General features: G+C 64.2%; 62 protein-coding genes and 2 tRNA genes (1 of these 64 running past the window's edge). 24 read left to right on the top strand and 40 right to left on the bottom strand.

All coding sequences use genetic code 11. The features are described from left to right. The 3 genes in view from rnhA to ispH are tightly spaced (at most 6 nt apart) and all read right to left on the bottom strand, a layout consistent with a single transcriptional unit that may run on beyond the window. Positions 1-361 carry the 5' portion of a ribonuclease HI gene (gene rnhA / locus AC0L3C_RS31295; protein ID WP_270165637.1) on the bottom strand. Its footprint begins 104 nt before the window's first position, so the window shows 361 of its 465 coding nt (coding positions 1-361); the start codon lies at positions 359-361; its stop codon lies beyond the left edge, outside the window. Next, entirely contained in the window at positions 358-1,341 is a 984-nt protein-coding gene (locus AC0L3C_RS31290) for a homoserine kinase (protein ID WP_473409876.1), read from the bottom strand. The genes rnhA and AC0L3C_RS31290 overlap by 4 nt, the downstream gene beginning before the upstream one ends. Positions 1,342-1,347: 6 nt before the next feature. Beyond that, complete coding sequence (gene ispH / locus AC0L3C_RS31285) at positions 1,348-2,316, bottom strand: 4-hydroxy-3-methylbut-2-enyl diphosphate reductase (protein ID WP_473409875.1); 969 nt, start codon at positions 2,314-2,316, stop codon at positions 1,348-1,350. A gap of 253 nt (positions 2,317-2,569) precedes the next feature. Between ispH and AC0L3C_RS31280 the strand changes: the two genes are divergently transcribed. After that, entirely contained in the window at positions 2,570-3,265 is a 696-nt protein-coding gene (locus AC0L3C_RS31280; RefSeq protein WP_007597507.1) for a DUF1013 domain-containing protein, read from the top strand. Positions 3,266-3,370: 105 nt separating this feature from the next. On the opposite strand, the gene AC0L3C_RS31275 is transcribed toward AC0L3C_RS31280, so the two are convergent. From AC0L3C_RS31275 to AC0L3C_RS31255, 5 genes are all read right to left on the bottom strand, one after another. Continuing rightward, positions 3,371-4,099, bottom strand: coding sequence for an OmpW/AlkL family protein (locus AC0L3C_RS31275; RefSeq protein ID WP_473409874.1), 729 nt, complete (start codon positions 4,097-4,099; stop codon positions 3,371-3,373). Positions 4,100-4,262: 163 nt separating this feature from the next. Next, entirely contained in the window at positions 4,263-4,523 is a 261-nt protein-coding gene (locus AC0L3C_RS31270) for a hypothetical protein (protein ID WP_007597509.1), read from the bottom strand. A gap of 169 nt (positions 4,524-4,692) precedes the next feature. Beyond that, positions 4,693-6,627 (bottom strand): propionyl-CoA synthetase, encoded by a 1,935-nt coding sequence (locus AC0L3C_RS31265; RefSeq protein WP_473409873.1) that lies wholly within the window; start codon positions 6,625-6,627, stop codon positions 4,693-4,695. A gap of 144 nt (positions 6,628-6,771) precedes the next feature. Then, positions 6,772-8,157 (bottom strand): tetratricopeptide repeat protein, encoded by a 1,386-nt coding sequence (locus tag AC0L3C_RS31260; RefSeq protein WP_473409886.1) that lies wholly within the window; start codon positions 8,155-8,157, stop codon positions 6,772-6,774. A gap of 115 nt (positions 8,158-8,272) precedes the next feature. Further along, positions 8,273-9,031, bottom strand: coding sequence for a tetratricopeptide repeat protein (locus AC0L3C_RS31255; protein WP_473409872.1), 759 nt, complete (start codon positions 9,029-9,031; stop codon positions 8,273-8,275). Positions 9,032-9,172: 141 nt separating this feature from the next. Between AC0L3C_RS31255 and AC0L3C_RS31250 the strand changes: the two genes are divergently transcribed. Together AC0L3C_RS31250 and AC0L3C_RS31245 are read left to right on the top strand one after the other, a co-directional pair. Beyond that, positions 9,173-10,717 carry a cation:proton antiporter gene (locus AC0L3C_RS31250; RefSeq protein ID WP_473409871.1) on the top strand — a complete coding sequence of 515 codons (1,545 nt, stop codon included), beginning with the start codon at positions 9,173-9,175 and terminating at the stop codon, positions 10,715-10,717. 34 nt (positions 10,718-10,751) lie between these two features. Further along, entirely contained in the window at positions 10,752-10,874 is a 123-nt protein-coding gene (locus AC0L3C_RS31245; RefSeq protein ID WP_473278712.1) for a hypothetical protein, read from the top strand. A 132-nt stretch (positions 10,875-11,006) separates the two neighbouring features. On the opposite strand, the gene AC0L3C_RS31240 is transcribed toward AC0L3C_RS31245, so the two are convergent. From AC0L3C_RS31240 to AC0L3C_RS31220, 5 genes are all read right to left on the bottom strand, one after another. After that, a complete protein-coding gene (locus AC0L3C_RS31240) occupies positions 11,007-11,813 on the bottom strand; it encodes an SDR family NAD(P)-dependent oxidoreductase (protein WP_473409870.1) in 807 nt (268 codons plus the stop codon). A 90-nt stretch (positions 11,814-11,903) separates the two neighbouring features. Then, positions 11,904-12,317, bottom strand: a complete 414-nt coding sequence (locus AC0L3C_RS31235) for a DUF1850 domain-containing protein (RefSeq protein WP_473266251.1) — start codon at positions 12,315-12,317, stop codon at positions 11,904-11,906. Beyond that, positions 12,278-14,386, bottom strand: coding sequence for a TRAP transporter permease (locus tag AC0L3C_RS31230; protein WP_473266239.1), 2,109 nt, complete (start codon positions 14,384-14,386; stop codon positions 12,278-12,280). The genes AC0L3C_RS31235 and AC0L3C_RS31230 overlap by 40 nt, the downstream gene beginning before the upstream one ends. Before the next feature lie 156 nt (positions 14,387-14,542). Continuing rightward, positions 14,543-15,490, bottom strand: a complete 948-nt coding sequence (locus tag AC0L3C_RS31225) for a TAXI family TRAP transporter solute-binding subunit (RefSeq protein WP_473409869.1) — start codon at positions 15,488-15,490, stop codon at positions 14,543-14,545. A gap of 163 nt (positions 15,491-15,653) precedes the next feature. Then, complete coding sequence (locus AC0L3C_RS31220; protein WP_473266244.1) at positions 15,654-16,133, bottom strand: hypothetical protein; 480 nt, start codon at positions 16,131-16,133, stop codon at positions 15,654-15,656. 194 nt (positions 16,134-16,327) lie between these two features. Between AC0L3C_RS31220 and AC0L3C_RS31215 the strand changes: the two genes are divergently transcribed. Next, positions 16,328-16,630, top strand: a complete 303-nt coding sequence (locus tag AC0L3C_RS31215; protein ID WP_473409868.1) for a hypothetical protein — start codon at positions 16,328-16,330, stop codon at positions 16,628-16,630. A 169-nt stretch (positions 16,631-16,799) separates the two neighbouring features. Here AC0L3C_RS31215 and AC0L3C_RS31210 read toward each other — a convergent pair whose 3' ends face one another. Both AC0L3C_RS31210 and AC0L3C_RS31205 read right to left on the bottom strand, forming a co-directional pair. Further along, entirely contained in the window at positions 16,800-18,014 is a 1,215-nt protein-coding gene (locus AC0L3C_RS31210) for a hypothetical protein (protein WP_473409867.1), read from the bottom strand. Between the two features lie 70 nt (positions 18,015-18,084). Continuing rightward, a complete protein-coding gene (locus tag AC0L3C_RS31205) occupies positions 18,085-18,714 on the bottom strand; it encodes an NUDIX hydrolase (RefSeq protein ID WP_473266252.1) in 630 nt (209 codons plus the stop codon). A 65-nt stretch (positions 18,715-18,779) separates the two neighbouring features. Here AC0L3C_RS31205 and AC0L3C_RS31200 point away from each other — a divergent pair, with 65 nt between their 5' ends. From AC0L3C_RS31200 to AC0L3C_RS31165, 8 genes are all read left to right on the top strand, one after another. After that, entirely contained in the window at positions 18,780-19,205 is a 426-nt protein-coding gene (locus AC0L3C_RS31200) for a PaaI family thioesterase (RefSeq protein WP_473278719.1), read from the top strand. Between the two features lie 164 nt (positions 19,206-19,369). Continuing rightward, positions 19,370-20,380, top strand: a complete 1,011-nt coding sequence (locus tag AC0L3C_RS31195; RefSeq protein ID WP_473278720.1) for an aldo/keto reductase — start codon at positions 19,370-19,372, stop codon at positions 20,378-20,380. A 13-nt stretch (positions 20,381-20,393) separates the two neighbouring features. Beyond that, positions 20,394-21,707 carry a tetratricopeptide repeat protein gene (locus AC0L3C_RS31190; protein ID WP_473409866.1) on the top strand — a complete coding sequence of 438 codons (1,314 nt, stop codon included), beginning with the start codon at positions 20,394-20,396 and terminating at the stop codon, positions 21,705-21,707. Positions 21,708-21,904: 197 nt separating this feature from the next. Continuing rightward, entirely contained in the window at positions 21,905-22,480 is a 576-nt protein-coding gene (locus AC0L3C_RS31185) for a hypothetical protein (RefSeq protein ID WP_473264492.1), read from the top strand. 553 nt (positions 22,481-23,033) lie between these two features. Further along, the gene (locus tag AC0L3C_RS31180; protein ID WP_473409865.1) at positions 23,034-24,497 is read left to right on the top strand and encodes a sensor histidine kinase; all 1,464 of its coding nucleotides are present in this window, start codon (positions 23,034-23,036) and stop codon (positions 24,495-24,497) included. A gap of 65 nt (positions 24,498-24,562) precedes the next feature. Then, positions 24,563-24,910, top strand: a complete 348-nt coding sequence (locus AC0L3C_RS31175; protein WP_473409864.1) for a DUF3088 domain-containing protein — start codon at positions 24,563-24,565, stop codon at positions 24,908-24,910. A gap of 139 nt (positions 24,911-25,049) precedes the next feature. Then, on the top strand, positions 25,050-25,619 hold the full coding sequence (locus AC0L3C_RS31170; protein WP_473409863.1) for a cysteine hydrolase family protein: 570 nt from the start codon (positions 25,050-25,052) through the stop codon (positions 25,617-25,619). 164 nt (positions 25,620-25,783) lie between these two features. Then, entirely contained in the window at positions 25,784-26,104 is a 321-nt protein-coding gene (locus tag AC0L3C_RS31165) for a hypothetical protein (protein WP_473409862.1), read from the top strand. 57 nt (positions 26,105-26,161) lie between these two features. On the opposite strand, the gene AC0L3C_RS31160 is transcribed toward AC0L3C_RS31165, so the two are convergent. The 4 genes from AC0L3C_RS31160 to AC0L3C_RS31145 all read right to left on the bottom strand — a co-directional run bounded on the left by AC0L3C_RS31160 (position 26,162) and on the right by AC0L3C_RS31145 (position 29,584). Continuing rightward, a complete protein-coding gene (locus tag AC0L3C_RS31160) occupies positions 26,162-27,433 on the bottom strand; it encodes a flavin monoamine oxidase family protein (protein ID WP_473409861.1) in 1,272 nt (423 codons plus the stop codon). Positions 27,434-27,443: 10 nt separating this feature from the next. Continuing rightward, positions 27,444-28,154 carry a RibD family protein gene (locus AC0L3C_RS31155; RefSeq protein ID WP_473278726.1) on the bottom strand — a complete coding sequence of 237 codons (711 nt, stop codon included), beginning with the start codon at positions 28,152-28,154 and terminating at the stop codon, positions 27,444-27,446. Positions 28,155-28,173: 19 nt separating this feature from the next. Beyond that, on the bottom strand, positions 28,174-28,848 hold the full coding sequence (locus AC0L3C_RS31150; protein WP_473409860.1) for an FABP family protein: 675 nt from the start codon (positions 28,846-28,848) through the stop codon (positions 28,174-28,176). A 235-nt stretch (positions 28,849-29,083) separates the two neighbouring features. Further along, on the bottom strand, positions 29,084-29,584 hold the full coding sequence (locus AC0L3C_RS31145; protein WP_473264371.1) for a hypothetical protein: 501 nt from the start codon (positions 29,582-29,584) through the stop codon (positions 29,084-29,086). A gap of 366 nt (positions 29,585-29,950) precedes the next feature. Here AC0L3C_RS31145 and AC0L3C_RS31140 point away from each other — a divergent pair, with 366 nt between their 5' ends. The 4 genes from AC0L3C_RS31140 (at position 29,951) to AC0L3C_RS31125 (ending at position 32,127) form a co-directional block, all read left to right on the top strand. Next, entirely contained in the window at positions 29,951-30,496 is a 546-nt protein-coding gene (locus AC0L3C_RS31140) for a sigma-70 family RNA polymerase sigma factor (RefSeq protein WP_473278878.1), read from the top strand. Further along, on the top strand, positions 30,493-31,140 hold the full coding sequence (locus AC0L3C_RS31135; protein WP_473278727.1) for a ChrR family anti-sigma-E factor: 648 nt from the start codon (positions 30,493-30,495) through the stop codon (positions 31,138-31,140). The genes AC0L3C_RS31140 and AC0L3C_RS31135 overlap by 4 nt, the downstream gene beginning before the upstream one ends. A 79-nt stretch (positions 31,141-31,219) precedes the next feature. Next, positions 31,220-31,804 (top strand): RNA polymerase sigma factor, encoded by a 585-nt coding sequence (locus tag AC0L3C_RS31130; protein WP_473409859.1) that lies wholly within the window; start codon positions 31,220-31,222, stop codon positions 31,802-31,804. Positions 31,805-31,824: 20 nt separating this feature from the next. Further along, positions 31,825-32,127 carry a hypothetical protein gene (locus tag AC0L3C_RS31125; RefSeq protein ID WP_473278729.1) on the top strand — a complete coding sequence of 101 codons (303 nt, stop codon included), beginning with the start codon at positions 31,825-31,827 and terminating at the stop codon, positions 32,125-32,127. A gap of 54 nt (positions 32,128-32,181) precedes the next feature. On the opposite strand, the gene AC0L3C_RS31120 is transcribed toward AC0L3C_RS31125, so the two are convergent. From AC0L3C_RS31120 to AC0L3C_RS31110, 3 genes are all read right to left on the bottom strand, one after another. Further along, a complete protein-coding gene (locus tag AC0L3C_RS31120) occupies positions 32,182-32,682 on the bottom strand; it encodes a TspO/MBR family protein (protein WP_473409858.1) in 501 nt (166 codons plus the stop codon). Between the two features lie 2 nt (positions 32,683-32,684). Continuing rightward, complete coding sequence (locus AC0L3C_RS31115) at positions 32,685-33,086, bottom strand: DUF2177 family protein (protein WP_473278730.1); 402 nt, start codon at positions 33,084-33,086, stop codon at positions 32,685-32,687. 157 nt (positions 33,087-33,243) lie between these two features. Further along, a complete protein-coding gene (locus AC0L3C_RS31110; RefSeq protein ID WP_473409857.1) occupies positions 33,244-34,050 on the bottom strand; it encodes a DUF1295 domain-containing protein in 807 nt (268 codons plus the stop codon). Positions 34,051-34,251: 201 nt separating this feature from the next. On the opposite strand from AC0L3C_RS31110, the gene AC0L3C_RS31105 reads away from it, so the two are divergent. The 4 genes from AC0L3C_RS31105 to AC0L3C_RS31090 all read left to right on the top strand — a co-directional run bounded on the left by AC0L3C_RS31105 (position 34,252) and on the right by AC0L3C_RS31090 (position 38,222). After that, positions 34,252-35,565, top strand: coding sequence for an NAD(P)/FAD-dependent oxidoreductase (locus AC0L3C_RS31105; protein WP_473409856.1), 1,314 nt, complete (start codon positions 34,252-34,254; stop codon positions 35,563-35,565). Positions 35,566-35,568: 3 nt separating this feature from the next. Next, positions 35,569-36,357: a DUF1365 domain-containing protein gene (locus AC0L3C_RS31100; protein ID WP_473409855.1), complete on the top strand. Its 789-nt coding sequence runs from the start codon at positions 35,569-35,571 to the stop codon at positions 36,355-36,357. Positions 36,358-36,361: 4 nt separating this feature from the next. After that, positions 36,362-37,579: a class I SAM-dependent methyltransferase gene (locus AC0L3C_RS31095; protein WP_473409854.1), complete on the top strand. Its 1,218-nt coding sequence runs from the start codon at positions 36,362-36,364 to the stop codon at positions 37,577-37,579. Positions 37,580-37,655: 76 nt separating this feature from the next. After that, positions 37,656-38,222 carry a DUF4142 domain-containing protein gene (locus tag AC0L3C_RS31090; protein WP_473278737.1) on the top strand — a complete coding sequence of 189 codons (567 nt, stop codon included), beginning with the start codon at positions 37,656-37,658 and terminating at the stop codon, positions 38,220-38,222. Between the two features lie 46 nt (positions 38,223-38,268). On the opposite strand, the gene AC0L3C_RS31085 is transcribed toward AC0L3C_RS31090, so the two are convergent. The 9 genes from AC0L3C_RS31085 to AC0L3C_RS31045 form a co-directional block, all read right to left on the bottom strand. Then, a tRNA-Phe gene (locus AC0L3C_RS31085) sits at positions 38,269-38,344 on the bottom strand. Between the two features lie 185 nt (positions 38,345-38,529). Beyond that, positions 38,530-38,712, bottom strand: coding sequence for a DNA gyrase inhibitor YacG (gene yacG / locus AC0L3C_RS31080; RefSeq protein ID WP_473409853.1), 183 nt, complete (start codon positions 38,710-38,712; stop codon positions 38,530-38,532). Positions 38,713-38,867: 155 nt separating this feature from the next. Beyond that, entirely contained in the window at positions 38,868-39,497 is a 630-nt protein-coding gene (locus AC0L3C_RS31075; protein ID WP_007597557.1) for a Maf-like protein, read from the bottom strand. Between the two features lie 156 nt (positions 39,498-39,653). Next, positions 39,654-40,121 (bottom strand): arsenate-mycothiol transferase ArsC, encoded by a 468-nt coding sequence (locus AC0L3C_RS31070; RefSeq protein ID WP_473264381.1) that lies wholly within the window; start codon positions 40,119-40,121, stop codon positions 39,654-39,656. Between the two features lie 5 nt (positions 40,122-40,126). Next, on the bottom strand, positions 40,127-40,624 hold the full coding sequence (locus tag AC0L3C_RS31065) for a UPF0262 family protein (RefSeq protein WP_007615473.1): 498 nt from the start codon (positions 40,622-40,624) through the stop codon (positions 40,127-40,129). Beyond that, on the bottom strand, positions 40,621-41,916 hold the full coding sequence (hisD, locus tag AC0L3C_RS31060) for a histidinol dehydrogenase (protein WP_473409852.1): 1,296 nt from the start codon (positions 41,914-41,916) through the stop codon (positions 40,621-40,623). Before hisD ends, AC0L3C_RS31065 begins: the two co-directional genes overlap by 4 nt. A 151-nt stretch (positions 41,917-42,067) precedes the next feature. Further along, positions 42,068-42,505: a DUF2948 family protein gene (locus AC0L3C_RS31055; RefSeq protein ID WP_007615475.1), complete on the bottom strand. Its 438-nt coding sequence runs from the start codon at positions 42,503-42,505 to the stop codon at positions 42,068-42,070. Positions 42,506-42,586: 81 nt separating this feature from the next. Then, on the bottom strand, positions 42,587-43,246 hold the full coding sequence (locus AC0L3C_RS31050) for an NAD(P)H-binding protein (protein WP_473409851.1): 660 nt from the start codon (positions 43,244-43,246) through the stop codon (positions 42,587-42,589). Between the two features lie 26 nt (positions 43,247-43,272). After that, positions 43,273-44,211, bottom strand: a complete 939-nt coding sequence (locus AC0L3C_RS31045; RefSeq protein WP_473409850.1) for an SDR family oxidoreductase — start codon at positions 44,209-44,211, stop codon at positions 43,273-43,275. A gap of 82 nt (positions 44,212-44,293) precedes the next feature. On the opposite strand from AC0L3C_RS31045, the gene AC0L3C_RS31040 reads away from it, so the two are divergent. Beyond that, complete coding sequence (locus tag AC0L3C_RS31040) at positions 44,294-44,947, top strand: TetR/AcrR family transcriptional regulator (protein ID WP_473278749.1); 654 nt, start codon at positions 44,294-44,296, stop codon at positions 44,945-44,947. Positions 44,948-44,953: 6 nt separating this feature from the next. Here AC0L3C_RS31040 and AC0L3C_RS31035 read toward each other — a convergent pair whose 3' ends face one another. From AC0L3C_RS31035 to AC0L3C_RS31015, 5 genes are all read right to left on the bottom strand, one after another. Continuing rightward, positions 44,954-45,778: an alpha/beta fold hydrolase gene (locus tag AC0L3C_RS31035; protein ID WP_473409849.1), complete on the bottom strand. Its 825-nt coding sequence runs from the start codon at positions 45,776-45,778 to the stop codon at positions 44,954-44,956. A gap of 19 nt (positions 45,779-45,797) precedes the next feature. Beyond that, on the bottom strand, positions 45,798-46,307 hold the full coding sequence (locus AC0L3C_RS31030; protein ID WP_473264388.1) for a hypothetical protein: 510 nt from the start codon (positions 46,305-46,307) through the stop codon (positions 45,798-45,800). A 285-nt stretch (positions 46,308-46,592) separates the two neighbouring features. Continuing rightward, positions 46,593-46,901, bottom strand: a complete 309-nt coding sequence (locus tag AC0L3C_RS31025) for an EthD family reductase (protein WP_007615494.1) — start codon at positions 46,899-46,901, stop codon at positions 46,593-46,595. A gap of 293 nt (positions 46,902-47,194) precedes the next feature. Next, a complete protein-coding gene (locus AC0L3C_RS31020) occupies positions 47,195-48,898 on the bottom strand; it encodes an FAD-dependent oxidoreductase (RefSeq protein WP_473409885.1) in 1,704 nt (567 codons plus the stop codon). A 25-nt stretch (positions 48,899-48,923) separates the two neighbouring features. Continuing rightward, on the bottom strand, positions 48,924-49,136 hold the full coding sequence (locus AC0L3C_RS31015; RefSeq protein ID WP_473278752.1) for a hypothetical protein: 213 nt from the start codon (positions 49,134-49,136) through the stop codon (positions 48,924-48,926). 315 nt (positions 49,137-49,451) lie between these two features. Between AC0L3C_RS31015 and AC0L3C_RS31010 the strand changes: the two genes are divergently transcribed. Together AC0L3C_RS31010 and AC0L3C_RS31005 are read left to right on the top strand one after the other, a co-directional pair. Then, positions 49,452-49,526 (top strand) — tRNA-Thr (locus AC0L3C_RS31010). 849 nt (positions 49,527-50,375) lie between these two features. Beyond that, entirely contained in the window at positions 50,376-50,780 is a 405-nt protein-coding gene (locus AC0L3C_RS31005) for a VOC family protein (RefSeq protein ID WP_473409848.1), read from the top strand. A gap of 126 nt (positions 50,781-50,906) precedes the next feature. Here the strand turns inward: AC0L3C_RS31005 and AC0L3C_RS31000 are convergent, their stop codons facing one another. The 4 genes from AC0L3C_RS31000 to AC0L3C_RS30985 form a co-directional block, all read right to left on the bottom strand. Then, a complete protein-coding gene (locus AC0L3C_RS31000; protein ID WP_473409847.1) occupies positions 50,907-51,383 on the bottom strand; it encodes a Crp/Fnr family transcriptional regulator in 477 nt (158 codons plus the stop codon). 194 nt (positions 51,384-51,577) lie between these two features. Further along, the gene (locus tag AC0L3C_RS30995; RefSeq protein ID WP_473409846.1) at positions 51,578-52,207 is read right to left on the bottom strand and encodes a ferric reductase-like transmembrane domain-containing protein; all 630 of its coding nucleotides are present in this window, start codon (positions 52,205-52,207) and stop codon (positions 51,578-51,580) included. 11 nt (positions 52,208-52,218) lie between these two features. Continuing rightward, complete coding sequence (locus AC0L3C_RS30990) at positions 52,219-52,722, bottom strand: peptidase associated/transthyretin-like domain-containing protein (RefSeq protein WP_473409845.1); 504 nt, start codon at positions 52,720-52,722, stop codon at positions 52,219-52,221. A 137-nt stretch (positions 52,723-52,859) separates the two neighbouring features. Continuing rightward, a complete protein-coding gene (locus AC0L3C_RS30985) occupies positions 52,860-53,282 on the bottom strand; it encodes an MgtC/SapB family protein (RefSeq protein ID WP_473264396.1) in 423 nt (140 codons plus the stop codon). A 232-nt stretch (positions 53,283-53,514) separates the two neighbouring features. On the opposite strand from AC0L3C_RS30985, the gene AC0L3C_RS30980 reads away from it, so the two are divergent. Beyond that, positions 53,515-54,510, top strand: a complete 996-nt coding sequence (locus AC0L3C_RS30980) for an LLM class flavin-dependent oxidoreductase (RefSeq protein ID WP_473409844.1) — start codon at positions 53,515-53,517, stop codon at positions 54,508-54,510. Positions 54,511-54,572: the final 62 nt, after the last annotated feature.

The following is a 54,572-nucleotide window of genomic DNA, read 5'->3' as shown; positions in this document are numbered from 1 at the left end:
GCCACCGCACGTCATGAGCCTTCAGTGCAGCATCGAGGCGCTGCCATAGCTCGACATTCTTCACCGGCTTCTTGTCGGCGGTGCGCCAGCCGTTGCGCTTCCAGCCGTGGATCCAGCCGGTGATGCCCTGACGGACATATTGGCTGTCGGTATAGAGATCGACGGTGCACGGCTTCTTCAGCGCTTCCAACGCGGAGATCGCCGCCATCAATTCCATCTGGTTGTTGGTGGTGTGGCGCTCACCACCGTTCAGTTCTTTTTCCTTGTCGCCGAACTTCAGAATCGCGCCCCAGCCGCCGGGTCCCGGATTTCCCGAGCAGGCGCCATCGGTGTAGATCGTGACGTTGGGAAGCTCGCTCACGCCACCAGCCCCGACGGCATCAGCCCGTAGTCGCGCACGCTGGAAACGCTCTGGTGGAAGCGCAGCTTGCGGACATATTCCAGCGGATCCTTCGGCCGAACCAGCGCGCCGGGCGGAACGTTGAGCCAGTCGACCAGCCGCGTCAGCAGGAAGCGCATCGCGGCGCCGCGCGCGAGCAGCGGCAGCGCGGCCTCTTCCGCCTCGGACAGCTTTCTCACGCGGCCATAGGCATTGAGGAAGGCCCGTGCCTTGGTGACGTTGAAGGAATGATCCGGCTCGAAGCACCAAGCGTTGAGGCAGATCGCGACATCATAAGCCAGCATATCATTGCAGGCGAAAGTGAAATCGATGATCCCCGACAGCTTGTCGCCGAGGAAGAAGACGTTGTCGTTGAACAGGTCGGCGTGGATCACGCCTTCGGGCAGCTGCGTCGGCCAGACCCCGCTCTCGAGGTAGTCGAGCTCGTGGCTAAGGAACGCGCGCAGGCCGGGCTGCACCTCGTCGGCCCGGTGTGACGCCGCATCGAACAGCGGCCGCCAGCCGGGGACCGACAGCGCGTTCGCACGCCTGATCGCGAAATTCGCACCGGCCAGATGCAACCTGGCGAGCCCCTCGCCGACGCCGGCGCAATGGGCCGCGTTCGGCTTGCGCGGCCAGACGCCTTCGAGAAAGGTGATGATCGCGGCCGGCCGGCCCGACAGCTCGCGCAGCGCCTCGCCGTCCGTTCCCTTCACGGGCAGCGGGCAGCTGACGCCGTGCTCGGCCAGATGCGTCATCAGCGCGAGGAAGAACGGCAGATCGTTCTTCGCCACGCGCTTCTCATAAAGCGTGAGGATGAACGATCCCTTGGTCGTATGGAGCAGGAAGTTGGAATTTTCGACACCCTCGGCGATGCCCTTGTAGGAGAGCAACTCGCCGAGATCGTATTGATTGAGGAAGTCCGCAAGCTCGTCGGCGGCAACGTCGGTGTAGACCGCCATGAAGGTCTACTCGGCGGCGGCTTCGGGGCGCACCTGGCGCGGCAGCGGGAAGAATTCGTTCTCTTCCGCGGCCGAGACCGTCTCCACATGCAGAGTGAAGCGCTCGGCGAACGCGTCCATGATCTCCTCGACGATCACTTCCGGGGCCGAGGCGCCCGCGGTGATGCCCAGGGTGGTGATGTTCTCGAACCGCTTCCAGTCGATTTCGGTGGCGCGCTGCGCCAGCACGGCGATCGGGCAGCCCTCGCGTTCGGCGACTTCGCGCAGACGCTGCGAATTCGACGAGTTCGGCGCACCGACCACGATCAGGGCGTCGACCACCGGCGCCACCTTCTTCACCGCGAGCTGGCGGTTGGTGGTGGCGTAGCAGATATCTTCCTTGTGCGGCCCGTTGATGTTCGGGAAGCGTTCCTTCAGCAGCGCCACGATCTCCGCAGTGTCGTCGATCGACAGCGTGGTCTGGGTCACGAAGGCGAGGTTGTTCGGGTCCTTCGGGGCGATGGTCTTCGCGTCCTCGGCAGTCTCGATCAGGGTCACGGCGCCGGTCGGGAGCTGGCCGAGCGTGCCCACCACCTCCGGATGATGGGAATGGCCGATCAGGAAGATCTCGCGGCCGCGCTTGAAATGGATCGCGGCCTCGCGGTGCACCTTGGTGACCAGGGGGCAGGTCGCATCGAGCGAGAACAAATTGCGGGAGGTGGCGTCGGCCGGAACCGATTTCGGCACGCCGTGGGCCGAGAACACCACCGGCGCGGTGGTGTTCTCCGGGATCTCGGCGAGTTCCTCGACGAAGATCGCGCCCTTTTTCTTCAACCCATCGACGACGTATTTATTGTGCACAATCTCATGGCGAACATAGACGGGGGCGCCGTATTTATCGAGCGCCCGTTCCACGGTGTCGATCGCCCGGACCACCCCGGCGCAGAAGCCACGGGGAGAACAAAGCACGATCTTGAGGTCTGGTTTGGCTGACATTGAGCGATCTCGGGACCGAATCACCTCGCCAAATGGGCGGGCAGCGGTCGATGGATGAATAGGGCTTGGGTACGGTCTTACAGGGACTTCAGAGGGAATTGGGCCCCCTTTCGGGCGCTGTCAAGGCACTATCTATAGCAGAACCATTGCGTGGCTACCCCCTCCGGGCTTATATAGCCCGAATTCCCAGTCATCGCTGATGACCACCGGTTTCGCCTCCAAAGGGGTGGGCGAAGCACAAAGGAGATTTGCCATGAGCAACGCACCTCTGATGCCCAAGGCGACCGCCGTCTGGCTGCTCGACAACACCGCGCTGACCTTCGATCAGGTCGCCGATTTCACCAAAATGCACCCTCTCGAGGTGCGCGCGATCGCCGATGGCGACGCCGCCCAGGGCATCAAGGGCATGGATCCCCTTTCCAATGGCCAGCTGACCCGCGAGGAGATCGAGAAGGGCGAGAACAACCCGGACTACCGGCTCCGCCTCCAGGAGAGCAAGGTGGTGCTGCCGCCGCAGCCCAAGCGCAAGGGCCCGCGTTACACCCCGGTCTCGCGCCGCCACGAACGCCCGAGCGCCATCCTCTGGCTGCTCCGCAACCATCCCGAGCTCAAGGACGCCCAGATCATGCGCCTGGTCGGCACGACCAAGAGCACGATCGCCAGTGTCCGCGATCGCACCCACTGGAACACCTCCCAGCTGACGCCGATTGATCCCGTCACCCTCGGCCTCTGCTCGCAGATCGAGCTCGATTTCGAGGTCGCGCGCGCGGCCAAGGAAAAGCCGATCGACGCGGCCTATGGCGGCGCCACCCTGCTGCCGGCCTCCGAAACCACCAAGAAGGACGAGTACGAACCCGCGGAGAGATCCAGCGACGATCTCAACGTCGATGCCGTGTTCGCCAAGCTGAAGACGCTCGGCGGCAAGAAGCAGGACCAGGAGGAGGAGTAATCCTTCGCTCCCCGTTCATCATCGCATCCGAACGCGGCGGGCCAACCCGCCGCGTTTTTGTTTGTGACTGTCCGCGGTCGCGCGGCAGCGTGCTCCCGCCAAACTTCAGAACTTATACGTCAGACCACCGCCGACCAGCCACGGGTCGATATGCGCGGTGCCGGTAACCGGCAGACCACTGACCGTCGCCGAATAGTCCGGCCGCAACCAGAGCTTCTTGACGTCGACGTTGAGGCCCCAGTGCCGATCGAGCATGTAGTCGAAGCCGAACTGCACCGCGCCACCGAAGGCGTTGCTGACATGCAGGCTCGTGGCAGTGGCGACGATCGCGGCCGGCGTGTTGGCTGCGGCATTGTTGAAGAACACGGTGTAGTTCACGCCGGCGCCTACATATGGTTTGAACGCGCCGAAATTGTCGAAGTGATATTGCAGGGTCAGCGTCGGCGGCAGCAGCGTGGTCTTGCCGATCGGCAGATTTGCGAGCGAACCGGTGCCGCTGATCGAATGCCGGGTCACGCCGAGGATCAGCTCGGCCGCGATGTTCCTGGTGAAGAAATAGCTGATGTCGAGCTCAGGCACGACCTGATCGCTGATCGAGAGGCCCGAATTCGGCGACGACAGCGACGGAGCGCCGGCGACATTGACGGTCGAGCCGCCGGCATCCGGCAACACGCCTAGTACCCGCAAACGTACCATCCAGGGATTGAAGGCTTCTACCGGCGGCGGCGTCTTTTTATAGATCGGCAAATCGGCGGCCTGTGCCGAGGCAAGAGCCCACGCCAGCGCCGCACCTAGCGCCGCGAGCCGCGCCACGTTTCTTATCATACCGTCCATTGCATTCCCCTTCAGCCACATGCGCGCTTCGTTGCGCGACATCAGCGTCAGAGCAGAAAGGCGATGGTGAAGGATTTGATGCCGATCAAATCAGGACAAATGCGATTGCGATTTGGCTGCGGCGTTGCAGATGTGTCGCGGCAGGATAATGCCGCAGCTTACATCATGGCCGGTCCGGATGGTTCAGCATGTATTCGCCGAGGTCGCGCTGGCGGCGGTCGGCGCGGGTGGTCGCAGCGCTGCGCTGGACGTCGCGGTCCTTGCGGCAGGCCACGTATTCCGGGGAGCCAGCCGCATAGCCGCGGCTCTGGCAGACCGCGTCGTCATCATCGCCGCCCATCGCCACCGGCGTCTGGTAGCGCGCGGAGCAGGCGGAGAGAATGAGGCCCGCAAATGCAATCGCTAGAAACGGCTTCGAATTCATGGCAGGCCTTTCATCCTCATGGTGAGGAGCCCGCGCAGCGGGCGTCTCGAACCATGCAGGCCAAGCGGCAACAGCGGGGCCTTTCATCCTTCGAGACGCGCGCCAGGCGCGCTCCTCAGGATGAGGATTGAGCGGAAAAATGCGGCCTATTCAAGCCCCATTGCAAACTTCACACCCGCCCCTTCAGCGCATCGCCGATCTCGTCGAGCACCTTGGGGTCCTCGATCGTCGCCGGCATGGTCCAGGCTTCACCATCTGCGATCTTCTTGATGGTGCCGCGCAAGATCTTTCCGGAGCGCGTCTTGGGCAGGCGGCCGACGGTGATGGCGAGCTTGAACGCGGCAACGGGACCGAGCTTGTCGCGCACCAGCGCAATGATCTCCTTCTCGATCTCGGCGGGAGCCCGCTTCACACCGGCCTTGAGCACCAGGAAGCCGCAGGGGACCTCGCCCTTGATCGCGTCCTTGACACCAAGCACAGCGCATTCGGCGACATCGGGATGCGAAGCCAGGATCTCCTCCATGCCGCCGGTGGAGAGCCGATGGCCGGCGACATTGATGATGTCGTCGGTGCGGCCCATGACGAAGACATAGCCGTCTTCGTCCTTGTAGCCGGCATCCGAAGTTTTGTAGTAGCCGGGGAATTCGGTGAGATAGGCTTCCTTGAAACGTTCGTCCTGATTCCACAATGTCGGCAGGCAGCCCGGCGGCATCGGAAGCTTGATGACAATCGAGCCCATGGTGTTCCGGCCGACCGGCTTTGCCGCTTCGTCGACCACGTCGACCTGGTAACCCGGCATCGGCACCGTCGGCGAGCCATGCTTCACCGGCAGCTGGCCCAAGCCGACCGGATTGCCGGCGATGCACCAGCCGGTCTCGGTCTGCCACCAATGGTCGATGACCGGCACCTTCAACTGCTGCTCCGCCCATTCCACCGTCGGCGGATCGGCGCGCTCGCCGGCCAGGAACAGCGTGCGGAACGTCGAGAGGTCGTACTGCCGGATGAATTTTCCTTCCGGATCTTCTTTCCGGATCGCGCGGAACGCGGTCGGCGCAGTGAAGAAGGCGACCGCCTTGTGCTCGCTGATCACGCGCCAGAACGCGCCTGCATCGGGCGTGCCGACCGGCTTGCCCTCATACATGATCGAGGTCGCGCCGTGCAGCAGCGGGCCGTAGACGATGTAGCTGTGGCCGACCACCCAGCCGATGTCGGAGCCGCACCACCAGATCTCGCCCGGCTTGACGCCATAAAGGTTGAACATGGACCATTTCACCGCGACGAGATGGCCGCCATTATCGCGCACGACCCCCTTGGGAATGCCGGTCGTGCCTGACGTATAGAGGATGTAGAGCGGATCGGTAGCGGCGACGGGCACGCAAGGCGCCTGCTTGCCGTCGTTCATCGCCTTGCGGCGCAGGCCCGCCCAATCATAGTCGCGGCCGGGCGTGAGGGCGCAGACGAACTGCGGACGTTGCAGCACGATGCAGGCCTTCGGCTTTGCGCCCGCAAGCCTGATCGCCTCGTCGAGCAGCGGCTTGTACTGCACGATCCGGCCGGGCTCGATGCCGCAGCTCGCCGACAGGATCAACTTTGGCTGCGCATCGTCGATGCGGGTGGCGAGCTCTTTCGCGGCAAAGCCGCCGAACACCACGGAGTGCACCGCGCCAATGCGCGCGCAGGCGAGCATGGCGACGACGGCCTCCGGTACCATCGGCATATAGAGGATGACGCGATCGCCCTTGGCGACACCAAAATCCTGCATGATGGCGGCGAGCGCCTGCACTTCGGCCAGCAGTTCGGCGTAGGTGAATTTGGTGACGCTATTTGCCAGTGGCGAATCATGGATCAGCGCGATCTGGTCGGCGCGGCCGCGTTCGACGTGGCGGTCGAGCGCGTTGTAGCAGGTGTTGACGACGCCACCACTGAACCAGCGGCCGTAGACGCCCTGCAAGGGATCGAAGATCTTTTTCGGTGGCTCGATCCAGTCGATCTCCTTGGCCGCCTCGGCCCAAAAGCCCTCAGGGTCGGCCAGCGAGCGCGCATAAACCTCGTGATAGAGGCTCTTTCCGTCGATGTTTCCTTGGACGTTTCCTCGGACGTTCATTCCTGCGCTCCCGTTCCCTTTATTCGCCCGGCCCTGACCTTGTGGCAGGACAAACGTCCCGCCATGACAGGGATCAAGGACCAGCCTTGTTTGAGGGTTATTTTCCCGGGAACGGGCCGCGGTTCAAGCTGAAAAGAACAATGCTCAGCTATCCATCGCGTTCAGCCGCTGCAGGCGGTCCTGCATGACCTTCCTCAGATCATAGCCGGGGCGGCCGAAGCTCGTATTGCGGGTGGCGAGGAAGTCGCGCTGGGTGCGACGGAGGTCGCCGGCCGAGCGGGACCCGGCCGATTTCAGCACGCGCTCGTAGGTCTCGGCGATCTGACGATCGAGCACACCCAGCTGCGGATCGGCACAAATCACCTTCTCGACCTCGCGCTTCGCAGTGGCACAATCGAACGACGGGCCATTGCCGGAATTCGCAGCGAGCGGCCGCAGCGGCTCGCCGCCGAATTTCGCAATCTCCGCGATCATAGCGCGGCGGCCGGCGGCGGCGTTGTCATTGCCGGGATCGAGCCGCAGCGCGGTCTCGTAGTCGGCCAGCGCCTTCTTGCGCTCGCCCATCTTCTTGTAGAGCACGGCGCGGTTATTGTAGGTCTGCGCGAAATTCGGATCGAGTTTCAGTGCGGCCTCGTAATCGCTCAGCGCCGCGCCAAGCTCGCCCTTGAGGTGGTAGGAATCGCCGCGGTTGGTGAAGAAGTTCGGCCGCGGTGCCAGCCGGAGTGCCTGATCGTAATCGGCAATCGCCTTGTCGTACTCGCCCATCGCGGCCAGCGACAGCCCGCGATTGTCGTAATATTCAGGCACCTTCGGATCGAGCCTGATCGCCTCGCCGTCGTCGGCAACCGATTTGTCGAGTTGGCCAAGCTTCTTGTAGGCGGCGCCGCGATTGGTGTAGCTGCGCGGCCGGTTCGGATCGAGCCGCAACGCCTCGCTGAGATCGCGGATCGCCTTCTCGTTGTCGCCGCCGAGATAATAGGTCACGCCGCGGTCTGACCAGGCCTGTGCATTGTCAGGCTTCAGCTTGATCGCCTGGTCGTAATCGGCAAGCGCGCGATCGAGCCGGCGCTGGTTGGTGTAGACGACGCCGCGCAGCTCATAGGATTCCGAATCCTGCGGATCGAGCTCGATGGCCTTGCTGAGGTCCGCAGCGGCGCGGTTGAGATCGCCGCCGGCCTCCCGGAGGAGATCGCCCCGCAGGCGCCAGGCTTTTGCGTTCTTGTCATCGAGCGCAATGGCGCGATCGATATCTCGCAGCGCCTGCGTGAGGCCGCCCGAAGTCCGCGCATTGGCGTCGGCGCGCACCAGCAATGCCGCGGCGCGATCGGAGGATGGATTTGAGGCCTGGTCAATGGTGGCGCTGCAGGCCGGGATCAGCTCAGCCGGTGCGGCCTTGCTGCCCATCACGCAATCGACGCCGGCCGAAGCAGGGGCGACGAGGACGACGCTCATTGCCGCGCTGAGCAGGAGCGAGCGAAGCGAGATTTTTGCAAACAAGAGCATTTGCGCGGAAGGATGCGTGCCGCACATGGCATAGGGCTCCGGGACGAGGACTTTCTCCATTGTCGCGGCGGGGAGGCGATGGGTTCAAATTGAGCCAGTCAGGGCGCAAGCCCGGCCATGACGCTGCCGAGGCCTTAAAGCCTCAATACCCGTCCACCCCGTTCAGCCGCTGCAGCCGCTCCTGCATCGCCTTCTTCAGATCGTAGCCGGGCCGGCCGAACCCGGCGTTGCGGCGGGCGATGAAATCGTCCTGCTCGCGCTGCAGCGCCTTCGCTTCGCCTGCATTGCGGACTTCACGCAGCGCGCGGGCATGGGACGCAAAAATCTCACGGTCGAGGTCGGCGAGCTCGCGGTTGGCACAGATCGCCTTCTCGACGGGGCGGCGCGCACTCTTGCAAATGAAGCTGGGCTTGCCCGCGACCGCCATCTGCGCGCCGATCCGCTCGATTTCGCGCGCCATCGCCTTGTGATTGGCCTTGGCCTTCTCGTGGTTCGGATCGATCTTCAATGCCGCGCCGAAATCCTGCACCGCCTTGGGCTTGTCACCCTTCCTCAGCCAGAGCTCGCCCCGCGCGTTGAAGATATCCGCGAGACCGGAATCGAGCTCCAGGGCGCGGCTGTCGTCGGCGATCGCACGATCGACCTGATCGCGCCGGGCAAAAAGCGCGCCACGCGCGATCAGCGCCTTGATCAGGTCAGCCTTCGCCGTCTTCTCGTTGTCGATCACGGCGGAGCAGGCCGGGGCGGCCTTGTCGATGTCGTCGGCTGCGGCAGCCGCGAGGCACGGCGCGATGTCGACCTGCGGGACCGCGGCCGGTTCGCCGCCGGTCGCGGCATGAGCCACGACGAACGAGAGCGCGATGATCACCGCGGCGCCGGACCATTGAATGAGAAAACGCATGCTCGTCACAGTCGGCAAATCTTGGGTTTCAATCTTGAGTTAAGGTCCGGGTTGAGGTCTTGCCTTGCGGCCGCACTATCCATCATACGGCCGGATTGGTGCTAGCTTGCGGCGCCGCTCAAATCGGTTTCGGGGATCAACGTGTCGACATTCGAATGGATCATCGTGCTTCTGCTCGGCGCCGTTGGATTATCGGCGCTGGCGCGGCGGATCAAGGTCCCCTATCCGACCTTTCTCGCGATCGGGGGCGCGCTGATCGCCTTTGTGCCCTCGAGCCCGTCCTGGACGCTGGAGCCCGACCTGGCACTGGCTCTTTTTGTCGCACCGGTCCTGCTCGATGCCGCATTCGACACCTCGCTGCGCGATCTCCGCAACAATTGGGTTCCGGTCTCCACTCTGGTGGTCGCCGCCGTCGGCCTGACCACGGCCGCTGTGGCCTACGCAGCGCACCGGCTGATGCCTGACATGCCCTGGGCCGCCGCGGTTGCGCTCGGCGCCATCGTGGCCCCGCCCGACGCGGCCGCTGCGGTCGCGATCCTGAGCCAGGTGAAACTGCCCTACCGCATGGTCAAGGTCCTGGAAGGCGAGAGCCTGCTCAACGATGCGACCGCGCTTTTGATCTATCGCATCGCCGTTGGTGCGGTCGCCACGGAACATCTGACATGGAATCAGGTCGCGCCGACCATGGCGCTGGCGCTGGTCGGCAGCGTCGTCGCGGGGCTGGTCGCTGGCCGCATCATCCCGCTGTTCATGGAACGCGTGAAGGAAGCGCCGAGCGCGATCATCGTGCAGTTCGCCACCACCTTCATGGTCTGGATTGCCGCCGAACATCTCGGCCTCTCCGGCATCCTCACCATCGTGGTCTACGCCATCACCATCGCGCGCACGGCGGGGGCACGCATGCCTGCGCGGCTGCGTGTACCTTCCTATGCGGTGTGGGAGACCATGGTGTTCGTGCTCAACGTGCTCGCCTTCATGCTGATCGGCATGCAGATGCGGCCGATCTGGACACGGCTGAACGCGGACGTGCGCTGGGAATATTGCATGGCCGCGGCCTGGATCCTGCTCACCGTGGTCCTGGTCCGGCTGGCCTGGATCACGTTCTACCGGACGACGCTGCGCACGCTGGTGGCGCACGGGATCTATCACCCCAAGGACCCGAAGCAGGTCGCCTCGGCCAAGGGCGGCCTCATCATCTCCTGGTGTGGCATGCGCGGCCTCGTCACGCTCGCCACCGCCTTTGCCTTGCCGGAAAACTTTCCGCATCGTGACTTCATCGTCTTCTCGGCGTTCGCGGTCGTGCTCGGCACGCTAATCGTGCAGGGCCTGACGCTGCGGCCGCTGATCCTGGCGTTCGGCCTCAAGGACGACGATCCCGTCGGCATCGAGGTCGCGCGCGCCCGCGCCGTCGCCTATCGCGCGGCGCTCGATGCGATCGAGGACGATCCGTCGGAGGAAGCGGAAATCCTGCGGCTCGAATATCGCGCCATCCTGATGCAGGCCGACGACGATCCCCATGGCGGCATCACCAACGGCGAATTGCCGGCCGATCCGCTGCGCCGCCGCGCCATTGAGGCCGCGCGCAAGTCGATCTTCGACCTCCGGGCAACCGAGGTGATCGGCGACGATGCGTTCCATCGGATCGAGGAAGAGCTCGATCGCGCAGAATTGAGCGCAGGGGGTTAAATCCGCCATCCCCGACTGGCGCACCGAAGGCCGCGTGCACCCGGTCTACATCACCGGCACGCTCGCGATGCTGGCGGCGAAGGTGCTGAACTGGCCGATCAGCAAAACGGCAGCATGGCATTCGTTCGCCGGCGGGATTCTGGCGCTGGCGCAGTAATGTCGTCCTGGCGAAAGCCAGGACCCATCACCCCGAATGCGAATTGTTGACAGAGGCTGGAGCCGGCAGCCTTCGCCAAACCGAGCCTTGTGGTAATGGGCCCTGGCTTTCGCCAGGGCGACGAGCAAGGAGCTACGCCCCCGCCTTGCACGTGATCCCGCCGTCCACCACGAGCTCGATCCCCGTCACATATTTCGCTTCGTCCGAGGCCAGGAACAGCGCGGCGTTGGCGACGTCGAAGGCGTCGCCCATGTGGCCCATCGGCACTTGCGCATCGCGCGCGCGCCACATCGCTTCGACGTCGCCCTTGGCGTAACTGGCGGCGAGACCGGCGGAATGCTCCACCATCGGCGTCTTCATCAGACCGGGCAGGATCGCGTTGACGCGGACATGGTGGCGCGCGAATTCGATCGCAGTGGTGCGCGTCATCTGGTTCATCGCCGCCTTGGAGGTGCCGTAGGTGACGTAGGAGATGCCCATGTGGCGGATCGAGGCGATCGACGAGATGTTGATGATGGAGCCGCCGCCCTGCTTCACCATCACGGGGATGACGTGCTTCATGGCGAAATAGGCGCTCTTGAGATTGACGCTGAAGACGCGGTCCCAGCTCTCCTCGGTCACTTCGACAACGCTGCCCATCTCGGCGATGCCGACATTGTTGTCGAGCACGTCGATGCGGCCATAGGCCTTCAGGCACGCCGCGACCATCGCCTCGACCTCGCTCGCGCGAGATACGTCAGCAGTGAAGGCAGTCGCCCGGCCGCCTTCGCCGGTGATGATCTTCGCGGTCTCCTCGGCGGCCGCGCCGTTGCGATCGACGCAAAACACCTGCGCGCCCTCGCGCGCAAAGGTGACCGCCGTGGCCTTTCCGTTGCCCCAACCGGGTCCGATCGAGCCGGCGCCCACCACCATCGCAACCTTGCCCTTGAGCCGATCCATCGCGTTTCTCCCGTGTTTTTCTTGTAGCCTGGATGGAGCGAAGCGTAATCCGGGAACGGCGGCCCCGGACTACGCTTCGCTCCATCCAGGCTACGGATCTTTGCAGACACTCATCTTTGTGACGTTAGCACCAATGGGATGACCGACAATCTCGGACAACGTCCGGCACTTGCCGTCATGGCAGAGCCGCCATTCGCCAGCCGCGCCCGAATTGCCCAGCACGACCTCCGGCATCGGCGCGCGCGCGGGCCTCCATTGAAACCAGCCGTCGACGAGGCGCGCCTCGGGCGGCGGCTCCATGCCGGGGCCGGTGCCCTTCACGCGCGCCTGCACCAGTTCGAGCCCGGCCGGGGTGACGCGCCAGTCTTCCTGCCAGTCGACCTTCGCGATCGAATGCGTCCACACCAGCGTGAACGCGGACAGCGCCAGCGCCTTCACGCCTGAGGCTGTGACGAAGCAGAGGCTCACACCGCCTCGACCGGCGCCGGCGGACGCCGCCGCCACTGCCACAGCACGATCGCCGCGGCAAGCAGGAAGCCTGCGGTGTCGCTGAACGGAAAATCGCCGAGCAGGCAGACCGCGGCACCGAGCGCGACCAAACGTTCGAGGAACGTCAGGCGCGTGAACAGGAATCCGATCGCGACCATGCCGAACAGGGCGATCGCCACCAGCGCCTTCAAGGCCGCCAGCGCCACCGCGCCGTAGAAGCCGAGCTTGGCGGCCATGGGGTCGCCGGCCTGCAGCATCAGCGCCGGCGAATAGACGAAAATGAAGGGGATGACGTAGCCGGCGAGCGCGATGCGCATCGCCTCCCAGCCGATCTTGTCAGGATTCTCCTTCGCAATCGGTGCCGCGGCTAACGCCGCCAGTGCGACCGGCGGCGAGAGGTCGGCCATGATGCCGTAGTAGAACGCGAACATATGGCTCGCGATCAGGGGCACGCCGAGTTTCGCCAGCGCGGGCGCCGCGAGCGCGGCCGTGATGATGTAGGTCGGGATGGTCGGGATGCCGGTGCCGAGCAGGATCGACAGCAGCATGGTCATGATCAGCGCCAGGAACAGGCTCTTCTCGCCGAGGCCGATCACCCAGCCGCCGAAGATGGTGCCGACGCCGGTCTGCGACATCATGCCGATGATGACGCCAACGATAGCGCAGGCCATGCCGACGGTGATGGCGGATTTCGCGCTTTCGGCCAGCGCATCGCGGCAGGCGCGCAGGGCGGAAAATCCGCCGCGCACGAACGCAGTGATCACGATCAACGCGACGACGACACAGGCGACTGGCACGATCTGAAGGCCGTCGCGCGAGAGCGCAGCGACGACGAGCGCGAGCCCGATCCAGAAGACATAGCGGACGGCAATCGAAGACGCGCCCGTCGTGATAGCGGTGCCGAGGATCAACCCCACTGTGAGCGCGAGGCCCATGCTGCCGGCATAGAGCGGCGTAAAGCCTTCGAACAGCATGTAGACGAGGGCCGCGAGCGGCAGCACCAGGTACCAACCCTTCACCAGCGCCTTCCAGGCGCTCGGGGTCTCCGACTTCTTCATGCCCGTGAGGCCGTGCTTGCCGGCCTCCAGATGCACCATCCAGAAGGCGGAGGCGAAATAGAGCATCGCGGGAATCGCGGCCGCTTTCACGATCTCCGAATATTGGACGCCGAGCGTCTCCGCCATGATGAAGGCGACCGCGCCCATCACCGGCGGCATGATCTGCCCGCCCATCGAGGCTGTGGCCTCGACGCCGGCCGCGAACGCGCGGCGATAGCCGAACCTGATCATCAGCGGAATCGTGAACTGGCCGACGGTGACGACGTTGGCGACGCCGGAGCCCGAGATCGTGCCCATCATGCCCGAGGCGAACACCGCGACCTTGGCGGGGCCGCCGCGGGTCCTGCCGAACAATCCAAGAGAAACGTCGGTGAAGAGCTGGATCATGCCGGCGCGCTCCAGGAACGAGCCGAACAGGATGAACAGGAAGATATAGGTCGCCGAGACGTAGATCGGCACGCCGTAAAAGCCTTCGGTGCCGAAGGAGAGATGCGTAATGATCTGGTCGAAATCGTAACCGCGATGGTTGAGCGGCGATGGCAGATACTGCCCGAAGAACCAGTAGACGAGACAGGCGCCGCACATCAGCGGGAGCGCCGCGCCCATCAGCCGCCGCGTGCCCTCGAAGATCAGGACGGCAAGCAGCGTGCCGACCACGAGATCGAGGCGCGTCGGATCGCCGTCACGTGCGATCAGATCCGCATAGAAGATCCATTGATAGAGCCCGCACAGAAAGCCGGCGCCGCCGATCAGCCAGCCGATCGCGCGGCCGAAATCGCTTTTGGCGGTGAAATTGCCGATCAGACCGAAAGTAAGGAGAATGAGGAAGCCGACATGGACGCCGCGCACCACCTGGCTCGGCAGATAGTTGAAGGCCGCCACATAAAGCTGGAAGGTCGCGAAGGCGATGCCGATCCAGTACGCGAGCGTGCCCCACCAGCCCGGGCCAAAGCCTTCCGGGAAACCGTGCTCGAAATTGTCGAACTCGACCTTGATGGGCGCTTCGCTGCCTTCTGCCTGCAACATCGATATGACCCCAACCGTCCAGCGCTTATAACATTGCACGACGCCTCCAGACCGTCATGCCCGGGCTTGTCCCGGCATCCACGGACTTTCTCGCCTGCTCCTGGAACGTGGATGGCCGGGACAAGCCCGGCCATGACGCCCGATAACGAGAACTGATTACTTGATCAGCCCTTTTTCCTTGTAATAGCGGATCGCGCCGGGGTGCAGCGGAACCGGGCTGCCGCTGGCGGCCGTCTCGAGCTTGATCTCCTTGCCGGCCGCATGCGCGTTGGCGAGCTCGGGCAGCGACTCGTAGACCAGTTTTGTCATCTGGTAGGCGAGATCGTCCGAGACCGCCGAGCTGGTGACGAGGTAGTTGACCACGGCCGCGGTCGGCACGTCCTTGTCCTGCCCGGTATAGGTGTTGGCGGGAATGGTCGCCGCGATGAAGGGCAGGCCGATCTTGTCGACGGTCTCCTTCGGCACCGATACCACCGTGATCGGGCTTGAGGTCGACAGATCCTTCAGCGAGGCCACGCCGAGGCCGGCCGATTGCAGCGTCGCGCCGAGCTGGCGGTTCTTCATGAGATCGACGGATTCGGCAAACGGCAGATACTCGACCTTGCCGAGATCCTTGTAGCTCATGCCGGCCGCCGCCAGGATCGCGCGCGAATTGAGCTCCGTGCCCGATTTCGGCGCGCCGACCGACAGGCTCTTGCCCTTGAGGTCCGCCAGCGTCTTGATGCCGCTCTCGGCGGTCGCCACGATCTGGATGTAGTTCGGATAGATCGCGCCGATGGTCCTGAGCTTGTCGAGCTTGGACTTGAAGCCCGCCTCCTCTTCGCCGTCCCAGGCCGCTTTCAGCGAGTCGCCCAGCGTGAACGCCAGCTCGCCGCGCCCTTGTTGGAGCAGGATCAGATTCTCGACCGACGCCTTGGTGGCCTGCACCTGCGTCTTCACGTTCGGAATCTTGTCACCGTAGATCTTCCCGATCGCGACCCCGAGCGGATAGTAGACGCCGGAGGTGCCGCCGGTCAGCACGTTGATGAAGGATTGCGCCTGCGCGCAAGGTGCCGACGCCGCCAGAGCAAGAGCCGCGGTCACGCCGAAAATCGTCCGTTTCATGATCTTTCCACTCCCCAAACCGGCCGGGAAGTTGGCCGGATGAGGGGTGCGGGTCAACCCATCCAAAAGTCAAAACAGGACTGCGGTAAATGGCTGTCCTGGCTCGATTTTTGGGGAACTCGGCAGGGTGTGGCGAGGTGGCGCAGCCAGGTCGGTCAGCCCCTCACTGGAAGGTCATGTCCAGGCATTTGGAGATGTCGGAGCCGAGGCCGGAGGAGATGATGATGCAGCCGCGGACTTTCTGCGCGCCGACGTCGGCAGCCCAGACCGAGTAGCCGCCTGGGCCGAAGAACGAATTGGTGTTCGGCGGCTCGGTCTCGGTGGCGTCGAAATCGTAATGGCCGTCGGTGTCGAAAATGCGCGGCTTCTTGGTGCAGGCGCCGTCGGTCTGGACGTTGATGACTTCCTTGTTGTCGCGGGTCAGCGCCAGCGAGACCTGGCAGCGGAAATATTCCGAGGTCTTGGTGTTGAAGAGATAGGTGTAGGACTTGCAGGTCGCGGTGTTCAGCTTGCCCGGGGCAAGGCCGCGGCTGCACGAAATCCTCTGGTTGTGGCTGAGCTGGTAATCATCGGCCCGGGCGGCCGGCGCGAGCGCCGTCAGCATCAGGCCGGCGGCCCAGCAAGCTTTCATGACGAGGTTCATTCGAATCATCCCCTACCCAATGTTTTTGTCGAATTGCGTTCTAGACGGAAAGCGGAACATAGTCGCGCGGGGACGAAGGGAAAATCACAAACTGCTCGGCAAGACGTGAAGCGCTGCGGCGCTTTCGCAAATTGACCTGGAAGCGCCGTTCGTGATTTGTTCAAACCGGGAGCCTCGATGGGGAGGATAGGGTAATGGCATTTTCAACAAAGACTTTTTTGGTTACGGCCGTGCTCGTCGCGTTCGCTGCGCCCGCATTGGCGCAGACCGTTGCAACACCTTGGGAGCTCAAGCCCGACACCGGCTACGCCTATGACAAGGACGGCAAGACCTTTTCCTACAAGATGGGCACCAGCAATGCCGGCGAACTTCTGAAAGGCGCCAAGAAGGTGCCAAAGGGCACGCTGTTCTTCCTCGGCCACAACGGTCAGCTCTACATGCGCAGCGGCCCGTACCTGGAAGGCGACGGCAAGTTCAGGTTCGGGTCGGATCAGTAGCGGCGGCGGTCAGCTGGGCGAGAGCGCCGCGGCGCGCTCGGCGTCATCGTCCGCGCAAGCGGACGATCCAGTATTCCACAGATCGCGTGCTTGAATCGAGAGGCCGCAGCGTACTGGATGCCCCGGTCAAGCCGGGGCATGACAGTGGAAGATATGGCAGGGCGAATGTCTAAAACGCTCCCGCCAGCTCCCGCGCGCCGGCGTTGTTGCTGTTGCTGTCCATCCTCGTATCCGTCACCGCCAGCAGCTTCGCCACCGTGTTGTGGCGGATCGCGACCGGGTTGCGCTCGTAGCCGCCGCGCTGGAAGAAGTTCGAGGTCGGCACCTGCTCGCGCATCGCCTGCGGCATCGTCACCATGTCGAGGCCGGTGCCGTCGCCGGTGAGGTTCATCATCTCGAGCTCGGCCGCGCTGAGCGGGCGGCTATAGCCCTTGGCACGCGCGAACAGCACCGACGTCAGCAGCTTGTGAGTCTGCAGCATCGGCCCGATATCGATGTCGAGCACCATGGCATGCATGGCCCAGCCCTGCGCGGTGTTGCCGATCTTCTCATGCTCCGACCAGGTGTCGGGCACCGATTTGGCATGCGCCACCATCTTCTTCAGGACGGTAAGCTTGTGCTCAAGCGTCTGGCGCGCGGGGCCAGAGGCCCTCGCGACCTTGTCGGAGAGCGCGCGGATGAATTCATGGCCTTGCTCGGCCAGCAGCTCGACGCTGTTGGTCGTCAGCAGCTGGTTGTAACCCATCGCAGTCGAAATGGCGCGCTTGCCGCCATGCTCGATTCCCGCCTGCACGTCGTAACTGCCGGTGCCGCCGGTCTCGAACGCATAGACCCGCACCGCCTGCTCGCGCGTCAGCCCCGAGGCCAGCGCGTAGCGTGCATAGACGCGCTTGAACTCGACTTCGCTGGACGGCCGCTGCGGCGTGAACTGATAGAGTTCCTGCACCGCGCGCAGCAGATCGGCGACCACGGGGATCTGCTTTTTCGTCGGGCGGTCCGGGGTTTCCTCCGGCTCCGGATTCACCGGCCGTTTCGGCCCGTTATAGAGCGGTGGATGCTCCAGCACGTAATCGTCGAGCGTGACCTGCTGCCCATTGCGCCGCTTGGCGTTGCGGCCTTTCCGTTTCTCGGAGATCTGGCTCCAATAGGCGCCGGCTTCCTCGTCGAACGCAGCACGCGCGGCCTGATACTCCTGCAGCTTGCGGCGATATTCGAGCATGGCGGGCGACACACCGCCTTGCGCGAAAAACTGCGACAACAGCTGGGCTTTGGCATTGCGGACGGCCGGGGGAAGCGCGTCGGATTCGCCACCGCGCGCGGCAGGCGCGAGCAGGACGAGCGCGAGTGGAACCAGTCTCACGGCATTTCGAATCGATTGATGCATGCTGCCCTCTTAGCAGGCATCCGGTAACCGTCACGTTAACACGTCGTTTACCTCGTTTTCGCCCCTCCCGTCACTTCCAGGCGAACACCGGCTGTTCCAGCTCGCTGACGCGGGTGTGCCGTCCTGCCAGCACTTCGCGAAACTGGTAGATCAACGCCGCCGTCGGTGCGTGGATCAGGCTCGACTGATGATGGAAGCGGATCACACGGCGCGTGCTCTCGGGGATCGCGACGAAATCGAACGCATCTTCGCGCTCGACCGTCGCAAGCGCGATGCGATGAACGGAGGCGACCTCGTCCGGGTTCGGTTTGATCGCGGCACTATCGGCGGCCCAGACCACGACCGGGGTGATCAGATAGCCGGAGCGGGTCGGATAATCATCGAGCGTGCCGAGCACCTCCACGCCGGTCAGGTGAAGGCCAAGCTCCTCGTCGAGTTCGCGTAGCGCCGCCTCGACCGGCGTCTCGCCGGCATCGCAGCGTCCGCCGGGCAAGGCCCATTGACCTCGATGGGCGCGCAGATGCGATGCGCGCAGCGTGAGCAGCAACGCCGTGTCATCGCCCTCGCTGGCCGCGGTCAGCGCAATTGCCACCGCGGCGCGCTTCAACACCGCTGGCACCTCGTCCTCCGGCAACCGCGTGAAGGCCGCGCAGGCAGCCGCGATATTCCGCCGTGTGGCATCGTCGAACGGTCTCATGATGCTTGACTACACCACGTCCGGCCCCGATGAAATGAGATCGCACGACGCGCTCAGGAATGGACGACATGACCAACAAGGCAGCCGCAAGGCTGAAAGCAGACGGCTGGACCATCCTGGAGACCACGGGCTTCATGCACCTGATCGGCCCATTGTGGGAGCGCAAGGTCGACGGCCAATACGAATTCGCACTTGCAACCGAGGACAAGCACCACAACCGCCGCGGCATGGTCCAGGGCGGCGTGATGATGACGTTCGCGGACCGTACCTGCGGCATGACCGCCCGCTACGTCTCCGGCAAGGAGTTCATGGCGACGGTGCAGCTCGACACTCATTTCGTCGAAGCCGGCCAGATCGGCGACATCCTGATTTCACGCCCGCGCGTGGTGCGCTCGACGCGCAGCCTGATCTTCATGAGCACGGAGGTCAGCGTGGACGGCCGCTGCGTGGTGATGGCCAATGGTGTGTTCAAGATCTTGAAGGGGCCGGGGTAGCGGTGCTGCGTTCACTGCGCTCCACAAATTCCGCCGTCGTCCCGGCCCCCCGTGCGCAATTGCGCACTAGGCCGGGACGACGCTCAGGGATTGCTTCGCTGCGCTCGCAATGACGGAGTGAGACGGCTATGCTGGCGCGTCAACAAGCGTCGAGGAAACCACCCATGCAATATCGCCAACTCGGCCGCAGCGGCCTCAAGGTGTCGCCGATCTGCTTGGGCACGATGATGTTCGGCGGGCCGACCGATGAGGCCACCTCAAAGCGCATCATCGCGAAGGCGCACGAGGCCGGCATCAACTTCATCGACACCGCCGACGCCTATTCGAAGGGTGCATCTGAAGAAGTCGTGGGACGCGCCATCGGCAACAACCGTCACGCCTGGGTGCTCGCGACGAAACTTGCGAACCCCATGGGCGAGGATCCCAACCGTGTCGGCCTGTCGCGGCGCTGGGTATTGGAGGCGGCGGATGAGAGCCTGAAGCGGCTCGGCACCGATCACATCGACATCTATTATCTGCACAAGGAAGACCATGCGACGCCGCTGGAGGAGACGGTGCGCGCGATGGGCGACCTGATCCGCGCCGGCAAGGTGCGCTATTTCGGCGTCTCGAACTACCGCGCCTGGCGCGTCGCCGAAATCTGCAACATCTGCGACCGGCTCGGAATCGACCGGCCCGCGGTGAGCCAACCCTATTACAACGCCATGAATCGCATGCCTGAAGTCGAGCACTTTCCGGCCTGCTCCTACTACGGCCTCGGCATCGTGCCCTACAGCCCGCTGGCGCGCGGCGTGCTGACCGGCAAATACAAGCCCGACGCGGCTCCCGACAAGGAGACGCGCGCAGGCCGCAATGACACGCGCATGATGCAGACCGAATGGCGGCCGGAATCGCTCCAGCTCGCGCAGGAGATCAAGACCCACGCCGAGAAAAAGGGCATCACCGCAGGCCAGTTCGCGGTCGCCTGGGTGCTGAACTCCGCCTTTGTCTCCTCGATCGTTGCCGGTCCGCGCACTGAAGAGCAATGGGACGGCTACACCGGCGCGCTCGACTATCGCTTCACTATGGAAGACGAGGCGCTGATAGACAGACTGGTCGTGCCAGGTCATCCCTCGACGCCGGGCTACAACGACCCGGCCTATCCGATTGAAGGACGTCGCGCGCGGACCGCCTGAGCCGGAGACAAGAATGGCCCTCGAAGATCGCTATGGCCTGTCGATCTCCACCTCTTCGCCCGAGGCGGCATCCGCCTATCGCGAGGGCGTCGACCTCATGCTCGCCGGCTGGACCGGCACGGCGGAGACTCTGGAGCGCGCGATTGCGGCCGATCAGGATTTTGCGCTGGCCCATATCGCCCGCGCCCGCCTGCATGGCTTCTATCAGCAAGGCGATCTGGCACGGCAGAAGGCAGCCCGCGCGCGCGAGCTCGTGGCGAACCGCGGCACGGAACGCGAGCGTTCGCATGTCGAGACGTTGGCGCTCGCAATCGAGGGCCGGCTGCCCGAGGCAATCGCGGCGACGATGAAGCACGTCGAGGCGTGGCCGCGCGACGCATTAGTGCTGTCGCTGCCGCTCGGCGCGTTCGGCCTGTTCGCGTTCTCCGGCATGGCCGATCACGACCGCGCGCGGCAGCAGCTGTGCGAGCGCGTCGCGCATCGCTATGGCGAGGATTGGTGGTTCCTCACCATGTACGGCTGGGCGATGACCGAGAACGGCAATGTCAGTCGCGGCCGCGGCGTCACCGAGCGCGGCTTCGATCTGCGCCGGCAGAATGCCCATGCCGCGCACGCCGTGCTGCATGCGATGTTCGAGGGCGGTTCGATCGAAGCGGCCGACCGGCTCGTCGACGACTGGATCCCCTCTTACGACCGCGCCGGGATCTTGCACGGCCATATCCGCTGGCATCAGGCGCTCGGCGCACTGGAGCATGGCGATGCCGCGCGGGCGCTTGCGATCTATGCCGATGTGCTGCAGCCAAAGGCGACACAGGCGCCGCCGCTCAATCTCGTCACCGACGGCGCGTCATTGCTCTGGCGCTTGTCGGCTTACGGCCACGCCGTGCCGAAAGCGCTCTGGGTCGAAGGCGATGCCGCCGCGCAAAAACTGTTTCCGAAATCGAGCCTGCCCTTCGCCGACGTCCACATGGCGCTGTTCGCGGCCGCGACGCAAAATCGCGAGGCGCTCGCCGCGCGTCTTGCCGTGATCGAGCAGCGGCTCGCCGACGGCAAGCTCCCGGCCGGTCCCGTGGTGCCGGCGGTCTGCCGCGCGCTGGCAACCTTTGCGGACGAGGATTACGCGGCATGCGTGCAAATGCTCGCGCCGGTCCTCGGTGAGGTCGTGCGTCTCGGCGGCAGTCACGCCCAACGCGAACTGATCGAGGACACTTTTGTCGTCGCCCTCATGCGCAGCGGCGACCTGCCCCGCGCCCGCGCGTTACTCGATGCCCGCCTGCACCGCCGTCCCTCCCTGCGCGATACGCGCTGGAAGGCGACGATGGGCTAGCTCCGCCACGAAAAAAACACCGGCCGGGCGGCAAGTGCCGGCCGGGAACGGGTTGGGCGATATGGGCGAATCGCCGTTGGGGTGGCGCGGTGGTATTTCAGACGAATCAGGCAGAACAAACGGGATCGCAACCAATTTACGGTTCGACGGTTGTCGGACGGAACTTTCCCGTGGTTCCCTGGCATGTGAACCTTCCGATGCGCCTCTGCCGACCAGTCCTCACCGCCGCCCTCATCGCCTTGGCAAGCCCTTGTTTTGCCGAGTCTTCCTTGTCGATTCCCGTGAACAACCCTCAGGCCGCAAACGCCTTCGTCGACCTGCTGGCGCTGATGTCCGGCCACTGCAAGACGTTGAAGGTCGCCGGGCGCACCTTCGCCTGCAAGACGGTCGCCTACGCCCATGGTGACAAGGGCCGGGTCAATTTCGCGGTCGCGGTCGACGATCCCGCCGACGAGAATCACGTCGTGTCGTTCTCCGGCGAGAACGGCAAGCGCGCCGACGACAACTCCTACGAGCTGCCGATCGACCGCATGCTGCTCAATTCCAAGGACCGCCCCAAGGTCGACGGGTTGCCGGTGCCGGCCGAGCAGACCTCCACAGGCCTCTGCCGCCAGACCGGCAATTTCGCCGCCAGAAAGGTGACTGACGTCACCTGCTCCGCCACCGACAGCGAGGGCCGCCGCTACGAACTGCTGTTCGTTTCCGACGGCACGCCCGTGAGCGTGCGTCGTATCAGGCAGTCGGCTCCGTCGATCCAGGATCCGTTCAAATAGCGGACCTTGTTCGCTCCGCATGCGGGCGAGGTGAACCGCCGCCTGCGCGGCACAGCCGGATCAAATCCTTTCATTGAAACTTCGGAACCGGCAGGTATGCTCGGACGCGTCCTCATCGAGGAGGCGCCCGTTGCAAACACAGGCAGGCACAGAGTCCAGCAATGCGGATGGTCAAGGCGATCAAGCGGCTCCTGATCGTCTGCCTGTTCGCAACCCTGGCACATGAATGCCCCGCGGCCGACAGTCCGGGGCAGCGCTCGATCCTGGTGCTGGAAGACGCCGACTTTCGTTCGCCGTTCTATTCGGAGATTTTTGCCGGTATCCGCACGGCTGCGAAGGAAAATGGACAGATCCATACCGTGATCTACGGCGAAAGCCTCGATCTCGCCCGTTTCCCGGACCGGACTACGAGGAGAGTCTGGTCGGTCATCTCAAGACCAAATACGCGCACCGGTCGATCGACGTCATCGTCTCCATCGGCGTCGCGTCGGCGAAATTCCTTCAGGGGCGCAAGCACGACATCTGGCCCGCTGCACCCGTGGTTTACGGCTTCGTGCCCGATCTGCCCGAGACGCGCGCGCTGTTCCTACCCGACACGACCGCAATCTTTGCCAAGGTGTCTCCGGCGCAGTTACTGACTGCGGCACGCGCGGTCGTTCCCGACCTGACTGGCGTCGTCCTTGTTGGCGATGCATGGAAAAATCCGCTGACATACGGCCACTGGAAGCAGGAATTCGCGGCCGCGATGCCGGATCTCGAGATTGTCGATCTGTCCGGGATGGTGCTGCGGGAAGTGCGCGAACGGGTCGGCTCCTTGCCCCCTGGCTCTGCAATCCTGACCTCGGCAATGTATTCCGACGGCGAAGGCACCCACTATTTGCCGGCTGCGGCGCTTGCGCGTGTCGCCGAGCACGCGAACCGCCCGATCATCATCACCTCCGATACATTTCTCGGGCGGACGGGAGTTGGCGGCTTCCTGCTGCTGCCCGGAACCATCGGACGGGAAGCCGGCCAATTGGCAATGCGGATTCTCGGCGGCGAATCGCCGTCGAGCATCCCGCCCGTTGCCGGGGACAACGTGAAGCCGATCTTCGACTGGAGACAGCTCAAGCTCTGGAATGTGGACGAAGCTCATCTGCCTCCGGGCAGCGAGGTGCGTTTCCGAGAACCGAGCTTCTGGGAGCAGTATTACTGGCGCGTCATGATCAGTGTCGGCTTGGTGCTGGTGCAGGCGACGATGATCGTCATCCTCCTGCGCGAGCGCAGGCTGCGATTCCTGGCGGAGGTCGAAGCGCGCCAACGCATGTCGGAGCTTGCCCACATGAATCGCCTTGCCACCGCGGGCGAGATGTCTGTCACAATCGCGCATGAGCTGAGCCAGCCGCTCGCCGCCATTCTGATCAATGCAGAGACCGCCGAGCAGCTGTTGCAGATACCGGCACCCGACCTTGGCGTGATCAGGGATATACTGGGTGACATTCGCCGAGACGATAAGCGCGCCAACGAGATCGTCGTTCAGGTGCGCTCATTTCTGAAGAGGGCCCGCACAGAGCGGAGCGAGCTCGACCTCAACGCGGCGGTCGGCGACGTGTTTAGGTTCCTCTCCGTTCAGGCCCTGACCTACGACGTTGCGCTCGCGACGGACCGATCGGCCTCGGATATTCACGTAACTGCCGACAAAGTGCAGCTCCAGCAGGCTATTCTGAACCTGGTCATGAATGCCATCGAAGCGGTGGCCGATCTGCCGGAGGATCGGCGACGCATCGTCGGTCGAACCAGCCTTGCGGGCAATCAGGCCATGATCTCGATCGCAGATGACGGCGACGGCATCTGCACAGAAAAGATAACCGAAATCTTCAAGCCGTTTTTCACAACCAAGACGCAGGGCATGGGAATCGGCCTCTCGATCACGCGCACGATCGTCGAGGCACACGGCGGGCGGATCTGGGCCGAGAACGCGCCGACCGGAGGCGCCGTCTTTCATATCAGCCTGCCGCTGGCCGCCGCGCGATCGTGAGTCGAGGCCTTCTGCCGCCAGACGTCAACCATCGATATGATGGTCACCATACCTCGGAGCGACCCATGACGCGCGACCGCCTGTTTTTGCTGCGTCCCGGGTTCGAGGACCCGACCTTTCCTGGACGCCGCTTCTATTGCTGGCATTGCGCGCTGATCGAGGGCGTGCTGGTCTCGTTTCCGCAGCTCGCCGGCAAGCTCGACATCGAGCGCATCCCGTGGCCACGCCCGCGGCAAGCCGTGATCCCGCTGGCCGGTGAGGAGAACCAGTCGTTACCGCTGCTCGTGCTGGCGGTTGGAGCGACCTCGCCGCACCAGACCGGCAGCTATCAGGACCGCGCGTTCATTGCTGACAAGGACGCCATCCTAGCCGCGCTCTCCGAACGCCACGGCTTTCCCGATCCGCATCCGTGAGGGGGAGAGCGCGTAGCCTGCAATCACGTCGCGAAACGAGGGAAAATTGACATTGCGTGTCGTCACTGTCGCCTCGCATAGTCGGCGCTGCAAGTAAGTCTGCAAGTAAGTCTGCAAGTAGGTCTGAAAGCCGCCCCTCATGTCACTCGCGCTTCCCGCCCTCATCGTCGTCGACGTCCAGCGTGCGTTCGACGAATGGGAGGCGGCGGGCAAGCGGCGCAATAACCCGGATGCAGTGGCACGTATTGCCGATCTCCTGACGGCGTTCAGAACCAGCGGCGCGCCTATCTTTCACATTCGTCATGAGGGCACCAAGCCGTCCTCCTCATTTCTGCCAACGAGCTCCGGATATGCCGCCAGGGACGAGGCACGCGAGCGGCCGGGCGAGATCGTGATCGTCAAGCGCGTCAACAGCGCCTTCATCGGCACCGATCTGGAAAGCCGCCTGCGCGCGGGCAACATCGGCACTCTCGTCATTTGCGGCGCCACCACCAATCATTGCGTCGAGACGACGACGCGGATGGCCGGCAATCTCGGCTTCGACGCACGGCTGGTGCGCGACGCGACCTGGACGTTCGAGCGGGTCGGGCCGGATGGCGACAGGCATTCTGCGGAGGAGATCCATGCGATGACGCTGTCGAACCTCAACGGCGAATTCGCGCGCATCGTCACCACCGATGACGTGATTGCATCATTCGCGGCAGAGTGATGGCGGAGTTACGGCCACGCCCGTGATGCGACAATAAATCTCACGAGACGCACGTAGCCGCGCGAACCGGACGCCCATGAAACTGCGTCGTTTCGACGCCCGCACTGGCCGGAACGTGCCGGATGACCATGTGTTGTCACACGACATTCAACTGGAGTGATGACATGAAGTATCTCTTTGTCGCGATGACCGTCGGTGCTGCGGCGCTTGCCGGCGGGTCGGCGGCGAACGCGGCCAATCATTCAAGCGCGAAACACAACGCGCCAGCGGCCCAGTCGACCGATATCAGCGCGCAGCACAGGCACCACCATCATGGCCATCGCCATCACTGGCGTCCTCACCACCATCACGGCTATCATCGTCCGCACTACCGGAGCTACGGCTATTACCCGCGGCACCACGGCTATTACGGCGGCGGTCCGTACGGATATTATGGCGGCGGCGGTCCCAGCGTGACGTTCGGCTTCGGCGGAAGTCGCTGGTAAGACGGTCGCTGGTAAGACGAAGGCCCGCGGGATGCGGGCCTTTTTCTTGACTGTAAGCTATCCCCGCAAGATAAATCCCACCGTCTCTAAACCGCTCGCCAACGCCGCTTCAACCGTGCCCATGTCGGCTCCGCGATAGAGCGCCTCGCCGGAGAACAGCACTGGGCCGTCGGCGCGCGCGAGGATCGCTTGCGCCTCGCGCGTTCGCGGCGTCGCCCAGGAATAGGCGCCGCGGGCGTAGGGATCGCGCGCCCAGTTTGTCGCAACGGCCGCGATGAGCTCGCGCGCCAGGTCCTCACGCGACAGGCCGAAGACGGTCGCAAGCGAATCGAGCCCGGCATCGATCAGCCCTTGCGGATCGAGGTGCGACAGCGCTGCCGTGCGCGGGCCGCCGAACCATCCGGTCAGCACGAGATGCCGGTTCGGATATTGCGTCCACCATACCGGAATGGCCTGGTCGGACAAAAGGAAGCTCATGTCCGCGAGCTCTTCCTTGCGCTCGCGCCACCATGGCCGCCTGAAGCGCAGCAGGATTTTTATCACGTTGCCGAAGCCGATGTCGTCGGCCGCCGCCGCCTTTGCGCGCGCGTGGCTCGGCAGCCTGATCTCGCGCAGCAACGGCAACGGAACAGTGAGGATCACGCGATCGCAGCCCTGCAGGCCGCCGTCGACACAGCGAACGGCGATCGCGCCGCCCTCCTCCTCGATCGCCGATACCACGCAGCCGAAGCGAAAACTCACGCCAAGCTTGCGGCACTCGGCTGCCAGGAAGTCGATCATCCCACCATAGCCGCCCTTGACCCGCGCCTGCGGTGAGTGCCCGCCAGCCATCCATTCCTCGCGCAGCGCCAGCGTGGAGGCGCGCTCGGGATCGGCCGCATCGTAGCCCTCGACCATTCGCTCGATCGCATGGCGCAGCCGCGCGTGCTCATCCCCGGCAAAATGCCGGCGCAGGAAATCGGCGACCGTGAGGTCGTCGTTCAATTCCCGAACCACGGCGTGCAGCTCAGCCTCATGCGGATCGTGGCGATCCTCGCGCACGATGTCAGCGCCGTCGAAGCCCCATCGCTCGCCCTCGATCTCCTGAAGGGACAGCCCGGCCTCACGCAGCAACGCGCGCGTGACCGGCGCCTCGCCGTGCACGAATTCGGCGCCGCCGTCGGCGCGGTAGCCGAACTCCGAAGCAGGCAGCGGATGGATGCGGCCGCCGCAGCGCTCGCGCGCCTCCAGGATCGTCACGGTCCTGCCCGCGCGCGCCAGCTCGCGCGCCGCCATCAGGCCGGCCGCGCCGGCACCGGCGACGACGATATGCTCTGATGTTGCCGACATCTCGGTGCTGCTACTTGCCCACGGCCTGCGGATCGTTCTGGATCAGATAGCGCAGCAGCAGGACGCCGCCGCCGAGATCCCGCGTGCTCTCCAGCCTCATCGCGCTCAGCGGTGCACGCCGGTCGCCGTCGGAGTCCGTGGAATCGAACACGAAGGGCGCGCCCTTGGCTCCGTCGATCGCGGGACTGAGGATCAGGTTGAACTCGTCGATCAGGCCGGCACGCAGGAACGCGCCGTTGGCGACGCCCCCGCCCTCCACCAGCAGGCGCTTCACGCCGAGTTCGCGATTGAGAATGTCCAGCGTCAGCGCGAGGTCGATCTCGGACTTGCCGGCAAAGATATAGGACACGCCCTCGCCGCGGAGCCCCGCGAGATGCGAATCGGGGACACTCTCGGTCAGCACGACGACGATCGGATCGCCGCCGATATCGGAGCGGCCCCAGCCGATCTTGCCTTTCGCATCCAGGACGACGCCATAGGTTTTCGCATCACGTCGCGCGAACCAGTTTTCGCGCGGAAATTTCGCGTCCGCCGTCGTGGGATAGGGCTCGCCCTTGGCGAACTCCGAGCCGGTGACGCGGCCGATCGCCCAGGCATCACCGCCGAGCTCGTCGTGGATCTTCTCGAACCAGTCCGTCCCTGCCCCCTTCGGGCGCCAGCGGCTCGGATGGGTGCGGCCGTCCAGACTCGAATGCATCAGACAGATGACGTAAGGCTTCATGCGTATCTCCGGGCCGCGCTCAGGCGGCCGGCTCATTGCCCTTCTCATTCCCCGTGGCGCGATCGTTCACGATCACCGCGAGGGGATTGAGCTTTGGCGGCGCGGCGAGTTTCAGCGTGTTGGTGTCGCGATGGTTGAACGGCGCGCCGCGCACGAACAACTCGGTCTGGATCAGATAGGTCCAACTGCCGTCGTCGTTGAAGGTGATGTCGCAGCGGTAAGCGTCGGTGCGGAACGCTTGTTCCAGAAAATCAGTCGAGCAGATCCCGTAAGCGGTATCCCCACGCTTGGCGGTGACGGAGATCGCTTTGTCGTCCGGCCCGGCCTTGCCCGACGCCAGCAGCACCTGCCCGCGCGGGATCGCCAGCGTCTGCATGATCAACCCGGTCGCGGGCTCCCACAACCAGTAGCCGACCTGGTCGTGGAAGGTGATGTCTTCCTCGGGCGTGTTGATGTGGATGTGATAGCGCAGCCCGTAGAGCAGCTGCGGCCCGTTGGCCTGCGGATCGATCGGGTCCATCCGGATGCGCTCGATGAACGTCCGCCGCTCCGGCCCCTGCGCCTTCGGATTGATGTCGATACCCTTGTCGGCCTGCCAGCTGCCTGCGAGACGGCGGAGCGGGCCGAGATTGGCAAGGCCGTCGGGCGAGACATCCTCGGGCTCGGTGAAGATATCGGCTGGAAGGGGGAGCATGGGTGTCCTCGCGTCATTGCGGAGGCAGCAATAGCACGAGAGTGCGGGCGTGGCTCGTTCTCAAGCCTCACAATCGCGAATGGACATAGGCGCCACGCGCAGACGATCCATGAGCGAGCCACCTGATAACAGGCTACACTGACCGGCTGGAATGATATGTGTCGTCAATTACGGGCTGATTGTCGACGCGCTTGCGACTTGCCTCGTGCAATCGGAGGAGAGGCCATCCGCGCTGCTACTTCAATGCAAGGCTGCTGCAATATGCCGAGGTTTCGCCGGACCGCCAACCGGTGACGCGTCCCGCTTCCTTGCACTCGTCGTAGGTCTTGTAGTTGCCGACGTTGCGGCACGTGAACGAATAGACGCCACCCGAAACGTTGCAACCGACCCAGGGCTTGTCGCCCGCCTTGAAGCTCGATTGACAACCGCCGACGCAGCTGCCCGTGGCGGCGGCGAGCTTGGCAAGCTTCGTGGCGTCCGAGGTCGGCGCCAGTGACGCCGTCGAAGCGGCTGACGTGCGCGATCCGGTCCCGCGAGCTGTCGCGTGATGCGCTGGCCGGTGTGGCCGCGCCACATGCTTCGGCGCATCAACCATGACGCCGGGAAGCTGGGTGTCGGCGGCGGTCGTGGTCGGCGTCGGTTGCGACATCGCGGTGCCGCCGAGGGCGCACAGGAGCAGTGCAACCGATGAGATGGCGACAGCGGGACGCGTAACGAAGCATGATGACAACGTCATGGCCATGTCCTTCCAGATGGGGACGGTCAATCCCGTCCCGAGGGCCAGGATATCACGCCCTGATCCAGGTTGCATTGGAGAGGAACCATGCAACTTGACACGGCCTGCCGACGCCGCATCGCGGGGGCAAGACGGCGGCGCGGTCGGCGGACCTGCGCGCGGACGGCCCCGGAACCTGTCGCAATGATCATTCCGCGGTGATCCAGGACCTGTCCCCGTTCGTTTCCAGACCCACAGGTCGCTTGTCGAGGCGCTATGATCGCTGCTATCCGAGCTTTAGATGCGCCAATCCGGGCGAAGGCCGGTTTTCCCCGGAGGATTGAAGCGCGGCTGTCGACTGGCACGAGCAAAGGGCCGAACACGAAGGTGGACTGGGCTGATCTGATCGGACGCGTCGCCTCGACCGGAGACCGGGAGGCCTTCAAGCGCCTGTTCGGGCACTTCGCGCCACGCATAAAGGGACTGATGCTGAAGGCCGGATGCAGTTCAGACGAGGCGGAGGAGATTGCTCAAAATACCCTGATCGCCGTCTGGCGGAAGGCAGGCCAGTTCGATCCTGCGACGGCCGGGGCCGCGGCATGGATATTCACCATCGCGCGCAATTTGCGAATCGATTTGTTCCGCAGCAGGGCGCGGGCAGACCGCCTGCGGGGCACCTCTGAGCTTCCCGAGACGCCGGATCCCGCCGAACCCGCGGATGCCGTCATGTCTCGCGTGCAGGATGCCGCGCGGATCAATTCGGCGGTCAAGCAGCTCTCGATGGAGCAATCCATGGTGGTGAGGTTGTCGTTCATCGAGGAGAAGCCGCACCCGGAAATCGCAAGCCTGCTCGGCATTCCGCTTGGAACGGTGAAGTCGCGGATCAGGCTGGCGATGAACCGCCTGAGAGACATATTGGACGAAGAAGCATGACGATCAGCCATCATCCACCGGAAGATCTTTTGGCCGACTTTGCGGCCGGCAGGTTGGAGGAAGCCCATCAATTGGTGGTGGGGGTGCACGTTGCGGGTTGCGCACGGTGCGGCCGGTTCGTGCAGGCCATCGAGCAACTTGGCGGCCTGGCGCTTGAAGATGTCGAGCCGGTGCCGATCGCATCGGATGCGTTCGAGCAGGTGATGTCGCGCATTCACAACGCTCCTGAAAGACGAGCGACGCCGACTGCCGAGGTCGCTGGCGGCAGCGAGCAGGATGTTCCGGCGGCGCTGCGAAACTACCGCATCGGGAAGCGCAGGCGCATCGCTCCAGGTCTGAGCATGCGACCGATCGAGTTGTCAGGATCGGGGACGGCGCGGGCATTTCTGCTTCGCTCCGCGCCGGGGAGCCGCATGCTCGAACACACGCACACCGGAACTGAACTGACCCTCGTGCTCGAGGGCAGCTTCAGCCACGAGGGCGGCCGGTTCGGTCCGGGTGATTTCGACTATGGCGACGACGAGATCGATCATCGGCCTGTGGTGGGCAACGAGGGCCCATGTGTTTGCCTCGTCGCAATGACGGGCGACCTGCGCATGAACGGCCTGCTTGGCAGGCTGATCGGGCCATTCGTGCGGCTTTGATCCGCTCGCCTCCTTCTTCCGCCGGGTGATCCGAACGCGAGCCCGGAGCGTTTCGAAGGAAACGCAAGGGAGACAGGTCATGGCCGGCTTAAGCCTGACAGCACAGGCGCAGAGCGAAACATTGCCCGAACTGCTGGCATGCGTTTCGGCGGGCGACACACGGGCCTTCGCAGCGCTGCACGTGCTGACGCGGAGCAGGCTGCGCAGGACTGCGCTCGCCGTGGGAACTCCGCCCCACGACATCGAGGACATTCTTCAGGAAGCCTATCTGAAGATCTGGCGCAACGCGGGTCGGTTCGACAGCGGCCGCGCTTCGGCGATGACCTGGATGTCCGCGATCGCCCGGAATACCGCCATCGACCATCTGCGGGTCAGAAGACTGCCGACTCACGAGCTCGACGAGGCGCTTCTGGTTCCGACAATTGCTGATCAGCCGTCGATCGACGATTTCGACTACGCCCGCGCCGGACCGATCGCACGCAGCGTGCTGGCTCGTTTGCCGGAAGACCGCCGCAGGCTGGTTGCGCTGGCCTATCTCGAGGGTGAGAGCCGCGCCAGCTTGTCGCGGCGCTTCGGTGTGCCGGTCGGCACCATCAAGACCTGGCTGCACCGAACCCTTCTGGCGGTACGCAAGGACTGCCTTGCCGCATCGGCTGCAGCCTGAAGCAGGCGAGGACCCCGCGCGTGGCCGCAGAGATCATCGAATTCCCCAACCCTGGACACCAGGACCCGCTCGTAACCTCCGTTGCGAGGCTCGAGCAGATAGTGAGAGAGGTCGACCGTCTGGCAGCCGAGCAGCCCCCGGACGGGCTCGATCAACTGCTCGTTGTCATGGCGCGCTTCGGTGATCGACTGGTCGATCTTGCGCAGCTCGTGCTTGACGACGATGCCAGGCTGAGTGTCCAGATCGCGTTCACGTCGCTCTCCGACAAGATCGCGGCGACCAGAGACGCGTTTGACGAGTGCGACGGAGGGAAGGATCTCTGAATTCGGCGCCACCCTGGCCCGTTCGACGCTATGGAGTCAGCTCTGCGGCCGATCCTAATTGAGACGGAGCAACGAGATGTTCAGCAAGGTCGCAAAACCCACCCAGCCGGCATAGAGAATGAAAAGCGTCGCTGCCAGTCGATCGTTCGCCCATTGACGCCAGACAAAGGCGAGGATCGCGACGAACAGCGCAACAATGACGCCTAGCGCTACGTCCATGCGATGAAGCGAAAAGAAGATGGGAGACCATGCAAAATTCAGGATCATCTGCAGGCTCCATAATCTCATCGTCCTTCCGCGCGGCTCCGCCTCGAAGGTTCGGAATCCCGCCACGGCGATCATGAGGAACAGGATCGTCCAGACCGGTGCGAACACCGCATCCGGCGGATTGAAAGATGGCTTGTCGAGGGCCGCGTACCAGGCTCCCGGACGGTTCAGGACCCCGATCAGGATCCCCGCAGCAGGAACCAGAAACAGGAAAGCAGCGCATCGGTACCATCTGCCGCGCTTCCGCTCGCCATCGTGCCGCAGCGCCCCGTCGTGCGTCCCGTCCATGATCAATGCGCCATCCTTTGAGCGACGAGAAATCCGGTCCAGGCGCTGACACCGGCGAGGAAGGATCCCCAGCCCACGTCCGCAAGAGTGAGCGCCGTCGACCAATTCCTCAGCGTGGCCTGGTTGGTCAGATCGTAGGTCGCATAGGTGAAGCAGCCCAGCATCACGCCGGACGTGAAGGCACGCAGAGCGCCGCCATCCTGCTGAGCCGGCAGCACCGCGAACCAGATCAGGCCGACGGGATACGCCAGATAAAACACTGCTGCGGCGGCGAGGTCGGGCTTCGAGCGCAACATGTCGCCCAGCACCGGCCGGTAAAGTCTCTCAACCATGGTCTTGAGCCAGATCATGTCGAGCGCAACGAAGGTCGCAGCCACCGACAGATATGTGAAAAGCAGGCTCATGTCCGGTCTCCCCTCCGGTGGTGTCGCAACCGGTTCGATAAAGGCAACGCCTGTAAACGACGTGAGCCCTTGGCTGGATCACGCTGCGCCCTCATTCCGCCTTGCCGCGCAACCCCGTCACGCCCTTGAACCAGATCGCGCCGCGCCGGACGTCCGATCATTCCGGCGCCTGCTTGGGCGGCCGTGGAAAGAACGCGCTGGTGCGTGCCTGATAGTCCCGATACCGGCGGCCGCGGGATCGAAGCATCTGGACCTCGAGCGGGGGTATTCCTGTCACGTGCACGAGTATCCAGTACATCATCGCCGGCGCGATCAGGCTCGCCCAGCCCCATGCGTAGCCCGGCGACAGCGCGATGACCGGATAAGCGAGCCATCCGAGCCATTCGAAGAAATAATTCGGATGACGCGACCAGCGCCAAAGCCCGACATCACAGACCAGGCCCGCGTTGGCCTTATGGCGCTTGAAGCCCCGCAATTGCTCGTCGGCGATCGCTTCGCCTGCAACAGCCGCAAGCATGATGGCGGCTCCGGCATAGTCCTGAACGCCCAGAGCGGCCCGCGGAGCGTGTGCAGCCAGGAGGACCGCGAACGGCAGCGGCACCGAGGCGAAGGCCTGCGACTGCAGGAACGCAAACATGCGACGCGGCGCCTGCGAGCCCCATTCCTGCGCATACCTGGCATATCGCGGATCGTCGATACCCGCCGCGGCGCGGCGGGCGATATGCGTCCCGAGCCTCGCCGACCAAAGCAGCACCAGCCCGCCCACGAGCAGCTGGCGCACTGGCAGCGCCTCGGCGAACGGCAAAAGGGCCGCAACCGCCCCGACGAGGCCGACCGAGAAGGTCCAGATCGTATCGACCCACCCGGAATTGCCCGTTCGCTGCTGAACGATCCAGGCCAGCCCCATCAACAGCGACAGGGCAAGCGCGATGCCGGCGATGATCAGTATTTGCAGGAAATCCATGCCCTCACCATAAGCAAACTTGGATCCTTACGTCCGCCTTATGCCCCGGTTTCACGGGTGATCCACGCTGTCCGCTGGAACGTTTCCTCAAGCGCGTGTGGACGGGTCAGCGATTAAAGCTGTCCTGAGCCGGCGACGGACGACATTGGCCCGAAACCGGATGTTCCGGCCGTCGCTGGTGGTATTTGGGGGCGACAAGGCATGCGTTTAGCCGTGATCGGGACGGGAATTGCCGGCAATGCCGCCGCATGGCTCCTGTCCGAACGTCATGCCGTGACCGTCTACGAGCGCGAATTGCGACCGGGTGGACACAGTCATACAGTGCGCGTTGACTACGATGGCGAAGAGATCGACGTCGACATCGGCTTCATCGTGTTCAACGAGCCGAACTACCCGGAATTGACGTCTCTGTTCGCGCACCTGGGTGTGAAGACCGAGGAGACATGCATGAGCTTCGCGATGTCGGCCGACCATGGCCGGTTCGAATGGCGGGGTGGTGGCGAGACCTTCCTTCAGGTCGCCTCCGGCCTGTTTGCCCAGCCGCGCAACCTCTTGTCCCCCTCGTATTTTCGCATGCTGGCCGAGGTCCGACGCTTCAACAAGGAAAGCGTCTCCGACTTGCGGGCTGGCCGGCTCCAGAACCTCACACTCGGCGAATATCTGCGCAAGGGAGCGTTCAGCCCGCGGCTGTTCAGCGATTATCTGGGACCGATGGGGGCCGCCATCTGGTCGTCGCCCTCGGCCGAGATCCTCGCCTTTCCCGCGGAAAACTTCATCGCCTTTTTCGACAATCACCGGCTGTTGCATCTGGATCGGCCGCTCTGGCGGACCGTCCAGGGCGGCAGCCGGCGCTATGTCGAGAAGCTCACGGCCGGGTTCAAGGCCAGCATCCGGTTCGGCTGCGCGGCCACATCGATCCGTCGAACCGAGCACGGTGTGACGATCGGCGACAGTCACGGCCATCAGGAATCCTACGACGCTGTCGTGATGGCCTGTCACAGCGATCAGGCCCTGGCGATGCTGTCGGATGCCGACCCACGCGAGAGATCCATTCTCGGCGCGATCCGCTACGCTCCAAACACGGCCTATCTGCACCGCGACATCAACCTCATGCCGAAACGCCGCAATGCATGGGCATCCTGGAACCTCTTGCGCTGGCAACGCGAAACGCCTGCACAGAACGACGTCGCCGTGACCTACTGGATGAACCGGTTGCAGGGCATCGACGACAGCAAGCCGCTGTTCGTCAGCCTCAATCCCCCTTGCGAGCCGGCGCCTCATCTCACCTTCGGCAAGTTTACATTCGCGCATCCGCAATATGACGCAAGCGCGTTTGCTGCGCAGAGGAATCTGCCCGAAATCCAGGGACGTCGCCGTACCTGGTTTTGCGGCGCGTGGACCGGCTACGGATTCCATGAGGATGGTTTGCGCTCCGGCATCGCCGTTGCAGAGGCACTTGGCAGTGAGGTGCCGTGGCGGCAGTCCGGCGAGTTGCTGGCGCAGGCTGCTGAGTAGAGCATGTTGCAACCGGGCGCTCCAGAACGAACGGCGACGTCATCTGCAGCCGCGCTCTATCTGGGCAGGGTGACGCACGCGCGCATGCGGCCCGTGCATCACAGGTTCGCTTACCGGGTCATGAACCTGCTCATCGACCTCGACCGGCTTGATGAAGCGGATCGCCAGTCTCGCCTGTTCGGCGTCAATCGCGCGTCAGTCTTCAGCTTTCACGAATCCGATCACGGCAAGCGCAACGGCGCATCCTTGAGCAACCATGTGCGACGCCTGGCCGAACAACGCAATATCGATCTGTCGGGCGGGCGCATCCTCCTTTTGTGCTATCCGCGGCTCTTCGGCTTCGTGTTCAATCCGCTTTCGATCTACTTCTGCTATGACCGCTGCGGCAATCTTGCGCTGCTGATCTACGAAGTCCGCAACACTTTTGGCGAAATCCATTCCTACGTCCTTCCGGTCGAGGACGCTGCTGCCGGCGGTGCCATACGACAATGCCAGGCGAAGGAGTTCTACGTCTCGCCATTCATGGAGATGCGAACGAAGTATCGCTTCAGCATTGCCCCGCCGGACCAGCACGTGAAGGTCAGAATCGTGCAGACCGACGAGCACGGCGCTATATTTACGGCCGCATTCTCCGGGCGACGTCGCCCGCTGACCAGCCGCTCGCTGTTGGCGACGCTCGTCACTCTGCCACTTCTCACCTTCAAGGTCGTCGCGGCCATTCATTGGGAAGCGATCCGGCTTTGGCTGAAAAATGTTCCTTACGTTCCCCGTCCGAACCAACGCCGAATGTGAAGCCATGGACCTCGCAGCCACTCACCAGACTGCTCGTTTCGATGACGTTCCCTTGCTCGCGCGGCTCGCGCTGCGGCTTGCCTCGCGGCTCAAGCTCGGCACCGTGGATGTTCGCCTTCCCGACGGCAGAACGGTGGTGTTGCGGGGAACGCATCCGGGTCCGTCGGCGACCATCGAACTCAACAGTTACGCCTTCGCGCGAAGTCTGGTCCTGGGCGGCGATATCGGCATGGCCGAGGCTTACGTTCGAGGCGATTGGAGCACGCCGGATCTCTCCCAGCTGCTTTACGTGTTCTGTCTCAACCAAGACCTGGTCGATAGCGCCTTCGCCGGCAATGCACTGGTCCGGCTTTGCCGGCGCGCGCTGCATCGGTTGCGCCGAAACACGCGACTGGGATCGCGGCTGAATATCCACGCCCACTATGATCTCGGCAACGCGTTCTTTGCGGCCTGGCTCGATCCGAGCATGACCTACTCGTCGGCATTGTTCTCGCCCGATGCGACCGACCTGCTCGCCGCTCAACGGCACAAATACGAACAGCTGGCGAAAGCGATCGAGCTGCGGCCCGGGCATACCCTGCTCGAGATCGGCTGCGGCTGGGGCGGCTTTGCCGAATATGCCGCCAAAACTTACGGCGCCAAGGTATTGGCGCTCACCATCAGCAAGGAGCAGCACGCATTCGCCAGCCGGCGAATCCACGAAGCCGGGCTCGGCGAAAAAGTCGAGGTCCGGTTGCAGGATTATCGCGATCAGGACGGGCAGTTCGACCGTATCGCCTCGATCGAGATGATCGAGGCCGTCGGCGAGCCGTTCTGGCCGACATACTTCAATCAACTGCATCAACGGCTCAAGCCGGGCGGTCTTGCCGGCATCCAGGCGATCACCGTCCGGGACGAGCTCTTTGACAGCTACCGGCGGCGCGTGGACTTCATCCAGCGATACATTTTTCCGGGCGGGATGCTGCCTTCGCCGAATGTCCTGCGCTCACTCGGCGAACGCGTGCAGATGCCTTTGATCCGCGAGCGGGTCTTTGGACAGGACTATGCCAAGACGCTCGCGGTCTGGCGAACGAGCTTCGGCCATGCCTGGACGGACCTGACCTCGCTCGGATTCGACGAGCCGTTCCGGCGGCTGTGGGAATATTATTTGTGCTACTGCGAGGCAGGTTTCAGGGCCGAAAAGATCGACGTCCGGCAGCTGGTATTCGCGCGCCGAAGCTGACGATTAGGAACATGAGCCGATCGTCCGATTTGCTCTGCCACGGATACGAAGACGCGGCAGGCAAAGGAGATCGAAGATGCATCGCTCCAGATTGGCAACCACTCTGGCCCTGATAGGCCTCTTTGCTTTGGGACCGGCACAAGCGCAACGGCAGGCCGGCCAGGACTCGGGGGGAGACTCGGCGGGAGGCAAGGACCAGCAGTTCCTCAACTACGCCGCCGAAGACAACCAAGCGGAAATTCAAGTCTGCCTGCTGGCGGAAAAGCGGGCAGTTAACCCGGCTTTGAAGGCCTTTGCACGGCTCATGGTGAACGATCACGTGCAAATCGAGAGCCGTCTAGCGGCGCTCGGCAATGAGTTGCACGTATCCCTGTCCGACGGGATCGGGAAGGAAGGCCAAGAAACTCGGTCGAAGATGGCGCAGCTGACCGGCGACGCTTTCGAAAGCGCCTTCATGCAGACCCAGATCAAGGATCACTCCGAAGACATCGAAAAATTCTCGAACGAGATGCACTCGAGCGAGAATACAAGAATCAAACAGTTCGCCACGGAGACTGTCCCGATCCTGCAGCAGCATCTGGCCCTCGCACGCGCCGTCCAGGCGCAACTCGGCAGCAAGACGGTCGGAAAATCGGATAACTAGCTAGGTGCGGCTGAATGATTTGGAGATCAGGCTCTCACAAGAGCCGTGGTGCCCAGGGGCGGAATCGAACCACCGACACTGCGATTTTCAGTCGCATGCTCTACCAACTGAGCTACCTGGGCGTGCTCCAAAGAGGGGCCAAAGCCCATCGAGCGGGCGGTTTATAGTGGGCTGAAGGCTGCCTGTCCACCCACGCTTCGCCGATGGCTTCGCGGGCCGCGGCCCGGCAGTGCACAAGGCGGGACGGGGCTCGGAGGGAACGGCGCGCGACGGCGCATCGAGAACTTAAATAATTGATACGATAGGCTTATTCCTCTCCATCGGCCTCGTCATCCCGGCCGGGAATGACATAGGAGCCTTTCAGCCAGCGGTTCAGATCGACGTCGCGGCAGCGTTGGGAGCAGAACGGGCGGGTGGCCCCGGACTGCGGCTTGCCGCAGATCGGGCAGGTTTTGAGAGGGCTTGCGGGCTTTTTCACCTGGTCGTCCATAGGGTGCTCGGCTTACACGAGGTGAGAGAGTTCAAGAGCCTGTCGCCAAAGGGGTTCCTCCGGCGGAAGCGCAGGCGTCCCGGCCAGATTCCCGCGGGCTAATTCTACTGTGCATGGGGTTGTTTTCGCGATTTTTGCAGGAGCGGCTTGTCGGCTCAGACGGCGGTGGCGTTGAGCCAGCCGAAGCGGATCGGGAAACCTTCGCCGCCGAGCAGCGTGGTGGTCTCGTAGAGCGGCAGGCCGACGACGTTGGTGTAGGACCCCACCATCTTGACCACGAATGAGCCGGCGATGCCCTGCACGGCGTAGCCGCCGGCTTTGCCGCGCCATTCGCCGGAGCCGATATAGGCCTGGATGTCGTCTTCCGAGAGGCGCTTGAATCGGACGCGGGTCTCGACCAGGCGCTGGCGGAAGGCCTCGCGCGGCGTCACCAGGGTGATCGCGGTGTAGACGCGGTGGTTGCGGCCCGACAGCAGCCGCAGGCACTGCGCGGCCTCGTCGACGAGGTTGGCCTTGGGCAGGATGCGGCGGCCGACCGCCACCACCGTGTCGGCGGAGAGGATGAAGGCGCCGCGCAGCTCGTCGTCGAGCTGCACCGATTTGAGCGCCGCATCCGCCTTGGCGCGCGCGAGCCGGTTGGCGCAGGCGCGAGGCAGCTCGCCCCGCTTCGGCGTCTCATCGACGTCGGCGGGCCGGAGCGCGTCCGGCTCGATGCCGGCTTGGTTGAGCAGCGACAGGCGCCGCGGCGAACCGGAGGCGAGAACGAATTTGGGGCGGCCGAGCATCAGGTGATTTGGGGAATGAAGCAGGGGGTGAATTGCGCGCGGAACCTATCGGACGGGGGCTGATTTCACAACCCGGGAACCCGGACTTTACCGATTCGACGGGCACGGGAAGCGTGTGCCTGCAGTCTGTGACGCGGGTGTTACGGGCGTCGAATGCTACCCGTTCGCCGCGCCCACCTTCGAAAATCGCCGGCGGATGCGCATCAGGAGTTGGTCGCAGACGTCGCGGTAAGCCGCCAACTTCTGGTCGCGGCTGCCTTCCATGGTGGTGGGATCAAGCGTCGGCCAATACTCGACCTCGGCCGCAAGCGTGCGGGTCAGCTCCAGCGCCTTGTGGTGCGCCTCCGGCGACAGCGTGATGATCAGGTCGAAATTCAGCCCCTCCCAATCCTCCAGTTCCTCGAAGGTCTGCGGCTTGTGGGTGGAGATGTCCTGGCCGAGCTCGGCCATCACGGCGACCGCGAACGGATCGAGCTCGCCGCGCCTGGCGCCGGCCGACTTCACGTAAAGGCCTTGCGGAAACATGTGACGCAGCAGGCTCTCGGCCATCGGCGAGCGCACGCTGTTCATGGCGCAGGCGAACAGCACCGATTGCGGATCGCGTGCGCGTGGCGGACCCGCCATCGCGCTTAACCCTTCCAGTGCAGGACGGTAATGAGCGTGAACAGCCGGCGCGAGGTCTCGAAATCGACCCGCACCTTGCCCTTCAGCCGCTCCTGCAGCGTGCGCGAGCCCTCGTCGTGGATGCCGCGGCGGCCCATGTCGATGGCCTCGATCTTGTCCGGCGTCGCCGTACGGATCGCCTGGTAGTAGCTGTCGCAGATCATGAAATAGTCCTTCACGATCCGCCGGAACGGCGTCAGCGACAACAGATGCGCGACCACGGGCGTGCCGTCCTCGCGGCGGATGTCGAACATCAGGCGGCTGCCGGTGATGCCTATATGCAGCGTGAAGGGGCCCTTTCCGTCGGCGCCCTCCGGCGCGAACAGGTTCTGCTCGATCAGATCGTAGATCGCGATCGCGCGCTCATGCTCGATGTCCGGCCCGGAACGGCCGATCGAGTCCTCGTCGAGCGTGACGCCGACGATGCGATTTTGCGAGTCGTCCTGTTCGGGCGGCTGGGTCATGACAAATTGAGGCGCAATCCAATCGAGCGCGAATGGGCATCAAGCCCCTCCGCCTTGCCGAGAATCATCGCGGCCGGACCCAGCGCACGCAGCTGATCCGGGCCGCATTTCAGGATCGAGGTGCGCTTGAGGAAATCGTGCACCGAGAGCCCCGACGAGAATCGTGCCGAGCGCGCCGTCGGCAGCACGTGGTTGGAGCCGCCGACATAGTCGCCGATCGCCTCCGGCGTATGCGGCCCCAGGAACACGGCGCCGGCGTTGCGGATCTTTGCGGCGAGCGCGTCGGGATCTTGCGTCATGATCTCGAGATGCTCGGCGGCAATCGCATCCGCAAGCGGAATGGCGTCGTTGAGGTTCTTCACCATGATGATGGCACCGAAATCGGCCCAGGAGGCGCTGGCGATCGCGGCGCGCGGCAGCGTCTTCAACTGCGCCTCGACGGCCTTTTCGACATCGGCGGCAAGGCGCGCCGAATCGGTGATCAGGATCGACTGCGCGCTGGAATCGTGCTCGGCCTGCGCCAGCAGGTCGGCGGCAATCCAGTCGGCATTGCCGGTGTCGTCGGCGATGACGAGCACCTCCGAGGGACCGGCGATCATGTCGATGCCGACCTTGCCGAACACCAGCCGCTTTGCCGCGGCGACATAGGCGTTGCCGGGTCCGACGATCTTGGCGACCGGCGCGATCGTCGCGGTGCCATGCGCGAGCGCAGCAACCGCCTGCGCGCCGCCGACGCGATAGATCTCGGTGACGCCGCCAAGCTTTGCTGCCGCCAGCACTAGCGGATTGAGCTTGCCGTCGGGCGAGGGCACCACCATGACGAGACGCGTCACGCCGGCGACCTTTGCCGGCACCGCATTCATCAGCACCGAGGACGGATAGGCCGCAGTGCCGCCGGGCACGTAGAGGCCGGCGGATTCGATCGCGGTGTAGCGCCAGCCGAGCTCGACGCCGAGCTGATCGGTGAAACGCTCGTCCTTCGGCAGTTGCCGGCGGTGATAGATCTCGATGCGGTCGCGCGCGAGTTGGAGCGCATCCAGCGTCGCTGCATCGCAGGCCTTCACCGCGGCCTCGATCTCGGCGGCGGTGACGCGCAGGCCGGATGCATCGAGCGTCAACCGGTCGAACTTTGCCGTGGCCTCGAGCAGGGCAGCATCGCCCCGCTTCGCCACGTCGTCGACGATGGCACGCGCGGCCGCCTCGACGTCGGCCGAGGCCTCGCGTTTGGCGGCGAGGAAGGCCCCGAATCGCTGATCAAAATCGGCGCTGCTGCGGTCGAGACGAACGGGCATCTTGGCTTCTAACTGGTTTTTGGGGGCGCGGCTTGGCTCACCAGGCCCCTGCTCAATGGCGCGGCGGGGAAGCTGCGTCAACCCTTGGGCCGGGCCGTTCCCCTTCGGCGTTGTCCTGGCGAAAGCGGAATGCGTGGCCTTGGCATGCCACTCACCCCTCGCCTTCAGCCTCCAACCCCGTTCCTAGCTGATCCGCTCCCAGATCAGTCAGCTCGCATTCCAGGCATTCGACGTCGAGGCGGATGGCGCCGCCTTGGGCGAACAGCAGCAGCGCGCTCCCGCCGGGGGCGTCCTGGCCGTGGAATTCGATGCCGACGAGGTCCAGGACGGTGTCCGGCGCGTCGAGGTCGATGTTGCGCGACTTGCAGGCGAGCACGCGGTCGAAACGGAGGGCGGCCACCAGCCTGCGCGGCTCGGCCTCGCCGTCCAGCGTCTGCTCCCAGTCCAACCGGCTCATGCCGACGACCAGCCGCTTTTCGCTCTGCCGCCATATGATGTCCGAGGGCTGCACGCGGGCGTCCTGGACGTGGGCCGAGATCACGGAGAGGTCGTCGGCGTCGAGTGCGATCAGTTTGAGCTGGGGAGACATCGACGGCGCTTTCTGCTTCGGGCGGACGGGGCTCAACGCGCGCCGGCGGCGAAATTTCCCTAGAACTAACGCCCCACTGGTCTAGAGGCTATTGATATCCTCCATCTCCAGCACCTTTCGCGGATACCCCTCCCGCGCAACCCGGATCATGGCGCGGCCGATCTGCTCGGTCGAGGTGACGAGCCGCGGCGAGAGCCGGCGCAGCACCGACCACAGTGGCCAGGTTGCGGCATATACGGCCTGCACCCACGCGGTCTTGGAGCGGGCACCGTGGAGCGGTTGGATCGCACCGGGCCGGAACATGTAGGCCGCCCTGAACGGTAGCTTGAGCAGATCGTTCTCGGTCTTGCCCTTGATCCGCGCCCACATCCGCGCACCCTGCTCGGTGGAATCGGTGCCGGCGCCCGTGACATAGACGAATGTCATCTGCGGATTGAGCCGTGCCAGCGCGGTCGCCGCTGCGAGCGTGAGGTCATAGGTGAGACGACGGTAGCGCTCCTCGCTGATGCCGATCGAGGAGACGCCGAGGCAGAAGAAGCAGGCGTCGAAGCCGGTGAGCTGCGCTTCGATCGCCGAATAGTCCGTGAAATCGCCGTGCGTGATCTCCGTGAGCTTGGCGTTGCGCACGCCGGTCAGGCTGCGGCCGATCGCAACCACGCGGTCGATGCCGGCATCGATCAGGCATTCGCGCAAGACGCCCTGCCCGACCATGCCGGTCGCGCCGAAAATGATGATCTGCATCGGGAGCTCCCCGACAGGCTCGCGGCTCATGCGGCGGCCGCGATCTCGTCGAAGGATATACCGGTCAACGTCGCCGAGACATCCCACAGCATGGCTGCCGAGGCGAAATCCTTCGCCTGCGGCATGATCTTCGCCGGCCGCGGCGGCCCTTTCAATTCGTAGAACCCGTTCGGACCGTAATAGCGGCCGGGCTCCGCCGACGGCGAGGTCGCCGCAAACAAAGTCGGCAGCGCGCCTTCCGCGGCAGACTGGCTGATGAAAGGCTGCAGCCAGCGGCTCACGCGCGACTGGAACGTGTTCGCACCCGGCCCGTTCGAAATCAGATCGGTCCGCGCGTAGCCGGGATGTGCGGCAAGGCTCGTCAGACCCCATCCTGAGGCGAGGCTGCGGCGCTGCAACTCCAGCGAAAACATCAGCATCGCCAGTTTGGACTGGCAATAAGCCCGCCACGGACGATAGGAATGCCTAGCCTGCAGATCGTCGAAATTGATCGAACCGGAGCGGTGCGCAAGGCTCGAGAGGTTCACGACCCGAGCCGCCTTCGCCCGGCGAAGCTGCGGCAACAGCTGCGCCGTCACCGCGTAATGACTGAGATAATTGGTGCCGAGCTGCATCTCGAAACCGTCCGCCGTCTGCTGCCGCTTCGGCAGCGCCATCACGCCGGCATTGTTGACGAGCAGGTCGAGCTGCTCGTTGCCGGCGGCGAAGCGCCTGGTAAAATCGGAGACGGAGGCCAGGCTGGCGAGGTCGAGATGCTCGTAGGCGATCAGTGCATTGGGAAAGCGCTCGCAAATGCCCTCGATCGCGCGCAGGCCCCTTGCGTCGTTGCGCCCGGTGAGTATGACGATGGCCCCGGCGCCCGCCAGCGCCATCGCCGTTTCATAGCCGAGGCCGCCCGTCGCTCCGGTCACGACGGCAGTCTTGCCGCTGAGGGAGGGGATGTCTGTCGTGGTCCAGTCGGTCATGCCATAGCTCCGTCGGGCTGGGAAAAGGCCCGCGACGGGTCTAAATGTGCACTGAGTGCAATTTTGCAAGTGGTGAAATGATTTGAAGCTTTCAAAGGTCGCCGGGAAATCAGTCAACAGGCGCACCAAGCCATTGCCGGCAGGGGCAAAATCCGCCGATGGCCCCGGCCTGCGCCAGCGTAAATTGCAGGAGACCCGCGAACGGTTGACCCGCGGGGCGATGGCACTATTCCTGGAGCGTGGCTTCGAGGCCACGACCATCGACGACATCGCTGCCGCGGCCGACGTGTCGCGACGCAGCTTCTTCCATTATTTCGCCTCGAAAGAGGACGTGGTCGCGGCCTGGCAGGAAGGCGCCGCTGCCGCACTGGTCGCGGAGGTCGTGGCGCGGCCGGCGGGCGAAACCATGCTGACGGCGGCCGAGAACGCGATCGCGGCGGCGCTCAAGCGGATCGATCCTGCCGAGGCTGCGGCCATGTCGCGGCTCAAGCGCGACAATCCCGCGCTTCGGGCGCGCGATCAGCTCAAATACGAGAAGCTCGAGCGGGCGCTGGCCGACGGGCTCGCCCAGCGCGCCAGAACCAAATCGGACCAGTTGAAGGCACGCCTCGTCGCCATGATCGCCACCGGCGCGATGCGCGTCGGCGGCGAGAGCTGGATCGGCGGAGGGGCGCGGGAGAAGCCGGAAGCTTTCGTCAAGCGCACCTTCGACGCGATCAGGGCGATATTGGCGTAAGGCCGCTCACTCCTTGAAGAACGCCAGCAGGTCCGCATTGATGGTCTCGGCGTGCGTCGTCGGCATGCCGTGCGGGAAACCCTTGTAGGTCTTCAGCGTGCCGTTCTTCAAGAGCTTGGCCGACAGCGGCGCGGAATCGGCGTAGGGCACGATCTGGTCGTCGTCGCCGTGCATCACCAGCACCGGCACCGTGATCTTCTTCAAATCCTCGGTGAAGTCGGTCTGCGAAAACGCGACGATGCCGTCGTAATGGGCCTTCGCGCCGCCCATCATGCCCTGGCGCCACCAGTTCTGGATCACCGCTTCCGACGGCTTTGCACCGGGACGATTGTAGCCATAGAAGGGGCCGGCCGCGATGTCGCGGTAGAAGCTGGCGCGGCCGGCAGCGAGCTGCACCTGGAAATCGTCGAACACGCTCTTCGGCAGGCCGCCGGGATTGGCCTCCGTCTTCAGCATAAGCGGCGGCACCGCGGAGAGGATCGCGGCCTTCGCCACCCGGCTCTCGCCGTGGCGCGCGATGTAATGCACGACTTCGCCGCCGCCGGTGGAGTGGCCGACATGGATCGCTTTCTTCAGGTCGAGATGCGCGGTCACGGCCGCGAGATCGTCGGCATAATGATCCATGTCGTGGCCGTCGGCGACCTGCGACGAGCGGCCATGGCCGCGACGGTCATGCGCGATGACGCGATAGCCGCGGGTGACGAAGAACATCATCTGCGCGTCCCAATCGTCGGCCGACAGCGGCCATCCGTGGCTGAACACGATTGGCTGGCCACTTCCCCAGTCCTTGTAGAATATCTCGACGCCGTCCTTGGCGGTGATGGTAGGCATTGTCAGGCTCCTTGAATGATCAGGCGAACGCCATCGGCTTGAAGCGGCGCCAGGCACCGACGGTGAGCACCACGAAGAACACCAGCACGAGGCCCTGCACCACGGCGAACACGGGACCTCCGGGCGGCGCCGGCGCCACGGCGGGCGCGAGCGCGGCAAGCGCCGGCACCTTCAGGAACGACTGGATCACCAGCACGAAGACGTTGAAGTAGAGCGAGATCATCGCGGTCACGATGTAGACCGGGCGCCAGACGCCAGCGAGCTTCATGCCGTAGAGCGCGATGCAGGCAATCGCGAGCAGCACCAGCGAGATGATGCCGATGATATGTGACGGCAGCAGTTCCTTGAACGGAAACAGGAAGCCGGTGGCGCTGGTGAGGATCGTGAACAGCAGGAAAATCGCGGTCAGGCCCGGCATCGGCTTCGAGCCGAGCAGGCCGAACATCACGACAAGGCCGGCTGCGATGCCGATCAGGCTGATGATGACATGAACCAGCGTGAAGGCGGGCAAGCTCAACCCAAGAACCATGACATCTCTCCTACTCTCTGCGTCGAGTTCGGGATTGATATTACGGTCCTCATCGGATTGCCACACGCGCTGGTGTCACACATGCGTGCGCAGCCATGCGTCATCGTGCGAATCGACAAACGCATGGCTGAGTTTTTTGCAACGCTGTCACAAACGACGGCAGTTTGTGGTGCGTAGCCCGGATGGAGCGATAGCGTAATCCGGGATTTTCGCATGCAAATGCAGTGTCCCCGGATTGCGCTTCGCTCCATCCGGGCTACGAGTCGACGAAAGTCGAATCGCGGCTCACACTTCCTTGGTGTCGAAGATCAACAGGTCGGCGCCGCCACTGGCGAATTTCGGCACGTCAGCGCCGGTCGCCTTACCTTCCGGGCTAGCGAATGCCGCCTGGATGTCGGCCGTGCTGTCGAAGGTGAGAATGGCAACGAGATGGATTCCGGAAGGTCCAGCGGGGGAGCCGACCGGCCCCTTGCTGATGGCGTACTTCTTCAGGCCTGGAAGTTTCTTCGCGAGCGGAATGTGGGTCTCGGCATAGTATTTGTCGAAGGCCGCAGCATCCGTGGGCGTTTTATACAGCACGACGATTTCAGCCATTTAGTCCTCCCGTTAAGCGTTTTCTTTGTCGATCCTCATGGTGAGGAGGCGCGCGAGCGCCCCTGCGGACGATACTTGCGCATCGCCGCGCGAACCATGCAGGCCCGGCTGTTGCATCCGGGCCTTCGTCCTTCGAGACGCGCGCGATGCGCGCTCCTCAGGATGAGGAGATAGTCCCGCATCACACCGCAGGATGGCAAGCCTCAATCGACTTGCCATCTGCTTGTCTTCTCCTTGACTCATTGTTTGAGCACGATCTTTTCGGAACCGCTGCACGCTTTCCGGATCGTGCTCTAAAGCGCCGGTTTTGCGGCGTCGCCGAGGAAGCCGTGCAGGGAGGCCACGACCTGGGCGCCCTCGCCGATGGCGCCGCCGACGCGCTTGACCGAGCCGGAGCGGACGTCGCCGACGGCGTAGACGCCGGGCACCGAGGTCTCCAGCGGTGCGACCAGTCGGCCCTGGTTCTGCTCGGACTGCGCACCCGTCACGACGAAGCCGCCGCGATCGAGCGTCACGCCGCAGCCGTCGAGCCAGTTGGTGGCGGGATCGGCGCCGACGAACAGGAAGAGATTGCGGATGTCTGCGAAATCCTCGTCGCTCGAGAGCCGGCTCTTCCAGCGGATGCGCCGCAGCAGCGAGGCCTCGTCGCCTTCGAGCGCCGTGATCTCGGTGTTGAACATCAGTTCGATATTCGGCGTGGCTTCGATGCGCTCGATGAGATAGCGCGACATGCTGGCGCCGAGGCCGCCGCCGCGGATGATCATCAGCACCTTCTTGGCGTGCCCCGAGAGGAAAACAGCGGCCTGCCCCGCCGAGTTGCCGGCCCCGACCAGCGCGACCTCCTCGCCGGCGCACAGCTTCGCCTCGACCGGCGAGGCCCAATACCAGACCCCGCGGCCCTCGAACGTGTCGAGGTTCTCGATCTCGGGTCGGCGATAGCGCGCGCCGCTCGCGACCACCACCGCGCGCGAATGCAGGGGATCGCAGCCGTCGAGCGCCACCGAAAACGCGCCATCCTTGCGCGTGCAGTCGAGCGACTTCACCGTCATCGGGATCATGATCTCCGCGCCGAACTTTTGTGCCTGGTTGAAGGCGCGCGCGGTCAGGGCCTGGCCGGAAATGCCGGTCGGAAAGCCCAGATAGTTTTCGATGCGCGCGCTGGCGCCGGCCTGGCCGCCGAAGGCGCGGGTGTCGAGCACGGCGACCGAGAGGCCTTCGGACGCGGCATACACGGCCGTAGCGAGCCCGGCCGGCCCGGAGCCGACGATCGCGACGTCGTAGATGCGATCGTTGCGCGGGCCGCCGATCATGCCGATCGCGCGCGCAAGCTCGGTTTCGCCGGGGTTGCGCAGCACCGCACCATCGGGAGTGACGACCAGCGGCCAGTCGTCCGGCTTGGGCGAATAACGCGCGATGACGTCGGCGGCGTCGCGATCGCGCGCGGGATCGAGCAGATGATGCGGCTGGCCGTTGCGTGTGAGGAAGCCCTGCAGCCGCACCACGCCTGCCGAATGCGACGGACCGATCAGCACGACGCCGCCGACGCCGCCCTGCAGCAGATTGACCCGGCGCAGGATCAGCGCGCGCATGATGCGCTCGCCGAGCTCGGCCTCGGCGACCAGCAGCGCGCGCAGCCGCTCCGGCGGCAACAGCAGCGTCTCGACATCGCCTTCGGCGCGGCCGTCCACCAGCGCCGGCCGTCCGGAGAGCTGGCTCAGCTCGGCCAAAAATTGCCCCGGCCCCTGGTCGATCAACGGCGTGACATGACCAAGGCCATCGCGCTGGGTGATGGCGACGTGGCCCTTCAGCACGACGAACATGCCCGGCCCGGGCTTCCCGGTTTCGAACAGGAATTCCCCATCGGCATAGTTGCGGACCTCGCCGAAATGTCTCATCCGCTCGATCTCGGCTGATGTCAGCGTCGGAAAGGTCTGTTCAGGGCGGGTGAACCGCGACATCTGCGCGTCACTCTCGGGTCGTTGCTCGTCCTGCCCCATTGCCACGTCCATGCACTCCAAAATTCTAGTCGCCGGTCTTGTCGGCTATCTCGCCGGCGGTCCCCTCATCTAGGGAATCATCTTCGTTCCGCGAGGGGCCGCCACTTGCGGCCCGTTCGCGCGCCTGCATCTTTCGCCGTTTCAGGTTTTCGCGCAGCGCCGATTTCAGCCGGTCGTCGCGAGACGCCCGGTCGTGTCTGGAGTCCTGCTTCGTGCTCTTGTCGTTCTCGTCTGCCATCGAGGTCCATTACAGCGATCGGCGATAACATGCCCGAGGAATAAGGCAGCTCAAGAGGCCCGCGCGATCCGATCGTGCGAAAATCGAAATGGATTGAATCCGGCGTATCGGGCAACTGGCCAGTTGGGTGGGGATATCGGAACCTATTCCGCGGAAAGTCGGCCGTTTCGAGCCAAAATAGGCATTTTGGCCCCGATATCGACCCGATTTTATCGCCTTGGCTGAGCCAGCAAGCTTGCACAGGAGGGGGGCTTGTGGCAGATATCGGCCCGCTTGGTAGGCCCCTCGTGGCGGCCGATTCTTACCCCAGCACATGCTGCCGTAGCTCAGTGGTAGAGCACTCCATTGGTAATGGAGAGGTCGACAGTTCAATCCTGTCTGGCAGCACCATTCCCTGGCTCAAATCGCACATGAAGCAGCCTTCTCGCGGCACGAGATGCCCGAGCTTTGCTTTTACCTTGACCCTCCTCTGTGAAGAGGGCGCAGGGAAGACCGGGTGCCGGCTGGCACCCGCGGTCCGCTGCGCGAAAGCACACGCAAAAAGACCGCACAGCAGCATACAGGTGACGCCGAACACTCGGCCTTCCCTGCGCAGTGGGTTGACGGCTTATGCCGCGCTCTCCCCGGCGACGAGTTCCTTTTTGTCACCGTCGCCTTGCGAATTGACGATGGCCAAAGACCCAGTTGAGCCTCGATCCATCTCCGCAAGGCTTGACCGTAGCAACGACGGCCAGGACCACACGATTTTGCCGTACGCAGCGATCCGGCTTCGCCAAGAGGCTTCGCCGGACACGTCCTGCTTCGCCCGAAGGCTTCACTGGACTTGAGCGCCGTTCGTCCGCACGCAACAGGACCTCACGAGGTTCATCTCGCCCTGATCCCGCCTTCGCGTGCCCGGCACTGCCGCGTCCACCGCCCCCCGATCCACGTTCGTTATGACGGACGATCGCCCCTCTCCCTGGACCGGGATGGCGGATTGATACTGCGATTCCGAATTTCGGTAAAGTGGAATATTTTTCTGGAGGAGGGTTGACGAGGTTTTGCGGGAGGCGGGTGTTTTGCCCGACGGGTCGCCCTTGGCCACGCGTGCTGCTTTTGACATAATCGGCGAATCCAAGAGGCAATCCCGCGACAGTCCTGGCGCAGCTAAGACCTTGTTCGGTGGCCAAGCATGCATGATGGGTTTCGCAAGTGCTCTACCCATCCTACGCGAGCCTAAGACTAAAAAAGGAGAGAGGCATGCTTGGGAACGCGAAGGTGGCAACCCGGCTTCCAGCCAAAGACCTCGATCGGGCGCGAGCGTTCTATTCGAAAAAACTCGGGCTCGAGCCGGTCGAACAGCGCGAGGGTGGACTCCGTTACGTCTGTGCGAATGGCGAGTTTGCGATATTCATCTCGGCCGGACTGCCATTCGGCACGCACACACAGATGGGCTGGGAAGTCGAGGATATCGAGGCAACGGTGCGCGCGCTTCGCGTGCGGGGAGTCGAGTTCGAGGAATATGACCTACCCGGCTTGAAGACCGTTGATGGAATTGCTGCGATTACCGGGAATTACCCCAGCAAGGGTGTCGGTGAGCGGGGCGCGTGGTTTCGCGACAGCGAAGGTAACCTGCTGGGAATCGGGCAGCCGATTCGATCTTGACGAGCAGCTGGGTCGCTCGTGTCGTCGACATGCGGATGGCCACCGCCAACCATCGCAGCCTTGCGGCGGTGACGAAACATGATGGGTTTCGCAAGTGCTCTACCCATCCTACGCATTATCACTTGATCACTTGTCGCCACCCACCTGATGCCCCGCAAAGCGATCGTCGGACCGGCGCAGCCGTCGGCAGAGCTCGCGATTGATGTTCTGCAGGACGATCACATAGGCGTGGATATCGGCCTTGTAGCAGGCATAGAGCTTTTGGGCGGTCAACTCGTAGAGCACCGTCGGACTTTCCGCGATCACCGTGGCGGATCGATTCTGCATTTCAATCAGCGTCATTTCACCGAAGAAATCGCCGGGCTGCAGAACGGAAATCGGGATTACGCTCCCCGCATTCGCCCGCTTGCTCACCGCCAGCCGACCGGATTTGACGATGAACAGCGAGCGTCCGGGCTCGCCCTCCGTCACGACGGTTGCTCCGGTATCAAATTGGCACTCGACCAGCATCGACATCAGGAGATCGAGACTTTGATCCGGGATACCGCCGAAGAACGGCGTGGCGAGCAGGAATGCTTTCAGGTCGGGCACACTGACGGCCATCGCGGGAGGATAATCTTCACGGCCTTCCGCGGCAAGCAGAGGAGACATCGGCGCTGACGATGCTCAACGTGTTGGAACAAGGCGGTCAGCGAAAATTTCGTAGCTCGTAGGTGAGCAAAGCGAAGCGTGCCCACCAACCACTATTGATAGATAGATGGTGGGCACGGCGCTACGCGCCTTTGCCCACCCTACTCTTACTGCCGCGCAACACTCTCGCCGCGGAGCGTTCGCTTTCGCCAGAGATCAACCATGACCTTGACGGTCGCCGCGAGCACGGCTGCGCACAGCGCCCCCTTCGACACTGTCTCCATCGCCCCCTCGATCAGCAGGCAATGGGCCACGCTGCCTGCGACGATGACGATCGCGAGGGGAACATGGACGATGCGCCAGGTGCGCAGCCGCAGTCCCAATCGTCGGCGTAGCAGCGCCAGAAGCGCGACCGTGAAGATGGCCCACATGGCGGTCACGCCGAAGGGGGAGAACGGCGTCGGCGATGTATAGGTCAGGGCGTCGATCATATCGGGCGGGCTGGTGATCCAGAGGCCGGCGACATGGATCACGACGGCCAGAGCCAGCGCGCCGCCGATCCAGTGATGGGCGCGCCGGCCGCGATAGGCCGACAGACCCGGCAGATATCCGCCGATCAGCAGGGGCTGAACGAGCACGAGACCGAGCGCGATGATCCCGGCGAAGCCGGCGAGGATGTAGACCGGGCCGCGCCATGCGAGCTGCTCGCTTCCGGCAGCGAGCGCGATCGGCACGCCGATGGCCAAAGCAAGGGCAACCCAGATCAGGGACGCCCGGGCCGATCTCCAGCCTTTCATTTGCAATGTGGTCAGGCCGGCTGCAGCACGAAATGCGCTTCCAGGCTGGTTTCCTTGGCGCTCCGCATCACCGGTCGCAGGAAAACGGTTTTGAACTCACCGCTGTCATAGGCGAGGTGGCCATGCGGCTGGCCGAAGATGGGAATGATCTGCGGCATCTCGAGCCGGAACTTGCCGTCCTTGTCAGTGAGCGTGGCGCCATGGCTCTGCGGCTCGTGCTCCTGTCCTTCGGTGGTGTGCGCCCAGATCTGGATGCGCTGGTCTGCGAGCGGCGCCCCGTCGCCGGCGCGGCGCACGGTGCCGCTCATCCAGAAGCCGCCCTTGCCGATCCGCTCCACGATCGCCGCGCCCTTGCGGTAGTTGTTCGCCCCGCCCGACATCGTCTCGGTCGGTGCGAGGCCGTCCGCGCGGGCAGGCAATAGCAGGCCGGGAACACCGGTTGCCAACATGCCGGTGGCCAGGGCGGAGCCGCCAGCGACAAGGAGGTTGCGGCGATTGAGTAGGACCGTGGTCATGTCGGTTCCTCCTGCAACGGAGCAGTAGCTCCGGCAATGGTACAACAACAGGGGCGAGACGCCCAGTTGAGACGAGGGGTGGAACGGGGCGCGATGACGGTGTTGTGAACGGGGGTGCAGGCCGCTCGCACACGCCATCAATGATCGTCTTCTTCCTTCACCAGCGTCAACAAGCGAAGCGTCAGGAACGTGAATACGGCGACCGTCACCGCGACATCGTAAGCGCCGAGCCCGACGGAGACGCCGATGGCGCCGGTGGCCCAGAGACTCGCGGCCGTCGCGGTGCCCTGCACCGAATTCCCCTGCTTGAGGATAGCGCCACCGCCGATGAAGCCGATGCCGGTGATGAGGCCCTCGATCACCTTTGCCATGCCGTCGGGCGAATGCACGAGCAGGCTTTCGCTGGCCTGCACGAAGCCGCAACTTGCCATTGCGACCAGCGGAAAGGTGCGCAAGCCCGCGCTTCGCGCCCGCTTCTCGCGGTCCCAGCCAATGGGAACGGCGAGCGCGAAGGCCGCAGCCAGCGCAACGACATGAACGCCGATATTGAATCTGTCCAAAGGAAAGTCCTCGAAATAAAAATCGTGGCCATTGATTAAACCGGCCAGCAACGCCGCAATGCGGCCCGAGGTTTCGGTGCAGGCGAATTTGCCGCATGCATCAGTGCAGCGAGGCTTCGCCTCCGCGCGATGGAGGCGGCGCAGCACCATGATCGTTTCCGCTGGTATTCCTGCGGCCGGCTCCTACATGTCGAGTCCACGTTCCCATCGCACGCGCCATTCGGACCCACCCATGATCCCCTTCTCCGTGCTCGACCTCGCGCCCATCCGCCAAGGCGGCGATGCGTCACAAGCGTTTCGCAATTCGCTCGATCTGGCCCGGCACGCCGAAAGCTGGGGCTACAAGCGGTTCTGGCTGGCCGAGCATCACAACATGACCGGCATCGCGAGTGCGGCGACCTCGGTGGTGATCGGGCATATCGCGGGCGGCACTAAAACCATCCGGGTCGGTTCCGGCGGAATCATGCTGCCGAACCATTCGCCGCTGGTCATCGCCGAGCAGTTCGGCACGCTGGCCTCGCTCTATCCCGGGCGGATCGATCTCGGGCTCGGGCGGGCGCCGGGCACCGACCAGTTCACCGCGCGGGCGCTGCGGCGCGATCTCGCCACCAGTTCCGAGAATTTTCCGCAGGACGTGCTGGAGTTGCAGGCGCTGCTCGGCGACGTGCAGCCGAACCAGGCCATCCGCGCCGTGCCGGGCATGGGGACGAAGGTGCCCCTGTGGATCCTGGGCTCCAGCACCTTTGGCGCGCAGCTCGCAGGCATGCTCGGCCTGCCGTTCGCGTTCGCTTCGCATTTCGCGCCGCAGATGATGATGCCGGCGCTGCGCGAGTATCGCGCGCGCTTCGAGCGGTCGGCCCAGCTCGACAGGCCCTACGCGATGGTCGGGGTCAACGTGTTCGCCGCCGACAGCGACGCGGGCGCGCAGCGCATGTTCTCCTCGCTGCAGCAGCAGTTCATCAATCTGCGCCGCGGCACGCCCGGCCCGCTGCCGCCGCCGGTCGACGACATGGATGCACTCTGGTCGCCGGCGGAGAAGGCGATGGTCGGCCAGTCGCTGTCCTGCTCGGCGGTCGGCTCGCCTGCCGTGGTGGAAGAGAGGCTGAAGGCGCTGATCGCCGAGACCGGCGCGGACGAATTGATGACCACGGGCCAGATCTACGACCACGCCGCACGGCTGCGCTCGTTCGAGATCGCAGCCGGGGTAAGGGATCGGCTGGCGGGGTGAGCGCAGAGTCTGGCGCCCGACAAAGGTGCGTTCCCTCCCCCCTTGTGGGGGAGGGCTAGGGA

Source organism: Bradyrhizobium sp. WSM4872, assembly GCF_055811715.1.
Note: the sequence above shows the minus strand (reverse complement) of the source record. Positions and strands in the feature narration are given on the sequence as shown.

Bases quoted from the DNA above. Each gene is read 5' to 3' on its own strand.
- AC0L3C_RS31290 (WP_473409876.1), bottom strand. From the start codon at position 1,341: ATGGCGGTCTACACCGACGTTGCCGCCGACGAGCTTGCGGACTTCCTC.
- ispH (WP_473409875.1), bottom strand. From the start codon at position 2,316: ATGTCAGCCAAACCAGACCTCAAGATCGTGCTTTGTTCTCCCCGTGGC.
- AC0L3C_RS31280 (WP_007597507.1), top strand. From the start codon at position 2,570: ATGAGCAACGCACCTCTGATGCCCAAGGCGACCGCCGTCTGGCTGCTC.
- AC0L3C_RS31275 (WP_473409874.1), bottom strand. From the start codon at position 4,099: ATGGACGGTATGATAAGAAACGTGGCGCGGCTCGCGGCGCTAGGTGCG.
- AC0L3C_RS31270 (WP_007597509.1), bottom strand. From the start codon at position 4,523: ATGAATTCGAAGCCGTTTCTAGCGATTGCATTTGCGGGCCTCATTCTC.
- AC0L3C_RS31265 (WP_473409873.1), bottom strand. From the start codon at position 6,627: ATGAACGTCCGAGGAAACGTCCAAGGAAACATCGACGGAAAGAGCCTC.
- AC0L3C_RS31260 (WP_473409886.1), bottom strand. From the start codon at position 8,157: ATGTGCGGCACGCATCCTTCCGCGCAAATGCTCTTGTTTGCAAAAATC.
- AC0L3C_RS31255 (WP_473409872.1), bottom strand. From the start codon at position 9,031: ATGCGTTTTCTCATTCAATGGTCCGGCGCCGCGGTGATCATCGCGCTC.
- AC0L3C_RS31240 (WP_473409870.1), bottom strand. From the start codon at position 11,813: ATGGATCGGCTCAAGGGCAAGGTTGCGATGGTGGTGGGCGCCGGCTCG.
- AC0L3C_RS31230 (WP_473266239.1), bottom strand. From the start codon at position 14,386: ATGTTGCAGGCAGAAGGCAGCGAAGCGCCCATCAAGGTCGAGTTCGAC.
- AC0L3C_RS31225 (WP_473409869.1), bottom strand. From the start codon at position 15,490: ATGAAACGGACGATTTTCGGCGTGACCGCGGCTCTTGCTCTGGCGGCG.
- AC0L3C_RS31220 (WP_473266244.1), bottom strand. From the start codon at position 16,133: ATGAACCTCGTCATGAAAGCTTGCTGGGCCGCCGGCCTGATGCTGACG.
- AC0L3C_RS31215 (WP_473409868.1), top strand. From the start codon at position 16,328: ATGGCATTTTCAACAAAGACTTTTTTGGTTACGGCCGTGCTCGTCGCG.
- AC0L3C_RS31210 (WP_473409867.1), bottom strand. From the start codon at position 18,014: ATGCATCAATCGATTCGAAATGCCGTGAGACTGGTTCCACTCGCGCTC.
- AC0L3C_RS31200 (WP_473278719.1), top strand. From the start codon at position 18,780: ATGACCAACAAGGCAGCCGCAAGGCTGAAAGCAGACGGCTGGACCATC.
- AC0L3C_RS31195 (WP_473278720.1), top strand. From the start codon at position 19,370: ATGCAATATCGCCAACTCGGCCGCAGCGGCCTCAAGGTGTCGCCGATC.
- AC0L3C_RS31190 (WP_473409866.1), top strand. From the start codon at position 20,394: ATGGCCCTCGAAGATCGCTATGGCCTGTCGATCTCCACCTCTTCGCCC.
- AC0L3C_RS31185 (WP_473264492.1), top strand. From the start codon at position 21,905: ATGCGCCTCTGCCGACCAGTCCTCACCGCCGCCCTCATCGCCTTGGCA.
- AC0L3C_RS31175 (WP_473409864.1), top strand. From the start codon at position 24,563: ATGACGCGCGACCGCCTGTTTTTGCTGCGTCCCGGGTTCGAGGACCCG.
- AC0L3C_RS31170 (WP_473409863.1), top strand. From the start codon at position 25,050: ATGTCACTCGCGCTTCCCGCCCTCATCGTCGTCGACGTCCAGCGTGCG.
- AC0L3C_RS31165 (WP_473409862.1), top strand. From the start codon at position 25,784: ATGAAGTATCTCTTTGTCGCGATGACCGTCGGTGCTGCGGCGCTTGCC.
- AC0L3C_RS31160 (WP_473409861.1), bottom strand. From the start codon at position 27,433: ATGTCGGCAACATCAGAGCATATCGTCGTCGCCGGTGCCGGCGCGGCC.
- AC0L3C_RS31155 (WP_473278726.1), bottom strand. From the start codon at position 28,154: ATGAAGCCTTACGTCATCTGTCTGATGCATTCGAGTCTGGACGGCCGC.
- AC0L3C_RS31150 (WP_473409860.1), bottom strand. From the start codon at position 28,848: ATGCTCCCCCTTCCAGCCGATATCTTCACCGAGCCCGAGGATGTCTCG.
- AC0L3C_RS31145 (WP_473264371.1), bottom strand. From the start codon at position 29,584: ATGACGTTGTCATCATGCTTCGTTACGCGTCCCGCTGTCGCCATCTCA.
- AC0L3C_RS31135 (WP_473278727.1), top strand. From the start codon at position 30,493: ATGACGATCAGCCATCATCCACCGGAAGATCTTTTGGCCGACTTTGCG.
- AC0L3C_RS31130 (WP_473409859.1), top strand. From the start codon at position 31,220: ATGGCCGGCTTAAGCCTGACAGCACAGGCGCAGAGCGAAACATTGCCC.
- AC0L3C_RS31120 (WP_473409858.1), bottom strand. From the start codon at position 32,682: ATGGACGGGACGCACGACGGGGCGCTGCGGCACGATGGCGAGCGGAAG.
- AC0L3C_RS31115 (WP_473278730.1), bottom strand. From the start codon at position 33,086: ATGAGCCTGCTTTTCACATATCTGTCGGTGGCTGCGACCTTCGTTGCG.
- AC0L3C_RS31110 (WP_473409857.1), bottom strand. From the start codon at position 34,050: ATGGATTTCCTGCAAATACTGATCATCGCCGGCATCGCGCTTGCCCTG.
- AC0L3C_RS31105 (WP_473409856.1), top strand. From the start codon at position 34,252: ATGCGTTTAGCCGTGATCGGGACGGGAATTGCCGGCAATGCCGCCGCA.
- AC0L3C_RS31100 (WP_473409855.1), top strand. From the start codon at position 35,569: ATGTTGCAACCGGGCGCTCCAGAACGAACGGCGACGTCATCTGCAGCC.
- AC0L3C_RS31095 (WP_473409854.1), top strand. From the start codon at position 36,362: ATGGACCTCGCAGCCACTCACCAGACTGCTCGTTTCGATGACGTTCCC.
- AC0L3C_RS31090 (WP_473278737.1), top strand. From the start codon at position 37,656: ATGCATCGCTCCAGATTGGCAACCACTCTGGCCCTGATAGGCCTCTTT.
- yacG (WP_473409853.1), bottom strand. From the start codon at position 38,712: ATGGACGACCAGGTGAAAAAGCCCGCAAGCCCTCTCAAAACCTGCCCG.
- AC0L3C_RS31075 (WP_007597557.1), bottom strand. From the start codon at position 39,497: ATGCTCGGCCGCCCCAAATTCGTTCTCGCCTCCGGTTCGCCGCGGCGC.
- AC0L3C_RS31070 (WP_473264381.1), bottom strand. From the start codon at position 40,121: ATGGCGGGTCCGCCACGCGCACGCGATCCGCAATCGGTGCTGTTCGCC.
- AC0L3C_RS31065 (WP_007615473.1), bottom strand. From the start codon at position 40,624: ATGACCCAGCCGCCCGAACAGGACGACTCGCAAAATCGCATCGTCGGC.
- hisD (WP_473409852.1), bottom strand. From the start codon at position 41,916: ATGCCCGTTCGTCTCGACCGCAGCAGCGCCGATTTTGATCAGCGATTC.
- AC0L3C_RS31055 (WP_007615475.1), bottom strand. From the start codon at position 42,505: ATGTCTCCCCAGCTCAAACTGATCGCACTCGACGCCGACGACCTCTCC.
- AC0L3C_RS31050 (WP_473409851.1), bottom strand. From the start codon at position 43,246: ATGCAGATCATCATTTTCGGCGCGACCGGCATGGTCGGGCAGGGCGTC.
- AC0L3C_RS31045 (WP_473409850.1), bottom strand. From the start codon at position 44,211: ATGACCGACTGGACCACGACAGACATCCCCTCCCTCAGCGGCAAGACT.
- AC0L3C_RS31035 (WP_473409849.1), bottom strand. From the start codon at position 45,778: ATGCCTACCATCACCGCCAAGGACGGCGTCGAGATATTCTACAAGGAC.
- AC0L3C_RS31030 (WP_473264388.1), bottom strand. From the start codon at position 46,307: ATGGTTCTTGGGTTGAGCTTGCCCGCCTTCACGCTGGTTCATGTCATC.
- AC0L3C_RS31025 (WP_007615494.1), bottom strand. From the start codon at position 46,901: ATGGCTGAAATCGTCGTGCTGTATAAAACGCCCACGGATGCTGCGGCC.
- AC0L3C_RS31020 (WP_473409885.1), bottom strand. From the start codon at position 48,898: ATGGGGCAGGACGAGCAACGACCCGAGAGTGACGCGCAGATGTCGCGG.
- AC0L3C_RS31015 (WP_473278752.1), bottom strand. From the start codon at position 49,136: ATGGCAGACGAGAACGACAAGAGCACGAAGCAGGACTCCAGACACGAC.
- AC0L3C_RS31005 (WP_473409848.1), top strand. From the start codon at position 50,376: ATGCTTGGGAACGCGAAGGTGGCAACCCGGCTTCCAGCCAAAGACCTC.
- AC0L3C_RS31000 (WP_473409847.1), bottom strand. From the start codon at position 51,383: ATGGCCGTCAGTGTGCCCGACCTGAAAGCATTCCTGCTCGCCACGCCG.
- AC0L3C_RS30995 (WP_473409846.1), bottom strand. From the start codon at position 52,207: ATGAAAGGCTGGAGATCGGCCCGGGCGTCCCTGATCTGGGTTGCCCTT.
- AC0L3C_RS30990 (WP_473409845.1), bottom strand. From the start codon at position 52,722: ATGACCACGGTCCTACTCAATCGCCGCAACCTCCTTGTCGCTGGCGGC.
- AC0L3C_RS30980 (WP_473409844.1), top strand. From the start codon at position 53,515: ATGATCCCCTTCTCCGTGCTCGACCTCGCGCCCATCCGCCAAGGCGGC.